This window comes from Mycolicibacterium alvei (assembly GCF_010727325.1).
Classification (GTDB): Bacteria; Actinomycetota; Actinomycetes; order Mycobacteriales; family Mycobacteriaceae; genus Mycobacterium; species Mycobacterium alvei.
This window is the reverse complement of record NZ_AP022565.1, coordinates 5,242,416-5,299,623: the sequence shown is the minus strand read 5'-3', so window position 1 is coordinate 5,299,623 and position 57,208 is coordinate 5,242,416. Positions and strand designations below refer to the sequence as shown.

General features: G+C 65.0%; 52 protein-coding genes, 1 tRNA gene and 3 rRNA genes (2 of these 56 only partly in view). 14 read left to right on the top strand and 42 right to left on the bottom strand.

Features of this window, described 5'->3' with window-relative positions:
• Positions 1–222 carry the 3' portion of an adenylate/guanylate cyclase domain-containing protein gene (locus G6N44_RS25355; RefSeq protein ID WP_163668809.1) on the top strand. Its footprint begins 1,383 nt before the window's first position, so 222 of the gene's 1,605 nt are visible here — the last part of the coding sequence; its start codon lies off the left edge, out of view; it ends in the stop codon at positions 220–222.
• On the opposite strand, the gene glsA is transcribed toward G6N44_RS25355, so the two are convergent.
• Positions 219–1,502, bottom strand: coding sequence for a glutaminase A (gene glsA, locus G6N44_RS25350; protein ID WP_163668807.1), 1,284 nt, complete (start codon positions 1,500–1,502; stop codon positions 219–221). The two genes, G6N44_RS25355 and glsA, sit on opposite strands and share 4 nt — an antisense overlap.
• A gap of 87 nt (positions 1,503–1,589) precedes the next feature.
• Between glsA and G6N44_RS25345 the strand changes: the two genes are divergently transcribed.
• Both G6N44_RS25345 and G6N44_RS25340 read left to right on the top strand, forming a co-directional pair.
• Positions 1,590–3,083 carry a DNA-3-methyladenine glycosylase 2 family protein gene (locus G6N44_RS25345; protein WP_163668805.1) on the top strand — a complete coding sequence of 498 codons (1,494 nt, stop codon included), beginning with the start codon at positions 1,590–1,592 and terminating at the stop codon, positions 3,081–3,083.
• Positions 3,080–3,577 carry a methylated-DNA--[protein]-cysteine S-methyltransferase gene (locus G6N44_RS25340; RefSeq protein ID WP_163668802.1) on the top strand — a complete coding sequence of 166 codons (498 nt, stop codon included), beginning with the start codon at positions 3,080–3,082 and terminating at the stop codon, positions 3,575–3,577. The genes G6N44_RS25345 and G6N44_RS25340 overlap by 4 nt, the downstream gene beginning before the upstream one ends.
• A 102-nt stretch (positions 3,578–3,679) precedes the next feature.
• Here G6N44_RS25340 and rrf read toward each other — a convergent pair.
• From rrf to murA, 4 genes are all read right to left on the bottom strand, one after another.
• Positions 3,680–3,793 (bottom strand): 5S ribosomal RNA (rrf, locus tag G6N44_RS25335).
• A gap of 152 nt (positions 3,794–3,945) precedes the next feature.
• Positions 3,946–7,047: ribosomal RNA gene (locus tag G6N44_RS25330) — 23S ribosomal RNA — on the bottom strand.
• A gap of 376 nt (positions 7,048–7,423) precedes the next feature.
• Positions 7,424–8,943 (bottom strand): 16S ribosomal RNA (locus tag G6N44_RS25325).
• Together the 16S, 23S and 5S rRNA genes form the textbook arrangement of a ribosomal RNA operon.
• Before the next feature lie 450 nt (positions 8,944–9,393).
• Entirely contained in the window at positions 9,394–10,650 is a 1,257-nt protein-coding gene (gene murA, locus G6N44_RS25320) for a UDP-N-acetylglucosamine 1-carboxyvinyltransferase (RefSeq protein ID WP_163668800.1), read from the bottom strand.
• 98 nt (positions 10,651–10,748) lie between these two features.
• Between murA and G6N44_RS25315 the strand changes: the two genes are divergently transcribed.
• A complete protein-coding gene (locus G6N44_RS25315) occupies positions 10,749–11,321 on the top strand; it encodes a cob(I)yrinic acid a,c-diamide adenosyltransferase (protein WP_163668798.1) in 573 nt (190 codons plus the stop codon).
• Here G6N44_RS25315 and G6N44_RS25310 read toward each other — a convergent pair.
• The 16 genes from G6N44_RS25310 to fadD1 all read right to left on the bottom strand — a co-directional run bounded on the left by G6N44_RS25310 (position 11,315) and on the right by fadD1 (position 25,968).
• On the bottom strand, positions 11,315–11,761 hold the full coding sequence (locus G6N44_RS25310) for a DUF2550 domain-containing protein (RefSeq protein WP_163668796.1): 447 nt from the start codon (positions 11,759–11,761) through the stop codon (positions 11,315–11,317). The genes G6N44_RS25315 and G6N44_RS25310 overlap by 7 nt on opposite strands.
• Before the next feature lie 15 nt (positions 11,762–11,776).
• Complete coding sequence (locus G6N44_RS25305; RefSeq protein WP_163668794.1) at positions 11,777–12,142, bottom strand: F0F1 ATP synthase subunit epsilon; 366 nt, start codon at positions 12,140–12,142, stop codon at positions 11,777–11,779.
• Positions 12,143–12,178: 36 nt separating this feature from the next.
• On the bottom strand, positions 12,179–13,606 hold the full coding sequence (gene atpD, locus G6N44_RS25300; protein ID WP_163668792.1) for a F0F1 ATP synthase subunit beta: 1,428 nt from the start codon (positions 13,604–13,606) through the stop codon (positions 12,179–12,181).
• A gap of 40 nt (positions 13,607–13,646) precedes the next feature.
• Positions 13,647–14,570: a F0F1 ATP synthase subunit gamma gene (locus G6N44_RS25295; RefSeq protein WP_163668790.1), complete on the bottom strand. Its 924-nt coding sequence runs from the start codon at positions 14,568–14,570 to the stop codon at positions 13,647–13,649.
• Between the two features lie 7 nt (positions 14,571–14,577).
• Positions 14,578–16,227, bottom strand: coding sequence for a F0F1 ATP synthase subunit alpha (gene atpA, locus G6N44_RS25290; RefSeq protein WP_163668788.1), 1,650 nt, complete (start codon positions 16,225–16,227; stop codon positions 14,578–14,580).
• Between the two features lie 47 nt (positions 16,228–16,274).
• Complete coding sequence (locus tag G6N44_RS25285; protein ID WP_163668786.1) at positions 16,275–17,612, bottom strand: F0F1 ATP synthase subunit B/delta; 1,338 nt, start codon at positions 17,610–17,612, stop codon at positions 16,275–16,277.
• Positions 17,613–18,128 carry a F0F1 ATP synthase subunit B gene (locus G6N44_RS25280; RefSeq protein WP_163668784.1) on the bottom strand — a complete coding sequence of 172 codons (516 nt, stop codon included), beginning with the start codon at positions 18,126–18,128 and terminating at the stop codon, positions 17,613–17,615. It abuts the gene before it with no gap.
• Positions 18,129–18,137: 9 nt separating this feature from the next.
• Entirely contained in the window at positions 18,138–18,398 is a 261-nt protein-coding gene (locus G6N44_RS25275; RefSeq protein ID WP_003888102.1) for a F0F1 ATP synthase subunit C, read from the bottom strand.
• An 82-nt stretch (positions 18,399–18,480) separates the two neighbouring features.
• A complete protein-coding gene (gene atpB, locus G6N44_RS25270; RefSeq protein ID WP_163668782.1) occupies positions 18,481–19,257 on the bottom strand; it encodes a F0F1 ATP synthase subunit A in 777 nt (258 codons plus the stop codon).
• A 10-nt stretch (positions 19,258–19,267) separates the two neighbouring features.
• Positions 19,268–19,714, bottom strand: a complete 447-nt coding sequence (locus G6N44_RS25265) for an ATP synthase subunit I (RefSeq protein ID WP_163668780.1) — start codon at positions 19,712–19,714, stop codon at positions 19,268–19,270.
• A 288-nt stretch (positions 19,715–20,002) separates the two neighbouring features.
• A complete protein-coding gene (locus G6N44_RS25260; RefSeq protein ID WP_163668778.1) occupies positions 20,003–21,229 on the bottom strand; it encodes a glycosyltransferase family 4 protein in 1,227 nt (408 codons plus the stop codon).
• Between the two features lie 7 nt (positions 21,230–21,236).
• The gene (locus G6N44_RS25255) at positions 21,237–21,899 is read right to left on the bottom strand and encodes an L-threonylcarbamoyladenylate synthase (RefSeq protein WP_163668776.1); all 663 of its coding nucleotides are present in this window, start codon (positions 21,897–21,899) and stop codon (positions 21,237–21,239) included.
• Positions 21,900–21,929: 30 nt separating this feature from the next.
• On the bottom strand, positions 21,930–22,811 hold the full coding sequence (gene prmC, locus G6N44_RS25250; protein WP_163668774.1) for a peptide chain release factor N(5)-glutamine methyltransferase: 882 nt from the start codon (positions 22,809–22,811) through the stop codon (positions 21,930–21,932).
• The gene (prfA, locus tag G6N44_RS25245) at positions 22,808–23,911 is read right to left on the bottom strand and encodes a peptide chain release factor 1 (RefSeq protein WP_163668773.1); all 1,104 of its coding nucleotides are present in this window, start codon (positions 23,909–23,911) and stop codon (positions 22,808–22,810) included. Before prfA ends, prmC begins: the two co-directional genes overlap by 4 nt.
• An 84-nt stretch (positions 23,912–23,995) precedes the next feature.
• Positions 23,996–24,238 carry a 50S ribosomal protein L31 gene (gene rpmE / locus G6N44_RS25240; protein WP_029108203.1) on the bottom strand — a complete coding sequence of 81 codons (243 nt, stop codon included), beginning with the start codon at positions 24,236–24,238 and terminating at the stop codon, positions 23,996–23,998.
• Positions 24,239–24,414: 176 nt separating this feature from the next.
• Positions 24,415–25,968 (bottom strand): fatty-acid--CoA ligase FadD1, encoded by a 1,554-nt coding sequence (gene fadD1 / locus G6N44_RS25235; RefSeq protein WP_163668771.1) that lies wholly within the window; start codon positions 25,966–25,968, stop codon positions 24,415–24,417.
• Positions 25,969–26,109: 141 nt separating this feature from the next.
• Between fadD1 and G6N44_RS25230 the strand changes: the two genes are divergently transcribed.
• Positions 26,110–26,715 (top strand): TetR/AcrR family transcriptional regulator, encoded by a 606-nt coding sequence (locus G6N44_RS25230; RefSeq protein ID WP_235682871.1) that lies wholly within the window; start codon positions 26,110–26,112, stop codon positions 26,713–26,715.
• Between the two features lie 48 nt (positions 26,716–26,763).
• Here G6N44_RS25230 and rho read toward each other — a convergent pair whose 3' ends face one another.
• From rho to argS, 6 genes are all read right to left on the bottom strand, one after another.
• Entirely contained in the window at positions 26,764–28,791 is a 2,028-nt protein-coding gene (gene rho, locus G6N44_RS25225) for a transcription termination factor Rho (protein ID WP_163668767.1), read from the bottom strand.
• Positions 28,792–29,101: 310 nt separating this feature from the next.
• Entirely contained in the window at positions 29,102–30,049 is a 948-nt protein-coding gene (gene thrB, locus G6N44_RS25220) for a homoserine kinase (RefSeq protein ID WP_163668765.1), read from the bottom strand.
• Positions 30,050–30,054: 5 nt separating this feature from the next.
• Positions 30,055–31,155, bottom strand: a complete 1,101-nt coding sequence (gene thrC / locus G6N44_RS25215) for a threonine synthase (RefSeq protein WP_163668763.1) — start codon at positions 31,153–31,155, stop codon at positions 30,055–30,057.
• Positions 31,152–32,471, bottom strand: coding sequence for a homoserine dehydrogenase (locus G6N44_RS25210; protein ID WP_163668761.1), 1,320 nt, complete (start codon positions 32,469–32,471; stop codon positions 31,152–31,154). Before G6N44_RS25210 ends, thrC begins: the two co-directional genes overlap by 4 nt.
• Positions 32,468–33,892 (bottom strand): diaminopimelate decarboxylase, encoded by a 1,425-nt coding sequence (lysA, locus tag G6N44_RS25205; protein ID WP_163668759.1) that lies wholly within the window; start codon positions 33,890–33,892, stop codon positions 32,468–32,470. Before lysA ends, G6N44_RS25210 begins: the two co-directional genes overlap by 4 nt.
• Positions 33,889–35,538 (bottom strand): arginine--tRNA ligase, encoded by a 1,650-nt coding sequence (argS, locus tag G6N44_RS25200; RefSeq protein ID WP_163668757.1) that lies wholly within the window; start codon positions 35,536–35,538, stop codon positions 33,889–33,891. Before argS ends, lysA begins: the two co-directional genes overlap by 4 nt.
• A 105-nt stretch (positions 35,539–35,643) precedes the next feature.
• On the opposite strand from argS, the gene G6N44_RS25195 reads away from it, so the two are divergent.
• From G6N44_RS25195 to G6N44_RS25185, 3 genes are all read left to right on the top strand, one after another.
• A tRNA-Arg gene (locus tag G6N44_RS25195) sits at positions 35,644–35,716 on the top strand.
• A gap of 237 nt (positions 35,717–35,953) precedes the next feature.
• On the top strand, positions 35,954–37,111 hold the full coding sequence (locus tag G6N44_RS25190; protein WP_197907472.1) for an acyl-CoA dehydrogenase family protein: 1,158 nt from the start codon (positions 35,954–35,956) through the stop codon (positions 37,109–37,111).
• 39 nt (positions 37,112–37,150) lie between these two features.
• Positions 37,151–37,792: a GntR family transcriptional regulator gene (locus G6N44_RS25185; RefSeq protein ID WP_235682870.1), complete on the top strand. Its 642-nt coding sequence runs from the start codon at positions 37,151–37,153 to the stop codon at positions 37,790–37,792.
• Between the two features lie 381 nt (positions 37,793–38,173).
• Here the strand turns inward: G6N44_RS25185 and G6N44_RS25180 are convergent, their stop codons facing one another.
• The gene (locus G6N44_RS25180) at positions 38,174–38,512 is read right to left on the bottom strand and encodes a hypothetical protein (RefSeq protein WP_163668753.1); all 339 of its coding nucleotides are present in this window, start codon (positions 38,510–38,512) and stop codon (positions 38,174–38,176) included.
• A gap of 363 nt (positions 38,513–38,875) precedes the next feature.
• A complete protein-coding gene (locus G6N44_RS25175; RefSeq protein ID WP_163670327.1) occupies positions 38,876–39,757 on the bottom strand; it encodes an LLM class flavin-dependent oxidoreductase in 882 nt (293 codons plus the stop codon).
• Between the two features lie 52 nt (positions 39,758–39,809).
• Between G6N44_RS25175 and G6N44_RS25170 the strand changes: the two genes are divergently transcribed.
• From G6N44_RS25170 to G6N44_RS25155, 4 genes are all read left to right on the top strand, one after another.
• Positions 39,810–40,223, top strand: coding sequence for a VOC family protein (locus G6N44_RS25170; RefSeq protein WP_163668751.1), 414 nt, complete (start codon positions 39,810–39,812; stop codon positions 40,221–40,223).
• A gap of 84 nt (positions 40,224–40,307) precedes the next feature.
• The gene (locus G6N44_RS25165; protein ID WP_163668749.1) at positions 40,308–41,618 is read left to right on the top strand and encodes a sensor histidine kinase; all 1,311 of its coding nucleotides are present in this window, start codon (positions 40,308–40,310) and stop codon (positions 41,616–41,618) included.
• Positions 41,606–42,250: a response regulator transcription factor gene (locus G6N44_RS25160; RefSeq protein WP_163668747.1), complete on the top strand. Its 645-nt coding sequence runs from the start codon at positions 41,606–41,608 to the stop codon at positions 42,248–42,250. Before G6N44_RS25165 ends, G6N44_RS25160 begins: the two co-directional genes overlap by 13 nt.
• 32 nt (positions 42,251–42,282) lie before the next feature.
• On the top strand, positions 42,283–43,167 hold the full coding sequence (locus G6N44_RS25155; RefSeq protein ID WP_163668745.1) for a DUF4097 family beta strand repeat-containing protein: 885 nt from the start codon (positions 42,283–42,285) through the stop codon (positions 43,165–43,167).
• An 83-nt stretch (positions 43,168–43,250) separates the two neighbouring features.
• Here the strand turns inward: G6N44_RS25155 and G6N44_RS25150 are convergent, their stop codons facing one another.
• Both G6N44_RS25150 and G6N44_RS25145 read right to left on the bottom strand, forming a co-directional pair.
• Positions 43,251–44,267, bottom strand: coding sequence for a nitronate monooxygenase (locus tag G6N44_RS25150; protein ID WP_163668743.1), 1,017 nt, complete (start codon positions 44,265–44,267; stop codon positions 43,251–43,253).
• Positions 44,267–44,791, bottom strand: a complete 525-nt coding sequence (locus G6N44_RS25145) for a GNAT family N-acetyltransferase (protein ID WP_163668741.1) — start codon at positions 44,789–44,791, stop codon at positions 44,267–44,269. The genes G6N44_RS25150 and G6N44_RS25145 overlap by 1 nt, the downstream gene beginning before the upstream one ends.
• A gap of 56 nt (positions 44,792–44,847) precedes the next feature.
• Between G6N44_RS25145 and G6N44_RS25140 the strand changes: the two genes are divergently transcribed.
• Positions 44,848–45,231, top strand: a complete 384-nt coding sequence (locus G6N44_RS25140; protein ID WP_163668739.1) for a VOC family protein — start codon at positions 44,848–44,850, stop codon at positions 45,229–45,231.
• A gap of 6 nt (positions 45,232–45,237) precedes the next feature.
• Here G6N44_RS25140 and G6N44_RS25135 read toward each other — a convergent pair whose 3' ends face one another.
• Both G6N44_RS25135 and G6N44_RS25130 read right to left on the bottom strand, forming a co-directional pair.
• Entirely contained in the window at positions 45,238–45,708 is a 471-nt protein-coding gene (locus tag G6N44_RS25135) for an Rrf2 family transcriptional regulator (protein WP_163668737.1), read from the bottom strand.
• A gap of 184 nt (positions 45,709–45,892) precedes the next feature.
• Complete coding sequence (locus tag G6N44_RS25130; RefSeq protein WP_163668735.1) at positions 45,893–46,489, bottom strand: cysteine hydrolase family protein; 597 nt, start codon at positions 46,487–46,489, stop codon at positions 45,893–45,895.
• A 118-nt stretch (positions 46,490–46,607) separates the two neighbouring features.
• On the opposite strand from G6N44_RS25130, the gene G6N44_RS25125 reads away from it, so the two are divergent.
• Positions 46,608–47,021: a hypothetical protein gene (locus tag G6N44_RS25125; protein WP_163668733.1), complete on the top strand. Its 414-nt coding sequence runs from the start codon at positions 46,608–46,610 to the stop codon at positions 47,019–47,021.
• Here G6N44_RS25125 and G6N44_RS25120 read toward each other — a convergent pair.
• The 9 genes from G6N44_RS25120 to G6N44_RS25080 form a co-directional block, all read right to left on the bottom strand.
• Positions 47,008–47,751, bottom strand: coding sequence for a 3'(2'),5'-bisphosphate nucleotidase CysQ (locus G6N44_RS25120; RefSeq protein ID WP_163668731.1), 744 nt, complete (start codon positions 47,749–47,751; stop codon positions 47,008–47,010). The genes G6N44_RS25125 and G6N44_RS25120 overlap by 14 nt on opposite strands.
• Positions 47,748–49,592 carry a sulfate adenylyltransferase subunit CysN gene (gene cysC, locus G6N44_RS25115; RefSeq protein ID WP_163668729.1) on the bottom strand — a complete coding sequence of 615 codons (1,845 nt, stop codon included), beginning with the start codon at positions 49,590–49,592 and terminating at the stop codon, positions 47,748–47,750. Before cysC ends, G6N44_RS25120 begins: the two co-directional genes overlap by 4 nt.
• Entirely contained in the window at positions 49,592–50,530 is a 939-nt protein-coding gene (cysD, locus tag G6N44_RS25110) for a sulfate adenylyltransferase subunit CysD (RefSeq protein WP_163668727.1), read from the bottom strand. Before cysD ends, cysC begins: the two co-directional genes overlap by 1 nt.
• A gap of 227 nt (positions 50,531–50,757) precedes the next feature.
• Positions 50,758–51,249, bottom strand: coding sequence for a beta-class carbonic anhydrase (locus G6N44_RS25105; protein WP_163668725.1), 492 nt, complete (start codon positions 51,247–51,249; stop codon positions 50,758–50,760).
• 60 nt (positions 51,250–51,309) lie between these two features.
• Positions 51,310–53,235 (bottom strand): ArnT family glycosyltransferase, encoded by a 1,926-nt coding sequence (locus G6N44_RS25100; protein ID WP_163668723.1) that lies wholly within the window; start codon positions 53,233–53,235, stop codon positions 51,310–51,312.
• Complete coding sequence (locus G6N44_RS25095; RefSeq protein WP_163668721.1) at positions 53,232–54,518, bottom strand: bifunctional glycosyltransferase family 2/GtrA family protein; 1,287 nt, start codon at positions 54,516–54,518, stop codon at positions 53,232–53,234. Before G6N44_RS25095 ends, G6N44_RS25100 begins: the two co-directional genes overlap by 4 nt.
• A 130-nt stretch (positions 54,519–54,648) precedes the next feature.
• Entirely contained in the window at positions 54,649–56,247 is a 1,599-nt protein-coding gene (locus tag G6N44_RS25090) for a sensor histidine kinase (protein WP_163668719.1), read from the bottom strand.
• Positions 56,225–56,929 (bottom strand): response regulator transcription factor, encoded by a 705-nt coding sequence (locus tag G6N44_RS25085; RefSeq protein WP_163670325.1) that lies wholly within the window; start codon positions 56,927–56,929, stop codon positions 56,225–56,227. Before G6N44_RS25085 ends, G6N44_RS25090 begins: the two co-directional genes overlap by 23 nt.
• A 112-nt stretch (positions 56,930–57,041) precedes the next feature.
• Positions 57,042–57,208, bottom strand: partial view of a hypothetical protein gene (locus G6N44_RS25080; RefSeq protein ID WP_235682869.1) — the 3' portion only. It continues 73 nt past the right edge of the window; only the last 167 of its 240 coding nucleotides appear in the window; its start codon lies beyond the right edge, outside the window; it ends in the stop codon at positions 57,042–57,044.

The window sequence follows — 57,208 nt, the reverse complement described above, 5'->3', positions numbered from 1 at the left end:
AACGTCGGCGCCAAGGAGCGCTTTGAGTACACCGTGATCGGAGAGCCGGTCAACGAGGCCGCGCGGCTGTGCGATTACTCCAAACAGGTGCCCGGACACCTGGTGGCATCGTCGGACACGGTCTCCAATGCGTCCGAAGCCGAAAGTGCCCGTTGGTCACTGGGCGAATCGGTGACCCTGCGGGGTCTGGGCGAGCCGACCCGGGTGGCCGTACCGACCTAACCGGCGCTCCACTGCCGTGCCGCGTCGACCGCTTCGTCGAGGGTCCGGAACACGATGGTGTCGTATTCGTCGCGCCGCTCGGCGGGCACCACGCGACCGTCCGGGTCGACGAGGCACGCCTCCTTGCCCACCCGGGACAGGCTGGCGCGCATTCCGGTGAGCATGCCGCGGGCGGCGTCGTTGATGTCGTCGACCCGCGTGACGTCCAGCACGGCCACCTCGTACTCGTCGCGGTCGTGCTCGGCGGTCCGCAGCACCTGCTCTGCCCCGGCGAACAACAGATCCCCCTGGACCTCGTAGACCCGGATGCCCGGGCCCGCATCGAACACCGCCCGCAACGTCGACGACGACTCCCGGGTCACGCTGAGAAAGTGCAATCCCAGCTGCGAGGACAGGTTTCGGCACGTCTGTACGCCGCGCACACTGTTGCCGCGAACATCCAGACGTGGAGAGTAAACGCCGATGCCGAGTTGGCCGGGCAGCACCGCCACGATGCCACCACCGACCCCGCTCTTGGCGGGCATGCCCACGGCACTGACCCAGTCGCCCGCGGCGTCGTACATCCCGCAGGTCACCATCACACTCAGGGTGCGCCGCACCACGTTCGCCTCGATGACCCGCCGGCCGGTCAAGGGGTTGAACCCGCCCCGCGCCAATGTGGCGGCCATCCGGGCCAGGTCCGTACTGGTCACCCTGACCGAGCACTGCCGGAAGTACACGTCCAGCACCTCGTCTGGATCACCGTCCAGCACACCGAAACTGGCCAACATGTAGGCGATAGCCCGATTCCGGTTGCCGGTTGCCTTCTCCGAGGCGTACACATTCATGTCGATCTCGAGCCTTCGCCCCGCACACGCCGAGTAGAACTCGTGGATGCGGTCGAACCGCTCCTCGGTACTGGCGCCGGGGATCAAGGAAACAGCGGCAATCGCACCGGCGTTGATCATCGGGTTTTTCGGCGTCTTGGTGACGTCGTCGACGCTGATTTCGTTGAACGCTTCACCGGAGGGTTCGACACCGATCTTGGCGTCGACGGCATCCTGGCCGATCTGGCCGAGCGCCAGGGCATAGGTGAACGGCTTGGAGATCGATTGGATGGTGAATTCAACTGCGGCATCGCCGGACTCGTAGACATAGCCGTCCGAGGAAGACAAGCTGAGCGCGAAACCCTCGGGGTCGACGTCGGCAAGTTCGGGGATGTAATTCGCCACGGCGCCATCACGCAGATCGACCTGCTCGGCACGAATCCGGTCCAGATAATGCTGCACCAACTCGGCCACAGGTCGGAGTCTAGCCGCGAGCCGACCGTCACGACCATGTCGCTTTCCCGCTAGTGAAGTGGGAGCACCCGTGCCATCGTGGAACCCATGCACGAAGATTTCGACCGCTGTTACCGGGCAGTCCAGTCCAAGGACGCACGGTTTGACGGCTGGTTTGTCACCGCCGTGCTCACCACCGGTATCTATTGCCGCCCCAGCTGCCCGGTGCGCCCACCTTTTGCCCGGAACATGCGGTTCTATCCGACTGCCGCGGCCGCCCAGGCAGCCGGGTTCCGGGCCTGCAAACGGTGCCGCCCCGACGCCTCCCCCGGTTCCCCGGAATGGAACGTGCGTGGCGACATCGTGGCGCGATGCATGCGGCTCATCGCCGACGGAACCGTGGACCGCGAAGGGGTGACGGGACTGGCCGGCCGCGTCGGCTACACGACCCGGCAGTTGCAACGCATCATGCAGGCCGAACTGGGCGCCAATCCCCTGGCGCTGGCCCGGGCGCAGCGCACCCAGACGGCTCGTGTTCTGATCGAAACCACCGGGCTGCCGTTCGCGGACGTCGCGTTCGCCGCCGGATTCGCCAGCATCCGGCAGTTCAACGACACCGTGCGCGCGGTGTGCGATCTGACGCCGACCCAGCTCCGCCTACGGGCCCGGAGCCGATTCTCCACCGAGGTTTCCGCCGCTCCCGGCGTCCTTTCGCTACGGCTGCCGGTACGGACGCCGTTCTCCTACGAAGGGCTGTTCGGCCATTTGGCCGCCAGTGCGGTCCCCGGGCTGGAAGAGGTGCGCGACGGGCAGTTCCGGCGCACCCTGCGGCTACCGCACGGCCACGGTGTGGTCGGTCTGACACCGGCACCCGACCATGTCCGCTGTCAGCTGACCCTCGACGACTTCCGTGACCTGTCGGCCGCCATCGCGCGGTGCCGGCGGTTGCTGGACCTCGACGCCGATCCCGAGGCGGTCGTGGACGCACTCCAGGCCGATTCGGCGCTGACCGCGGTGGTGGCCAAGGCGCCGGGCCAACGGATCCCCCGCACCGTCGACGAGGCCGAACTCGCACTCCGGGTGGTGATCGGCCAGCAGGTGTCGATCAAGGCCGCTCGCACCCACGTGGGTCGCCTCGTCGCCCGTTACGGAACGCCGATCGCGGACGAGGCAGGTGGACTGACTCATGTGTTTCCCAGCATCTCCGACCTCGCCGGTCTGGATCCCGCCGATCTGGCGATGCCGGCATCCCGCAAGCGCACCGTGACCGCCGTGGTGCAGGCAATCGCCGACGGCCACCTGTTCCTCGATCCCGGATGCGACTGGGACCGCGCCCGCGAGCAGCTGCTGGATCTTCCCGGTGTCGGCCCATGGACGACTGAGGTGATCGCCATGCGCGGCCTCGGCGACCCGGATGCCTTCCCCGCCACCGATCTCGGCGTACGCGCGGCTGCCGGGCACCTCGGACTCCCCGCAGACGGGCTGGTGGAACACAGCGCCAGATGGCGCCCATGGCGCGCGTACGCGACACAACACCTGTGGACCACCCTGGACCATGCGGTGAACGAATGGCCCCCGCACGATCGACAGGAGAAGTCATGACGACCCTGCATTACCGCACGATGGACAGCCCCGTCGGCCTCCTCACGTTGGCAGGCCGCGATGGGCGGTTGATGCATCTGCGGATGGTCGATCAAACGTATGAGCCGAGCCGCGAAGGCTGGGAGCGCGCCGACACCGCCTTCGCCGACGTTGTCGAACAACTGACGGCCTACTTCGCCGGCGAACGTACTGAATTCGACCTCAGGCTCGACATGGTGGGCACCCAGTTCCAGCGCCGCGTGTGGGACGCCCTGCAGACCATCCCGTACGGCGAGACATGCACATACGGTGACATCGCCCGGCGGATCGGCTCACCGGCCGCTTCGAGAGCGGTCGGCCTGGCCAATGGACACAATCCGATCGGCATCATCGTGCCGTGCCACCGCGTGATCGGTGCGAATGGCAGCCTCACCGGATACGGAGGCGGACTGGACCGCAAACGGGCTTTATTGGAATTGGAGAAAAGCCGCACAACGCCGGCTCTCTTCAATTGAATTGGGGGTGTTTTCAATTCTGATTCCGAATTGAAAACACCCCTACCTACACAAATGCCCGAGCCCTCCAATGGGTATTGGAGGGCTCGGGTCTTAATTTGTGTTCGGCGGTGACCTACTTTTCCACCCGACAGGGTAGTATCATCGGCGCTGGCAGGCTTAGCTTCCGGGTTCGGGATGGGACCGGGCGTTTCCCTGCCGCTATGGACCGCCGTAACTCTATTCACTCGTTGTTGAGTGTACATCTTGTGTTTTGGTGGTGGGGTGCGTGTAGCACTCCCGACACAAGTGTGGGTGTGTTTGTGGTGTGGTTGCGTAGCAGATGTGCGTCTTACTTGAAACTCATCAAACATTGGTTGTTTGTTGGTTGTTGTAAGTTTTCGGCCGGTTAGTGCCAGTTCCCTTCACCCATTGCTGGGCTTCCAGGTCTGACCTATCAATCCCGTGGTCTGCGGGGGGCCTTATCCCTCTAAAAGGGTGAGAAGCCTGGTCTTGGAGGGGGTTTCCCGCTTAGATGCTTTCAGCGGTTATCCTGTCCGAACGTGGCTATCCAGCCGTGCTCCTGGTGGAACAACTGGTACACCAGAGGTTCGTCCGTCCCGGTCCTCTCGTACTAGGGACAGATTTCCTCAAGCTTCTGACGCGCGCGGCGGATAGAGACCGAACTGTCTCACGACGTTCTAAACCCAGCTCGCGTGCCGCTTTAATGGGCGAACAGCCCAACCCTTGGGACCTGCTCCAGCCCCAGGATGCGACGAGCCGACATCGAGGTGCCAAACCATCCCGTCGATATGGACTCTTGGGGAAGATCAGCCTGTTATCCCCGGGGTACCTTTTATCCGTTGAGCGACACCCCTTCCACTCAGAGGTGCCGGATCACTAGTCCCGACTTTCGTCCCTGCTCGACATGTATGTCTCGCAGTCAAGCTCCCTTGTGCACTTACACTCAACACCTGATTGCCGTCCAGGTTGAGGGAACCTTTGGGCGCCTCCGTTACATTTTAGGAGGCAACCGCCCCAGTTAAACTACCCACCAGGCACTGTCCCTGAACCGGATATACGGTCCGAGGTTAGAGGCCCAATACGATCAGAGTGGTATTTCAACAACGACTCCACCCACACTGGCGTGTGAATTTCACAGTCTCCCACCTATCCTACACAAACCGTATCGAGCACCAATACCAAGTTGTAGTGAAGGTCCCGGGGTCTTTTCGTCCTGCCGCGCGTAACGAGCATCTTTACTCGTAGTGCAATTTCGCCGAGTCTATGGTTGAGACAGTTGAGAAGTCGTTACGCCATTCGTGCAGGTCGGAACTTACCCGACAAGGAATTTCGCTACCTTAGGATGGTTATAGTTACCACCGCCGTTTACTGGGGCTTAAATTCTCCGCTTCACCCCGAAGGGTTAACGGGTCCTCTTAACCTTCCAGCACCGGGCAGGCGTCAGTCCGTATACATCGTCTTGCGACTTCGCACGGACCTGTGTTTTTAGTAAACAGCCACCCTCCCGCTGCCGGCCGCAAAAGCCTTGACGATATGGGGGTCCCCCTTCTCCCGAAGTTACGGGGGCATTTTGCCGAGTTCCTTAACCATAGTTCACTCGTACGCCTTAGTATTCTCTACCTGACCACCTGTGTTGGTTTGGGGTACGGGCCGTGTATGTCCTCGCTAGAGGCTTTTCTTGGCAGCATAGGATCACCGAATTCGCCTCAAACGGCTATGCATCACCTCTCAGGATATATGAAACGCGGATTTGCCTACGTTTCTCCCTACCGGCTTACCCCAGTACAACCACTGACTGGTACGGCTACCTTCCTGCGTCACCCCATCGCTTGACTACTACCCACCGGGGTCCCACGCAGCCCCGTCAACGCCTCACCCCGAAGGGATCGGTCACGACGGTTTTGGATGGTTAGCACAATGGATTCATCATGGACGCACATACACGGGTACGGGAATATCAACCCGTTGTCCATCGACTACGCCTGTCGGCCTCGCCTTAGGTCCCGACTCACCCTGGGAGGACTGGCCTGGCCCAGGAACCCTTGGTCTTTCGGCGGGCAAGGTTCTCACTTGCCTATTCGCTACTCATGCCTGCATTCTCACTCCCACACCCTCCACAGCTAGATCACTCTGCTGCTTCACCGGATGCAGGACGCCCCTACCCAACGAAACAAGTTCGTTGCCGCGGCTTCGGCGGTGTACTTGAGCCCCGCTACATTATCGGCGCACAATCACTTGACCAGTGAGCTATTACGCACTCTTTCAAGGGTGGCTGCTTCTAAGCCAACCTCCTGGTTGTCTTCGCGACTGCACATCCTTTTCCACTTAGTACACGCTTAGGGGCCTTAGCCGGCGATCTGGGCTGTTTCCCTCTCGACGCACGGAGCTTATCCCCCGCCGTCTCACTGCCACACTCTTGGACTTGTCGGCATTCGGAGTTTGGCTGACGTCAGTAACCCTGTGGGGCCCATCGGCCATCCAGTAGCTCTACCTCCAACAAGAAACATGTGACGCTGCACCTAAATGCATTTCGGGGAGAACCAGCTATCACGGAGTTTGATTGGCCTTTCACCCCTACCCACAGCTCATCCCCTCAGTCTTCAACCTAAGTGGGTTCGGGCCTCCACGCGGTCTTACCCGCGCTTCACCCTGGCCATGGGTAGATCACTCCGCTTCGGGTCCAGAACACACCACTACACCAACCCCTCTGGATTGGATACGCCCTATTCAGACTCGCTTTCGCTGCGGCTACCCCACACGGGTTAACCTCGCGACATGTCCCTGACTCGCAGGCTCATTCTTCAAAAGGCACGCCATCACCCCACCACGAAGGAGGGCTCTGACGGATTGTAAGCGCACGGTTTCAGGTACTATTTCACTCCCCTCCCAGGGGTACTTTTCACCATTCCCTCACGGTACTAATCCGCTATCGGTCACTGGGAAGTATTCAGGCTTACCGGGTGGTCCCGGCAGATTCACAGCAGATTTCACGGGCCCGCTGCTACTCGGGAACACTGTTCAAGGCAGATGTCAGGTTTTCACGTACCGGGCTCTCACCGTCTACGGCAGGTCATCCCAAACCACTTCCGTTAACCACGACATTTTCTCACTACCCTCCAGTCAGGTAGAACTGGAAAAACAGGTCCCACAACCCCGCACACACAACCCCTACCTGGTATCACATGCATACGGTTTAGCCATCCTCCGCTTTCGCTCGCCACTACTCACGGAATCACTTTTGTTTTCTCTTCCTACGGGTACTGAGATGTTTCACTTCCCCGCGTTCCCCCCTGCACCCTATGTATTCAGGTACAGGTAACACGACATCACTCGTGCTGGGTTTCCCCATTCGGACATCCTCGGATCAACGCTCGGTTGGCAGCTCCCCGAGGCATATCGCAGCCTCCAACGTCCTTCATCGGCTCCCAGTGCCAAGGCATCCACCATGCGCCCTTAAACACTTACAACACAAACACCAAAAATGAGTTTCAAAAGAAATTGCACATCAATTGCACACAAAAACAGCACCCACCCGAAGGCCGGCGCCACATTATGCGTGCTAGATGCTCGCAACCACTATCCACAAATCAAACACCACACCCCACCACCAAAGATGGAGCAACAACACGCCTCCCACCCCACACAGGGGCCAGGGAAAAACGGGCCTGTTGTCTCAAAGCCCAATAGTGTGTTCAGCAGTTTCATCACCAGCGATTTCCCACGCCGGCTCAACGTTTGTCATATGCACCCACCAGAAACCCACTACAGATCCCTGACTGAAATATCCCAACCGCACTGCTCCCACAGTCGTGGGGGCGGGGGAATCAAAATGGTGCTCCTTAGAAAGGAGGTGATCCAGCCGCACCTTCCGGTACGGCTACCTTGTTACGACTTCGTCCCAATCGCCGATCCCACCTTCGACGGCTCCCTCCCACAAGGGGTTAGGCCACCGGCTTCGGGTGTTACCGACTTTCATGACGTGACGGGCGGTGTGTACAAGGCCCGGGAACGTATTCACCGCAGCGTTGCTGATCTGCGATTACTAGCGACTCCGACTTCACGGGGTCGAGTTGCAGACCCCGATCCGAACTGAGACCGGCTTTGAAAGGATTCGCTCCACCTCACGGCATCGCAGCCCTTTGTACCGGCCATTGTAGCATGTGTGAAGCCCTGGACATAAGGGGCATGATGACTTGACGTCATCCCCACCTTCCTCCGAGTTGACCCCGGCAGTCTCTCACGAGTCCCCACCATTACGTGCTGGCAACATGAGACAAGGGTTGCGCTCGTTGCGGGACTTAACCCAACATCTCACGACACGAGCTGACGACAGCCATGCACCACCTGCACACAGGCCACAAGGGAACCGACATCTCTGCCGGCGTCCTGTGCATGTCAAACCCAGGTAAGGTTCTTCGCGTTGCATCGAATTAATCCACATGCTCCGCCGCTTGTGCGGGCCCCCGTCAATTTCTTTGAGTTTTAGCCTTGCGGCCGTACTCCCCAGGCGGGGTACTTAATGCGTTAGCTACGGCACGGATCCCAAGGAAGGAAACCCACACCTAGTACCCACCGTTTACGGCGTGGACTACCAGGGTATCTAATCCTGTTCGCTCCCCACGCTTTCGCTCCTCAGCGTCAGTTACTGCCCAGAGACCCGCCTTCGCCACCGGTGTTCCTCCTGATATCTGCGCATTCCACCGCTACACCAGGAATTCCAGTCTCCCCTGCAGTACTCTAGTCTGCCCGTATCGCCCGCACGCCCACAGTTAAGCTGTGAGTTTTCACGAACAACGCGACAAACCACCTACGAGCTCTTTACGCCCAGTAATTCCGGACAACGCTCGGACCCTACGTATTACCGCGGCTGCTGGCACGTAGTTGGCCGGTCCTTCTTCTATAGGTACCGTCACTTGCGCTTCGTCCCTATTGAAAGAGGTTTACAACCCGAAGGCCGTCATCCCTCACGCGGCGTCGCTGCATCAGGCTTGCGCCCATTGTGCAATATTCCCCACTGCTGCCTCCCGTAGGAGTCTGGGCCGTATCTCAGTCCCAGTGTGGCCGGTCACCCTCTCAGGCCGGCTACCCGTCGTCGCCTTGGTAGGCCATTACCCCACCAACAAGCTGATAGGCCGCGGGCCCATCCCACACCGCAAAAGCTTTCCACCACACACCAGGAAGTGCATGGTCATATTCGGTATTAGACCCAGTTTCCCAGGCTTATCCCAAAGTGCAGGGCAGATCACCCACGTGTTACTCACCCGTTCGCCACTCGAGTACCCCGAAGGGCCTTTCCGTTCGACTTGCATGTGTTAAGCACGCCGCCAGCGTTCGTCCTGAGCCAGAATCAAACTCTCCAAACAAAAACTTCCCATCCCAAGGACAGGCAGAATTCGAATCAGAAAAATCCGATCAAAACAAAAGACACCAACAAACTGGCATCAAAAAAACAAAACCACACCCTAAACGGGAAAAAGAGCATGGCCAAAAAACAACAAACAAAAACCACCAAACACACTATTGAGTTCTCAAACAACAGACTTTTTCTTCTTTGTCACCCTGTTTTGGGGCAACCTCACCAGCTTAATTTGAAGCTCGCCGGCAAGTCAAATTGCTTCTTTTTGGCTTATTTCATCCGGTCTGAGGCAACCTCGCCAGCTTAGTACGATCTCCGCTGGCTTGTCAAATCGCTCTGGTCCGGGGTGTTTCACCCGCTCCGCGGCGACTTCAAAAGATTAGCCCGGGCCAGCCCATAAGGTCAAATCAGCTGGTCAGCGCGATATCGAGGCTCAGGAACAGACTCGGACGTCTGACTAGGAGCCTACTCTCTCGATCTCGGCTCCGAGGCTCAAGAGGTTTTCTACGAACAACGGGTAGCCGCGATCGATGTGGAACACGTCGTGAACCTCGGTTTCGCCGTCGGCGACCAGGCCGGCGAGCACCAGGCCGGCGCCGGCCCGGATGTCCGAGGACCACACCGGAGCACTCGAAAGCTGCGGGATCCCCCGCACCACCGCATGGTGACCGTCGGTCCGTGCATCAGCTCCGAGCCGGATCATCTCCTCGACGAAACGGAACCTGGCTTCGAACACGTTCTCGGTGATCATCGAGGTGCCGTCGGCTATGGCCGCCAGTCCGATCGCCATCGGCTGCAGATCGGTCGGGAATCCGGGGAACGGCAGCGTCGCCACGTTCACCGCTTTGGGCCGCTCGTATTGGACCACCCGGAAACCGTCGTCGTTCTGGGTCACTGTCGCACCGGCGTCGTGCAACTTGTGCAGCACCAACTGCAGATGTTGCGGGTCCACGCCCGTCACCGAGATGTCTCCGCGCGTCATCGCCGCGGCTATCCCCCACGTGGCGGCCACGATCCGGTCACCGATCACCCGGTGTTGCGTGGGATAGAGCCGGTCGACCCCGGTGATCGTCAACGTCGAAGTCCCCGCACCGCTGACCTTGGCGCCCATCTGGTTGAGCATCGCGCAGATGTCGACGATGTCGGGTTCGCGCGCAGCGTTATGGATCGTGGTGACACCCTCAGCCAGTACCGCGGCCATCAGGATGTTCTCGGTCGCTCCGACTGACGGAAACTCCAGCTGGATCTCGGCCCCCCGCAGATGGTCGGCCTCGGCCACCACACAACCGTGCTCGATATTGCAGGTCGCCCCCAGCTGGCGTAACCCGGCCTGGTGCATATCCAGCGGCCGCGACCCGATCGCGTCACCGCCGGGAAGCGCGACTCTGGCCTTCTTGCAGCGTCCGACGAGTGGTCCCAGCACACACACTGAGGCGCGGAACTGGCGGACCGCCGCGAAATCGGCGTCGTACTTGAGTTCGTCGGGCGAGGTGATCCGCACGATGTCACCGTCCAGCTCGACGGTTGCGCCCAATCCCCGCAGCACCTCGGCCATCAGCGGCACATCGAGAATGTCGGGGCAGTTGGTGATCGTGCTGGTGCCCTCGGCCAGCAGTGCGGCCGCCATCAGTTTCAGCACACTGTTCTTTGCCCCACCGACAGCAACTTCGCCTGACAACCGGTTGCCTCCGGTCACCAAGAAACGCTCGCTCACGCCGGTCAGTGTAGACAGCCTCGCGTCGAGTTTCCGCCTGCTCGGACAGATCCGGTGAGCACGACTGGCTTCTCCTTCACGCCCGGTACCGTTCAGCTATGGCAGTTCATCTCACGCGTATCTACACGCGCACCGGCGACGACGGCACGACCGGGCTGAGTGACTTCAGCAGGGTTTCCAAGAATGATTCGAGGTTGGCGGCCTACGCCGACTGTGACGAAGCCAACGCTGCCATCGGCGTCGCAGTCGCCCTGGGCGAACCCGGTCAGCAAATCCTGAAGGTATTGCGGCAGATCCAGAACGACCTGTTCGACGCCGGTGCCGACCTGTCCACTCCGGTCGTGGAAAACCCCGAGCACCCGCCGCTGCGAATCTCCCAGGCCTACATCGACCGTCTGGAGACGTGGTGCGACGAGTTCAACGAGGCGCTTCCGGCGCTCAATTCGTTCATCCTGCCCGGCGGCACTTCCCTGTCCGCACTGCTCCATGTTGCCCGGACGGTGACTCGCCGAGCTGAACGGTCAGCGTGGACCGCGGTGGACCAGCACGGGGATTCGGTCAGTGTGCTGCCGGCGAAGTACCTCAACCGGCTGTCGGATCTGTTGTTCATCCTGTCGCGGGTCGCGAACCCGGATGGCGACGTCCTCTGGAAACCCGGAACGGATCAGTAACTACGACGGCGAGCTCGCGGTGATGGCCGCGACTCAAGCCAGGACGTGAACGCCGTCAGTGCGCCCCGGTCCAGGGCGATCTCATACCCCTGCCGGCGTTCGGGACTGCTGTCGCGTAGCTCGAGGATGACCGTTGCATCGGTCATGATGTCGAACTCGTCGCCCCGGGGGGTGCGGCGCGACACCACTTCCAGCCCCCGCCGGCTCAATCGCCGGTCAGGCCACCACCGCATGCTGGACAGCCGGTAGAACCCGGCTTCCCCTCCGCGATAGCGCATCACTCCATGTCGCCAGCCGCTACCGCCGTCGGCGGGAAAATCGCGAAGGATGGCAGCAGTCCCGCCGACCTGACGCAACTTCCACAGTCGGTAACTGAGGGCACCGACTGCCAGGAGCAGAACGCAGACGAGCGCGACCATGCCGATCATGGGCGCGCTCATCTGTCGTCTCTGTCGTCAGTCGATCTGGCCGACAGCGCGCAAGCGCGCCCGACCCCAGGCCGCTGTCTGCTCGTCGTCGGACTCCGCGTCCTGCTTGGCCGAGTCCGCGTCGATCTCAGATTCGAACTGCGCGTTCTCCACCAGGATCCGGACCGTCTCCTCGGTCACCGACAGGAAACCGCCGTCAACGGCGATCCGCAGATCGTCTTCGCCTTCGCGCTCGACCCGCACCATGGCGTCGTCGACCAGCTGTGCCACCAACGGGATGTGCCGCGGCAGGATGCCGATCTCGCCAGCGGTGGTCCGGGTGAAGACGAACGTAGCGGTGCCGGACCAGAGCTCACGCTCAACGGCAACGATCTCGACGTTCAAATCAGCCATTCCACACCACCTCTCTGTTTCCGAACGGCTTGGTCATCACAGCTTGGCGCCGAGGCTTTCGGCCTTCTTCGCCAGGTCGTCGAGACCACCGATGAGGAAGAACGCCTGCTCGGGCAGGTGATCGAACTCGCCCTTGGCCAGCTTGTCGAAGGCCTCGATGGTCTCCTTGAGCGGCACGGTCGAACCGGGCTGACCGGTGAACTGCTCGGCCGCCATCATGTTCTGGCTCAGGAAGCGCTCGATCTTACGGGCGCGGTACACCAGCACCTTGTCCTCTTCCGACAGCTCGTCGATACCGAGGATGGCGATGATGTCCTGAAGATCCTTGTAGCGCTGCAGGATCCGGATGACTTCCTGGGCGACACGGTAGTGCTCGTCGCCGACGACGCTCGGGTGCAGGATCGTCGAGGACGAAGCCAGCGGGTCCACGGCGGGGAAGATGCCCTTGGAGAACACCGCACGCGAAAGCTCTGTGGTGGCATCCAGGTGGGCGAACGTGGTGGCCGGCGCCGGGTCGGTGTAGTCGTCGGCGGGCACGTACACGGCCTGCATCGAGGTGATCGAGCGTCCACGGGTCGAGGTGATGCGCTCCTGCAGCTCACCCATCTCGTCGGCCAGCGTCGGCTGGTAACCCACGGCCGAAGGCATACGACCCAGCAGGGTCGACACCTCGGAACCGGCCTGGGTGAACCGGAAGATGTTGTCGATGAAGAGCAGCACGTCCTGGTTCTGCTCGTCGCGGAAGTACTCGGCCATGGTCAGGGCCGACAGGGCGACGCGCATACGGGTGCCTGGCGGCTCGTCCATCTGGCCGAACACCAACGCGGTGTCCTTGAGCACGTTGGCGTCGGCGAGCTCCACCCACAGGTCGTTGCCCTCACGGGTGCGCTCACCCACGCCGGCGAACACCGAGGTACCACCGAAGTTGCGGGCAATACGGTTGATCATCTCCTGGATCAGAACCGTCTTACCCACACCGGCGCCACCGAACAGGGCGATCTTGCCGCCACGCACGTACGGCGTGAGCAGGTCGACGACCTTCAGACCGGTCTCCAGCATCTCGGTGCGGGGCTCCAGGTCGGCGAAAGCCGGCGGCTTGCGGTGGATCGACCAGTGATCGAAGTCCTTGCCGTAGCCGGGCTCGTCGAGGCAGTCGCCGAGGGCGTTGAACACGTGGCCCTTGACGCCGTCGCCGACGGGCACCGAGATCGAGGCGCCGGTGTCGCGAACGTCGGTGCCACGCACCAGGCCGTCGGTGGGCTGCATGGAGATGCAGCGCACCAGGCTGTCGCCGAGGTGCTGGGCAACCTCAAGCGTCAGGGTCTTCGCGAGCGCACCATAGGTGATGTCGGCGTGCAGCGCGTTGAACAGCGCGGGCACGGCACCGCGCGGGAACTCAATATCCACCACCGGGCCGGTGATACGGACTACGCGGCCCGCGGTCTTTTCTGCAGTAGCAGTCATTCTCTCTTCGCTTTCCTACGAGGCTTTCGTCTTTATCCGGCTAGCGCGCGTCGGCCAGCGCGTTCGCGCCGCCCACGATCTCGCTGATTTCCTGGGTGATCTGCGCCTGACGTTCGCGGTTGGCCGCGAGCGTGAGTGCCTTGATCAGATCGTCGGCGTTGTCGGTCGCCGACTTCATCGCGCGCCGGCGCGAAGCCGACTCCGAGGCCGCTGCCTCCAGCAGCGCTGCGTACACGCGCGTGGCGATGTAGCGCGGCAGCAGCGCGTCGAACAGATCCTCGGCATTCGGCTCGAACGAATACAGCGTGTGCGGACCGGTATCCGGCTCACCGACGTACTCGACGACCAACGGTGCGATCTGATGGGCGACCGCGGTCTGCGAGAGCATCGACCGGAATTCGGTGGAGACGATGTGGAGTTCGTCGACACCCAGAATGCCGTCGGCTCCCGCATCATCGCCGTCGTCGTCAGCGCCAGACATGAACGTCTCCACCAGGGTGTCGGCGATCTCCTTGGCGTTCTCGTAGGTGGGCCGCTCGGAGAAGCCGGTCCACGACTGGGTCACCGTGCGCTGGCGGAAGCTGTAGTAGCCCAAGGCTTTCCGGCCGACGACGTAGAGCACCGGGTTCTTGCCCTGTTCCCGCAGCAGCGAGAACAGTTCTTCGGCCCGGCGCAGCACGTTGGCGTTGTAGCCGCCGCAGAGACCGCGGTCCGAGGACACCACCAGCACACCGGCCCGCTTGGGGTTCTCCCGCTGCACCAACAGCGGGTGATCCAGCGCGCTGGCACCGGCAAGCTCGGTGAGCATGTTGGTGATCTCGACTGCGTAGGGCCGGGCCGCATCGACCCGGGCCTGCGCCTTGGCGATCCGCGACGTGGCGATCAGCTCCTGCGCCTTCGTGATCTTCTTGATCGACGAGGCGGAGCGGATACGCCCGCGTAGCTCGCGAAGTGTGGCTGCCATTGGTTACCTAGGCCTTCTTCGGAGCCGGCTTGCGGACCTTGACCGATTCCTTCTCCAGGTCCGCGGGGTCGAGTGCCTCAGCATCGGCCTCCTTCACGACCACGGAGCTGCCGTCGGTGGCGGCGAAGCCCTTCTTGAACTCGTTGATGACCGAGACCAGCTTCTCCTCGGTCTCCTCGGAGAGCTTCTTGGTCTCCTTGATGCCCTTGAGGATGTCGGCGTGGCTGGCCTTGACATGCTCCAGCAGCTCGTCGACGAAGCGGGTCACGTCTTCGGCCGGAACCGAATCCAGGTGGCCCTGGGTACCGAGGAAGATCGAGACGACCTGATCCTCGACTGCCAGCGGGCTGTACTGCGCCTGCTTGAGCAGCTCGACCAGGCGGACACCACGATCCAGCTGCGCCTTGGAGGCCGCGTCCAGATCCGAGGCGAAGGCCGCGAAGGCCTCCAGCTCGCGGTACTGCGACAGATCCAGACGGAGACTTCCTGCGACTTCCTTCATCGCCTTGATCTGCGCGGCGCCACCGACGCGGGACACCGACACACCGACGTTGACGGCCGGTCGCACACCCTGGTTGAACAGGTCGGACTCCAGGAAGCACTGGCCGTCGGTGATCGAGATGACGTTGGTCGGGATGAACGCCGAGATGTCGTTGGCCTTGGTCTCGATGATCGGCAGACCCGTCATCGAACCACCGCCGAGTTCATCGGACAGCTTGGCGCAACGCTCCAGCAGACGGGAGTGCAGGTAGAAGACGTCACCCGGGAATGCCTCGCGGCCCGGCGGACGGCGCAGCAGCAGCGAGATGGCGCGGTAGGCGTCGGCCTGCTTGGAGAGGTCGTCGAACACGATCAGCACGTGCTTGCCGTCGTACATCCAGTGCTGGCCGATGGCCGAACCGGTGTACGGCGCCAGCCACTTGAAGCCGGCCGGGTCGGAGGCGGGGGCCGCGACGATGGTGGTGTACTCCATCGCGCCGCCCTCCTCCAGCGCCCGCTTCACGCTGGCGATGGTGGTGCCCTTCTGACCGATGGCGACGTACACGCAGCGCACCTGCTGCTTGGGGTCGCCGGTCTCCCAGGCCTCACGCTGGTTGAGGATGGTGTCGACGCAGACCGCGGTCTTGCCGGTCTTGCGGTCACCGATGATCAGCTGACGCTGGCCACGGCCGATGGGGGTCATGGCGTCGATGGCCTTGATACCGGTCTGCAGCGGCTCGGACACGCCCTGGCGCTGCACCACCGAAGGGGCCTGCAGTTCGAGTGCGCGCCGGGTCTCGGACTCGATGTCGCCCTGGCCGTCGATCGGCTGACCGAGCGGGTTGACGACACGACCGAGGAACGCGTCGCCGACCGGCACCGAGAGCACCTCGCCGGTCCGCTTGACCTGCTGGCCCTCTTCGATCTTCTCGAACTCACCCAGGATGACGGCGCCGACGTTGTGCTCGTCGAGGTTGAGCGCCACACCCAACACACCGCCCGGGAACTCGAGGAGCTCCTGGGTCATGACCGAGGGCAGGCCCTCGACGTGAGCGATACCGTCACCGGCGTCGACGACGGTGCCGATCTCTTCGCGCTCGGTGTCGGCGGAAAACGAGGATACGTAGTCCTCGATGGCACCTTCGATATCAGCAGCCGAGATTGTCAACTCTGCCATGGTTTTCGTCTTCCTACCTTGTTCTTGGGGTGGTTCGTGGGGTCTTGTCAGTCCGGCAACTGGGTCGCCGCTGCGGCCAGTCGGGACGAGATCGAGCCGTCGATCACTTCGTCACCGACGGTGATCGACAGACCACCGAGCAGTTCCGGGTCGACGTGCAACTGCACGGATACCGGGTGTCCGTAGATGCGGGTGAGCACCTCCGACAGCCGGGTCCGCTGGGCATCGGTCAGGTCGGCCGCGGCAGTCACGTGAGCGACCACTTCACCGCGACGGGCGACCGCGAGTTCGGCGAGGTCGATGACGGCCTCGTCGGCACGCTCACCGCGCAGCAGGCCCACGGTCTGGGTCAGCAGCGCCGCCGCCGTCCCGTTCCCACTCGCGTTGCTGCCGAGCACCTTGTTGAGCAGGGCAACTCGGCCGTCGGCCGGAGCGGTGTAGTCGCTGAGCAGAGCTGAGAGCTTGGGCTCGGCGTCGAGCAGGCGGCCGAACCGGAACAGCTGGTCCTCCACCTCGTCGACCTCATCGGTGGTCTCGGCACGCTTCAGCAGCGCCAGACGTGCGGTGTGTTCAATGGCGTCGACCAGGTTCGACTCGGTCGACCAGCGCTGGGAGACGGCGGTCCGCAACACGTCCAGAGCGGCGGCGCCGACCTTGTCCGACAGCACGGTGTCCAGCAGACGCACCTTGGGAGCGGCTTCGTCGGTCGGCTCGGCCAGATGCCTGGCCAGTGCCGACTCCGACAGCAGCAGCTTGGCCACCGAGGTCAGGTCGTCGGCGAGCGTGCTCAGCCCGTCGGCATCCAGACCGCTTGCAACCGAGTCGAACTTGCCGGCGACTGCCGCCAGCGACTCACGGCTGGCCGCACGCAGCTTGGCCGTCGCGGCGGTATCGATCACCACGGCCGACGGGGCCATCTGGTCCAGTTCGGCCAAGAACCTATCGACGGTGGCCGCCTGCGCGGCCGGCTCGGCGACGTGTGCCCGGACCAGTGCGTCGGCCTTGGCCACCGACTCCGATCCGAGACCGGTCCGCAGCTGACGGATGAGCTGCTGGCGCATCAGCTGAACCTGCTGGGCGCCCTGCGTCTTGATCCGCTCGGCCTCCGTGCCCGCCTGCTCGGCAAGCTGGGCGGAGATCCGCTCAGAGTCCTGCGAGGCCTCGTCGGTCACCTTGGTCGATTCGGCCTTCGCGGCGGCGAGTGCCTTGGCATGCATGTCATCGGCGTCGGCGAGCTTCTTGGCCGCCTCGGCGCTCTCGGCGAGCGCGACCCGGATGGCCTCCTGCTGCTTGGCCATCAGGCCCTTCACCGGCGGCACAACCCACTTGAAAATGATGAATGCGATGACAGCAAAGCCGATCAGCTGCCCGATAAATATCGACATCTACTGCGTCCCACCTGATTTCACGTCGATGCCCAAGATGCGGTTGGCCAGGGTCTGCGAGAGTCCGTCCACCGACGACTCCAGACCCGACCGCACGCCTGCACTCTGGGCAGCAAGCTGCTCATCGGCTGCACGCACGGTTTCGGCCACTTCGGTGTTGGCCTCGGCACGCTTGGCATCGACCACTTCGCGACCCGCTGCACGGGCCTCGTCACGGATCGCCGACGCCTCGGTACGCGCCCCGGCCATCGCCTCGTCATAGTCGGCTTGTGCCGCAGCCACCTGTTCGGCTGACTTCCGATTGTCGGCGGCGGTCTTCGCCAGCATCGCTTCGCGCGCTGCCAGCACCTTGCCGACCGGTGGCACAACCCATTTCGCGATCACAGCGAGTGTGATCAGGAAAATGATCAGCACGGCGAAGAAGGTGCCGTTGGGGACCAGGAAGTTGCTCTGGCCCCCACCGCCTTCCGCCGCTGCCTGGCTTGAAGCCAGGATCGTTGCGCTCAGTTCACCCATGCTGATGGACTACTGCAGGCCCGGGGTGGCGAAGACGAACAGCGCCATGAAGGCCAGGTTGATGAAGTACGCGGCCTCCACCAGACCGACGGTGATGAAGAACGGGGTGAAGAGCCGGCCCTGGGCCTCGGGCTGACGGGCAATGCCCGAGATCAGCGCGTTACCCGCGATACCGTCACCGATACCAGCGCCGATGGCGCCGCCGCCCATGATCAAACCGCCACCGATCAGCGCGCCGGCCGTGATGAGGGCGTTGGGGTCGAGTTCCATTCCTTTTATCCTCCTTGATAACTGGTGGCTGTGCCGCCAGAGGTTCGTGTTGTGCAGTTGTTAGGGATCTAGCCGGTCATGCTCAGTGATCGTCGTGGTCCAGCTCCATCGACTGGCTGAAGTACAGGATCGTCAGCAGCGAGAAGATGAAGGCCTGGATCAGGCCGACGAACAAATCGAAGGTCTTCCAGATCGCGTTGGGTGCCCACTGGATGTACCAGGGGAACATCGCGATCAGCGCGACCAGGATGCCGCCGGCGAAGATGTTGCCGAAAAGTCGGAGGGCCAGCGAGATCGGCTTGGCGATCTCTTCGACGATGTTGATCGGTGCCAGGAACGCGACGTGACCCTTGATCACCTTGACCGGGTGGCCGATGATGCCGCGACGCCAGATACCGGCGGTGTGGTAGGCGAGGAACACGAACAGGGCCAGCGCCAGCACGAAGTTGATGTCGGAGGCCGGCGGCTTGTACCACTCGGCGGCGGCGCCGTCCGCGCCCCCGTACTGCAGCGGCAGCACCGCCAGCCAGTTGGAGATCAGGATGAAGACGAAGATCGTCACCGCCAGCGGCAGCACGAAGGGCGCGACCTTCATCCCGATCGAGCCCTCGATCTGCTGACGCATCTGGATGGTCAACGCCTCCCAGAACAGCTGCACACCGCCCGGCACGCCGGTCGAGGTGACCTTGGCCCGCAGGACGAACGCCAGGGCGATCACGAGCACCGCGGTGACCGCGGTGGCCAGGATGGTGTCACCGTTGAACGTCATCCCGAACAGCTCGAACACCATCGTGTGGTGGCCGACGTGGATGGCAGCGCCACCCTCTTCGGCGGCGAGCACGGTCGTCGTCTGAGTCATATAGGTCAGCTCAACCCTTCGATTCCGTATCCAAGACATCCAGGCCGTTCGAGCGGATCTTCCGCAGCACGGGGATGCTGGTGCTCATCACCAGCAGAGCCTGGAAAATAGCCAGCCCGAACAGCACCGCGATGCCGCCCGAGGTTTTGAAGACAAATGCGATGGCAAGTGCGATCGCGGTGATGACCAGCAACCGCGTCGCGGAGTTCACGGCCATCTTCTTCTTGAGCGGGTGATCCTCGGCCGTGATCGATTCGACGGCGCGGCGCACCAGCAGCGCGTTGACCAAGCCGAGGCCCAGTCCGATCCCGAAGAAAACCCCGAAGAAAATGTGTCCGGCGAATCCGGCGGCCACGACGGCCAGCGCGGTCAGTGCTACGCAGACGATCAGCAGACGCAGCGGCCGGAAGGCCACCGATGGGAACACCAACGGCGCGTCCTGCGCTGGCGTCGTCACTGATTCACCCCAATCCCGCTGTCACGAAAAGCTGCACCCTCGGAGGTGCCAACGGTTGCGGTCCCCTGGCAAAACCCGGTGCGTGCCCGACGAGAATATCGGAGGGCGGCGGGCGGGCTCGATTCACCCACGGGGTAGCTCCCTTTGTCGGTCGTTGATCGGCACCTGACGGTTCGTCGAACCGATTGGGCCGGGCCGGCAACCCGCGAGGTTTTTCGGGTTCTGGCAGCAGACTAACACATGGTAGGCACCCCTAAACGAGGCCTACTACTTTTCGTCGTACTTCGCTCAGTCCTCGTCTGCGGGGCCTTCGTTCCCCCGTTGCAACAGCGGTATCAGTGTCACCACGATCGCCACCAGAATCGCTGCGACGACAACCGCTCCGGTGTAGCGCGGATCGAAGAAGATCGTCGCCGCCGCACCGAACGCGATGATGCCCACCCACAGGTAGATCAGCAGCACGGCGCGGCGGTGCGAGTGCCCGATCTGCAGCAACCGATGGTGCAGATGCATCTTGTCCGGGCTGAGCGGGCTACGGCCGGCCCGGGTGCGCCGCACGATCGCCAGCAACGTATCCAGCGCGGGCACCAGCATCACGGCGATCACCAAGAGGAACGGCGACAACAGCGCGAAGGCGTCGCGGGCGCCGTAGGCGTTCTGCGAGATCGGCCCGGCGGCCGTGGTCGAGGCCGCGCCCAACATCAGGCCGATCAGCATCGACCCGGAGTCGCCCATGAAGATCTTAGCCCGGTGGAAATTGTGCGGGAGAAAGCCCAGACAGGCACCGGCCAGCACCACCGAGATCACCGCGGGCGGATAGAACAGGACATCACCGCCGTGATCACGCAACAGACCGACCGAGAACACACAGATGGCCAGCGCCGTGATGAGCCCGAGGCCTGCGGCCAAGCCGTCGAGTCCGTCGACGAAGTTCATCGCATTGACGATCGACACCGTCAGTGCAAGCGTCAGCAGGATCGAGGACACCTGGTCGAGCACGATGGTGCCCACTCCCCCGAACGGGATGTAAAGCACGCTCCAGGCCACACCCATCGTGACCAGCACGCTGGCCGCAGTGATCTGCCCGGCGAACTTCGTCAGGGCGTCCAGACCCCAGCGGTCGTCGATCAGTCCGATGGCCATGATCAGCCCGCCGGCCACCACAACTGCGGGCATGCCGGTGGAATAGACGAAACCGCGCGTGAGTGCCGGCAGTTGTGAGGCCAGCAGCACCGCGGCGACCACCCCGATGTACATCGCCAACCCACCCATGCGCGGGGTGGGTTGCACATGCACGTCACGTTCGCGCGGATAGGCGACGGCGCCGAACCGAATGGCGAGCACGCGCACCCAACCGGTGGCGAAATACGTGATGATGGCGGCGGTCAGTCCGACCAGTGCCAGCTCACGCAGCGGAACACCGGCACCTTGGTCCGACAGGGCAAGCAGCCCGGAACTGACCGCGGGAATCACTGCGTCACCGGCCGACATCACCGATGAACCGTACTGCAGCAAGCTGAGATCACTCCGTAGGTTTCGTTGTGAGCGTGGATGTTTCCACGCCGACGACCCGGGCGATGTCTCCTGCGCTGATCGGGCCGGTCCGCAGGATGCGTGGCTGGACGCCGGTGAGATCGACGATGGTAGACGCGGCCTGTTGTTCGGCCGGCCCGCCGTCGAGATAGACCTCGACCTTGTCGCCGAGCTGCTCGTGGGCCGCGGCCGCCGTCACCGCGGCCGGCTGACCCGAGACGTTGGCACTGGACTGGGCCATCGGGCCGACTTCCCGCAGCAGCTCGATGGCCACCGGGTGCATCGGCATCCGGAGCATGACGTTGCCGTTGGCGTCCCCCAGGTCCCACTGCAGCGACGGTGCCTGCGTGACGATCAGGCTCAGGGCACCCGGCCAGAATGCCCGGATCAATTCGCGGGCGGCCGGGGGCACCGAGTAGACCAGACCGTCGATGGTGTTCCACGAGCCGACGAACACGCCGACCGGCATGTTGCGGCTACGGCCTTTGGCCGCGAGCAGACTTCCGACCGCGTCGCGATCGAAGGCGTCCGCACCGATCCCGTAGACGGTGTCGGTCGGCATCACCACCAGCCGGCCGCCTTTCACCGCGCTGATCGCCGAGGCGATGCCGGTCGCCCGCTGATCGGCATCGGCGCAATCGAAGATGGTCATGTCGGCTCCCCGGTCGGTGCGCGCATCAACTCAGCTTCTCCCAATCCGGGTCGCCGTCACAAAGCGGGGTCGTCCGGCCAGGTCGCGGCGCGCGGCGACGTCGGTGAAGTGCCCGTCGCGGATGAATGCCTCGACGGACAGCTCGGAGGTGGTGTCGTCGTGTTCGACAGCGCAGGACGCACCCTCGCGCAACCACCGGGCCGCGAGCGTGACGATGGGCCGGATCACCGACATGCCGTCTGGGCCGCCGAACAGCGCCTGTGCGGGATCATGTTCGGCCACTTCACGTTCCAGGACAGCGGACTCGGGGATGTAGGGCGGGTTGGACACCAGCAGGTCCACCCTGTCGTCGAGTTCGGGCAGCAAGCCGGGCGCGGTGACATCGGCGGCCAGTACCTCGACGCGCGTCCCCGCGGCGTTGCGTCGTGCGTATTCGAGTGCCACCGGCGAGTTCTCCACCGCCAGTACCCGCGCATCGGGCCACTGCGCGGCCAGCGCCAGCGCCAGCGCACCCGAGCCCGTGCACAGGTCGACGATCAGCGGACGATGCGAAGGACGCTGCCCTAGACCTGATTTCAAAGCCCATTCGAGCAGCGCCTCGGTCTCCGGCCTCGGGATGAACACACCGGGCCCGACCGTGAGCGTCAGGGGTCCGAACGGCGCGGTGCCGATCAGATGTTGCAGCGGAATCCGGCGGGACCGGGCGGCGACGAGTTCGTCGTAGGCCTGTTCGAACTGTTCATCGGCGTCGTCGAGGATCATCAGCCGACCGCGATCGACACCCGCCACGTGCGCGGCCAGTAGCTCGGCGTCGATACGCGGGGAAGCGACGCCGGCGGCGGCCAGGCGTGCCGTCGCGGCCGCGACCGCCTGCCGCATCCGTGTAGTACCTCGGCCGGCGGGCGGCGTCATGACTGCTGCTGGAGCCGGGCCTGTTTGTCGGCGGCGCCCAGCGCGTCGAGCAGCGCGTCCATGTCTCCGTCGAGCACCTGGTCGAGGTTGTGCGCCTTGAAGTTGATGCGGTGATCCGCGATCCGGTTCTCGGGGAAGTTGTAGGTGCGGATCCGTTCGCTGCGGTCGACCGTGCGGATCTGGCTGGCCCGGTCTGCCGATGCGTCGGCCGACGCCTGCTCCTCGGCCAGCGCCTGCAGTCGGGCGGCGAGCACCACCATGGCCCGGGCCTTGTTCTGCAGCTGCGAGCGCTCGTTCTGGCAGGTCACGACGATGTTGGTGGGCAGATGCGTGATGCGGACCGCGGAGTCGGTGGTATTAACTCCTTGGCCGCCCTTGCCCGAGGACCGGTAGACGTCGATGCGCAGGTCGGACTCGTCGATCTGCACCTGCTCGACGTCGTCTGGTTCGGGGTAGACCAGCACCCCGGCTGCCGACGTGTGCACGCGACCCTGCGATTCGGTGACGGGCACCCGCTGGACACGATGGACACCACCCTCGAACTTCATCCGCGACCACACCCCGTCGGCGGCATCACCCTTACTGGCGATGGTGATGGTGGCGTCCTTGTAGCCGCCGAGATCCGACCAGGTTTCGTCGAGCACCGTGACGGTCCAGCCGTGGCGCTCGGCGTAACGGATGTACATGCGGGCCAGGTCGGCGGCGAACAGTGCCGACTCCTCCCCACCTTCCCCGGATTTGACCTCCAGCACGATGTCATCGGCATCGTGCGGGTCACGGGGCGCGAGTTGGTCGGTCAGCTGCGCGTCGAGTTCGGCGACCTTGGCGGTCAGCTCGTCCACCTCGTCGGCGAAGCTGGCGTCGTCGGCCGCGAGTTCGCGTGCGGCTTCCAGGTCGCCGCGGGCGGCTTCGAGTTTGCGGTAGGTGCCGACGACGGGTGAGATCTGGGCAAACCGCCGGCCCACCTTGCGGGCGGCCGAGGCATCGGCGTGCAAGTTGGGATCGGCGAGCTGACGCTCCAGGTCCGCGTGCTCAGCGAGCAGCGCCTCGATTGCGCCCCCCGGCTGAGCCGGGAATCCAGCAGAAGCGGTATCCGTCACGTCAGCCTCCTCCAACTTTCTCCGGAAACGAGAACAGCGCCCAGATCTGACGCATATGCGACAGATCGGGCGCCGTTGACGTAGCTACTTGTCGGCTGCGGCAGCCTGATCACCGGCAGGCTTGCGCTTGCCGTACCTCTTCTCGAAGCGGGCCACGCGGCCGCCGCTGTCGAGGATCTTCTGCTTGCCGGTGTAGAACGGGTGGCACTGCGAGCAGACCTCGACCACGATCTGGCCGCTCTGCTTGGTGCTACGGGTGCTGAAGGTGTTGCCGCAACCACAGTGCACCGTGGTCTCGACATACTCAGGATGAATGCCTGTTTTCATGGTTCCTCTTCAATCGTTGGCCCGGGTCGCCCGCAATTCAAATGGACGTGAACCGGGACCGAGGGGTCGGCGGTTCATTATGCCAGGTCAACCGCCAGCATCCTAAACGCGGGATGACCGGCCGCTATTCCTTACGGGTTACCGGCTCGGCACCCGGTAGAACGACGCCAGCGCGATCAAATGTGCGCGTAGGCCGTGCCCTCACGCTTCCACAGCACCCGGCCGGCCGGATCGGCACCGAGGGCGACGAGTTCACGCTTGAGAATCTTGTTGGTCGCCGTGCTGGGCAGATCGTCGGCGATCCACACGTACCTCGGCCAGGATTTCGGTGACAGATCCTGCTGCTGTGTCAGGAACTCGCTGAACTGCTCGGGCGTCAACACCTGACCGTCACGCAGCACGACGGCGGCCATCACCTGGTCGCCGACGAACTCGTCGGGCACCGGGTAGACCGCCACCCGGCTGATCACCGGCTGCCGCAACAGGATTCGCTCGATCGGTGCCGCAGTGATGTTCTCACCATCCACCCGCATCCAGTCCGCGGTGCGCCCGGCCAGATAGATCCAGCCATCGGCGTCGCGGTAGGCCAGATCGCCCGACCAGTACATGCCGTGGCGCAGCCGTTCATCGGTCGCGCCCTTGTCGTTGTGGTAGCCGCGGAACATCCCGCTGCCGTTGGTGTTGACCAGCTCACCGGTGGCGGCCTCGGCGTTGGTCAGTGCCCCGGTGGCATCGAACTGCGCAGCCGGGCACTCTTCGAGGGTCTCCGGGTCGTAGATCGCCACGCCGGGGAAACCCTGGCCGACGCTGCCGGCGGGGGTGTCCTCGGAACGGGTGATGATGATCGCCAGCTCGGTCGAGCCGAAGCCGTCCCAGACGCTGCACCCGAACCTGCGGCTGAATTCGTCGATATCGCGGTCGGCGGCCTCGTTGCCGAACGCCACACGCAGCATGTTGTCGTGGTCGTCGGGTTGCTCGGCGGTGGCCAGTATGTAGGCCAGTGGCTTGCCGACATAGTTCATGTAGGTCGCGCCGTAGCGGCGGATGTCCGATAGGAACCCTGATGCGGAGAACTGTGCCGGCGCCATGGCCGCGCCCGAACTGAGCGCCACGCCCCACCCGGCGTACACCCCGTTCGAATGAAAGAGCGGCATCGCCAGGTAGCAGGTGTCCGCCTCGGTCAGCTCGTAGCGCTGCACCAACGCGGCGGCGGAGAACAGCACGATGGAGTGCGCCACCTGGACGGCCTTGGGCTCACCGCTGGTCCCCGAGGTGAAGATCATCATGAAGGTGTCGTCGGGCCCGACCTCGCGGTGTGGCGTGAGTTCCTGCGGTGACCAGGTGGTATCCGATACGTCGATGACGGTGACGCCCGGCAGATCGAGGCCGTCGAGGAGCCCGCGATGGGATTCGTCGACCAGGACGACCTGGCATTCGACCCGGGCGATGTCGCGGGCCAGCGCATCACCCCGGCGGGTGTTGTTGATGCCGCACAGCACATAGCCGCCGAGGGCCGCCGCCGCCAGCGCGGTCAGCATGTCGGGGGTGTTGCCCAGAAGCGTGCCGACATGGAGTGGACGCGCCGGGTCGGCGATCCCGATCAGGGTCGCAGCCTGGGCCTTCGCCTCAGCGATATGCTCGCGCCACGTCCAGGTCCGGTCGCCGTACTTGATGGCGACCGTGTCGGCCCCCTCACGTTCCCGGAGCAACTGCTGCAGCGTTTCGGCCATCGGAATGATCCCCAAGCTCGGTAAATAGTGAACAGATTAGGAAAACTGTCTACCATGAATATGGCGCAGCACGAAGCGTCCTTGGCAGAATCATGTACCTACTGCCCCGCAACTGCCCCCGAAGTTCAGGAGACGCCACAGGTGACCAGCACCACGGCACCGCGCAGCGTGCGAGATCGACTGATCGACGCTGCCGAAGAATGCCTGCGGACCAAGGGTATTCGCGCGACCACCGTCTCCGAGGTTGCCGAGGCCGCAGGAGTGTCCCGCGGGTGGCTCTACCGCCACTTCCCGGACAAGGTGACGCTGCTGGGCGCCGTAATCGTGCGCCTCAATGACACGTTCTGGTCGGAAGCCCAGGCCAAGCTTGAGCAGATCGAGGGGCTGGATCGTCAGATTGCCTGGGGTGTCGGCAACGGGCTCAGAGCGTATGACGATCCGGGCGCGGTGTTGATGAAACTCCGAACTGACGAACCCGAGGAATTCGCAGCCTGTGCGGGCGCCGGCGTGCAGGGCATGATCCCCGACCTCGCCGAATTCTGGTCCCCCTATCTGGCAGCCGCTCGTGACCGCGGCGAAGTCCGCGCCGACATCGACCTTCCCGAAGCATCGGAATGGGTTGCGCGAGTACTGATCTCGCTGGCAACAGTGCCGGGGAACACACTGGATCCCAGCGACGGGGACGCGGTCCTCGCCCAGGTTCAGCGCTATTTGATGCCCGGGTTGCGCCCGGAAACAACTTCCTGACGACACGCAAAAGGCCCCCGCGGACGGGGGCCTTTTGAGTTGCCGAGGTTAGTCGGCGTCCATCGAGCCCGGGGCGGTCTTGGAGACCTGCACCAGGAACTCGTAGTTGGTCTTGGTCTTGCGCAGCTGGCTCATCAGCAGATCGATGGCCTGGTGGCTGTCGAGACCCGAGAGCACGCGGCGCAGCTTGTGCACGATCGCGAACTCCTCCTTGGACAGCAGCAGCTCGTCCTTGCGGGTGCCCGACGGGTTGACGTCGACCGCCGGGAACACCCGGCGCTCGGCGATCTTGCGATCGAGCTTGAGCTCGGCGTTGCCGGTGCCCTTGAACTCCTCGAAGATCACCGTGTCACCGGTGGAGCCGGTCTCGACCATCGCGGTGGCGATGATCGTCAGCGAGCCACCGAATTCGATGTTGCGGGCCGCGCCGAGGAACCGCTTCGGCGGGTACAGGGCGGTGGAGTCCACACCACCGGACAGGATGCGACCCGAGGCCGGGGACGCGTTGTTGTACGCGCGGCCCAGACGGGTGATCGAGTCCAGCAGCACCACGACGTCCTTGCCCTGCTCGACCAGGCGCTTGGCCCGTTCGATCGCCAGCTCGGCGGCCTGCGTGTGATCTGACGGCGGACGGTCGAACGTCGAGGCGATGACCTCGCCCTTCACCGAACGCTGCATATCGGTGACCTCTTCGGGGCGCTCGTCGACGAGCACCACCATGAGGTGGCATTCCGGATTATTCTGGGTGATCGCGTTGGCGATGTCCTGCATGATCGTGGTCTTACCGGCCTTGGGCGGCGACACGATCAGGGCACGCTGTCCCTTACCGATCGGCATGATCAGGTCGATCACGCGGGTGGTCAGCCGCTCGGGCGTGGTCTCCAGGCGCAGCCGCTGGTTCGGGTACAACGGGGTCAGCTTGGTGAAGTCCGGCCGGTTCTTGGCCGCCTCGACCGGACCGCCGTTGACGCTGTCCAAACGCACCAGCGGGTTGAACTTCTGCCGCGGGTTCTGCCCGCCGCCACTGTTCTCGCCCTCACGGGGCACGCGGACCGCACCGGTGACCGCGTCACCACGGCGCAGACCGTTCTTGCGCACCATGTTCATCGAGACGTAGACATCATTCGGCCCGGCCAGGTAGCCCGAGGTACGAACGAATGCGTAGTTGTCCAGGACGTCGAGGATGCCGGCGACCGGCTGGACGACGTCGTCCTCGCGCAGCTCGGTCTCGTTACCGCCACCCTCGGTGCCGCGGTCGCCACGGCGACGACGGTCACGGTCACGGAACCGGCGGCCACGGCGGCCCTGGCGACCGTCGCCATCTCCATCGTCATCGGCGTTGGAGGACGAGTTTCCGCCCCGGTTCTGCTGGTTGTCCTGCTGATCGGACTGGTCGCGAGCCTGACCGCGGTCCTGCTTCTGGTCGCGCTTGTCGTCCTGCTTGTTCTCGGTCTTGTTGTCAGCCTTGTTGTCGGCCTTGTCCGAATCGGACTGCTCGCGCTTGTCGCGTCGGTCCTGGCGGTCACGCTTGGCCGGCTTTTCCTGCGGCTCAGCGGCAGACTCAGTGCCCTTGGTGTCGGCCTCGGCGGCCGAATCGGCCTCCGCCTCAACCTTGGTCTCGGCGGCTGCGTCGGCGGCCGGCGAGCCGGCCTGGCGCGAGGAACCTCGGCGCTCACGGCGCCGGGCCGCGGGCGGCTCGGCGGTCTCGGCACCGGCGTCCGGCTGGACATCGGCGGCAGCCGGTTTGGTTTCGGCGGCAGCCGGCTTGGTCTCGGCGGTGACGCCGTTGGATTCGCCACGGTGGGCGCGAATAGCTGCAATCAGCTCGCTCTTACGCAAACCGGACGCGCCTTCGACACCGATTTCCTTGGCCAGCGCTCGCAGCTCAGGCAGCACCATGGTCGACAGCGACGCGGGCCGGGCGCTCGAAGCGCGCCGCGCGGTGCCTGATCCGGGCGCAGAGGCAGCAGCCGGCGCCGCAGTGTCAGCGGTCGCAGTGCTTTCAGTAGTCACGGCTTTCGGCGAATCCCCCGCGCCGTTGGCGCTGTCAGCCGTGAAGAGGTCCGTATCTGTCACGGATTTCCTTTCTTTCCCTCGCTCATCAGGTCGTGCGAGGGTTCCCCAAAGGTCGATGCGCGTTCAGCTGACCGCTGAGCGCGTGACTCACACCGTCGCCTGCGCGACGACGATCGCCAGGATCCGCCGATATACGGCGAACCGTCAGTCCACGAGTAGAACACAAGAAGATTGGGTGTCGTCCTGGTGTCGACGCAGGCAGAGACCCTGCGAGTGCTGGACGAGAGCGAGAATAACTCGCTTTGGTGAAGTAATCAAGCAACACCGACACCGGGCGTGTGGCCGACGGCCCTTCTTGTGTCGCACATCGTCAGCTCTTGGCGGCCACGCCTGACGTCCAGCGGACGCCCGCTCCGACCGACATTTCCTTGACGGTGAACCCTCTGGCAGTGCCGTAATCCACGGCCTCATCAGGCAGTCCTACCTGCGAGCTCAGCCCGAGGACCGTAGGTCCGGCCCCGGACAACACTGCTGCAATTCCACAACGCCGGAGCAGCTGCAGGTATTCCGCCGAGGCCGACATCGCGGCGGCGCGTTGTGGTTGATGCAACACATCCTGCGTGGCGGTCATCAAAAGATCGGGCCGCTCGGTCAACGCCACCACCAGTAGAGCCGCCCGGCTGAGGTTGAAGCGCGCATCGACGTGGCTGACCTGCTCAGGTAACACCGCCCTGGTCTCAGCGGTGGACGACCGCTGCTGCGGAACCGCGGGGAACAGGCGGATGTCCGGGTGCACCCGCACCGCCACCGCGCGGTACCTCGGTCCGCCTTCGTCATCGGTTTCGGTCCACGACACCACGGCCCCGCCCAGCACGGCCGCTGCAGCGTTATCCGGGTGGCCTTCGAACTCACTGGACAGCTGGATCAGCTGTTCTTCGGTCATGGGATCCGAACCAGATTGCGCCACAAGTCCGTTGACAGCAGCCAAGCCACCGACAACGGCTGCGGCCGACGATCCGAGTCCACGTGAATGTGGAATCCCATTGCGGCAGCGCACGATCAGACCGGGGGCACGGTGGCCCGTGGCTCGCAGCCCAGCCTCGATAGCGCGCACCACCAGATGTGTCGCATCCAGCGGAACCTGACCCGCACCCTCGCCCTCAACCTCCACCTTCAGGCCGGATTCGGTTGTCTCGACGATGATTTCGTCGTACAGGCTCAGTGCCAACCCCAGGCTGTCGAAGCCCGGTCCGAGGTTGGCGCTGGAGGCTGCGACGACAGCGGTGGCCGTGAGTCCGGCGGGCAGGGTCTGATTCACCAGGCTCAGACCAGTCCGAGCTTGGCGACGACGGCGACGGGATCGACGGGCACCGGGGTGACGGTGGGCATGTCCTTGAGCGCGGTGTCGGGATCCTTGAGGCCGTTGCCGGTGACCGTGCAGACCACCGTCGAGCCACGCTTGACCCAGCCGTCCTCGATCGACTTGAGCAGACCTGCCACGCTGGCCGCCGACGCAGGCTCGACGAACACGCCTTCGCTTCGGGCGATCAGGTGGTACGCCGCAAGGATTTCCTCGTCCGTGGCGGCCAGGAAGCGACCCTTGGACTGCTGCTGCGCCTCGACCGCTCCGGACCACGACGCCGGCGAGCCGATGCGGATGGCGGTCGCGATCGTCTCGGGCTCCTTGACCGGCTCACCCAACACCAGCGGGGCCGCCCCGGCGGCCTGGGTGCCGAGCATCCGCGGAAGCCGTTCCGACAGACCGTCGCGGTGGTATTCGGTGTAGCCCTTCCAGTACGCAGTGATGTTGCCCGCGTTGCCCACCGGCAGCGCATGCACGTCGGGGGCGATACCCAGCGCGTCGACGATCTCGAATGCGGCGGTCTTCTGTCCCTCGATGCGGTACGGGTTCACCGAGTTCACCAGTGCGATGGTCGGGAAATCCGCGGTGATCTTGCGGGCCAGTTCCAGACAGTCGTCGAAGTTACCGTCGACCTGGATGATCTTCGCGCCGTACATGACCGCCTGCGCCAACTTGCCCATCGCGATCTTGCCCTGAGGGATCAGGACCGCACACGTGATACCGGCCTGGGCGGCGTAGGCCGCCGCCGACGCCGACGTGTTGCCGGTGGAGGCACACATCACGGCCTGCTGTCCACGGGCCAGCGACTCGGTGACCGCGACGGTCATGCCGCGGTCCTTGAACGATCCGGTCGGGTTGAGCCCCTCGACCTTGAGATGCACTGTGCAGCCGGTGAGTTCACTGAGGCGCTTGGCATGGATGAGCGGTGTGCCGCCCTCGAGCAACGTGATCGGGGTCCAGTTGTCGCCGACCGGCAGGCGATCCCGGTAAGCCTCGATCAATCCCGGCCACGGCCGGTGCACCGGCCCGGCGCTGGTCTTTCCTTGCTTCCCGGGATTCATGCGTTCGTTCCTTCCATACGCAGCACGCTGTTGATGGTCTGCACCACATCGAGATCGGCCAACGCCTCGACGGTTTCCGATAGTGCGGCATCGGTGGCCTGGTGGGTGACCACCACAATGCGCGCACCACACGGTTGCCCGTCGTCGTCGACCATGCCCTCCTGGCGCACCTCGGCGATGCTCACCTCGCGCTTGGAGAATTCTGCTGCCACAGCGGACAACACGCCGGGCCGATCCGAGACGTTCATGTTGACGTAGTAGCGGGTGGGGATGAATCCGATCGGGGCGATCGGCAACTTCGCGTACTTGGATTCCCGCGGACCACGACCGCCCTGGACCCGGTTGCGCGCGGCCATCACGACATCGCCCATCACGGCCGATGCGGTCGGCGCTCCCCCGGCGCCCTGGCCGTAGAACATCAGCCGGCCGGCTGCCTCGGCCTCGACCACCACGGCGTTGAAGGCGCCGTTGACCGTGGCCAGCGGATGCGTCAACGGCACCAGTGCCGGGTAGACGCGGGCCGAAACACGTTGCTTGCCTTGATCACTGGTGAGCCGCTCACAGATGGCCAGCAGTTTGATGGTGCAGCCCAGTGCGCGGGCCGACTCGAAGTCGGCCGCGCTCACCTTGGTGATGCCTTCGCGATAGACATCGTCGGCGGTGACCCGGGTATGAAACGCGATCGAGGCGAGAATTGCCGCCTTGGCCGCAGCGTCGTAGCCCTCGACGTCGGCGGTCGGATCGGCCTCGGCGTAGCCCAACGCGCTGGCGTCGGCCAGCGCCGAGTTGTAATCGGCTCCGGTGCTGTCCATCTCGGACAGGATGTAGTTGGTGGTGCCGTTGACGATGCCGGCCACCCGCAGCACCGTGTCACCGGCCAGCGACTGGGTCAGCGGGCGGATGACGGGAATCGCACCCGCCACGGCGGCCTCGAAATACAGGTCTACGCGCGCATTTTCGGCTGCCTGCGCCAGCTCACCGGTGGACTGAGCCATCAGCGCCTTGTTGGCGGTGACCACTGACTTACCCTGTTCCAGGGCGGCCAGGATGGCCTTGCGAGCCGGCTTCACCGGGCCCATCAACTCCACCACGATGTCCACGTCGTCGCGCGACACCAGTTCGATGATGTCATCGGTGAGCAGATCCACCGGCACGCCGCGGTCACCGGAGACCTCGCGAACCCCGATGCCACGCACCTCGAGCGGGGCGCCGATGCGGGCGGCCAGATCGATGGCGCTCTCGTTGATGATGCGCACCACTTCGCTGCCGACGTTGCCCAGCCCCAGTACCGCTACGCCGATGGGCTTCTCACTCATTGACCACTCACCTCCAGGCTCAAAAGATCGTCGACGGTCTCCCGCCGGAGCACCAACCGCGACTTGCCGTCCTTCACCGCTACCACCGCAGGTCGGCACAACATGTTGTACCGGCTCGACATCGAGTAGCAGTAGGCACCGGTCGCGGCAACGGCCAGCAGGTCCCCGGGCGTGATGTCATCGGAGACCCAGGTATCGCGGACCACGATGTCGCCGGTTTCACAATGCTTCCCGACGATACGCGTCAGGGTCGCGGCTGCGTCGCTGGTTCGCGACACCAGGCGGGCGTCGTACTCGGCGTCGTACAGCGCCGGGCGGATGTTGTCACTCATCCCGCCGTCGACGCTCACGTAGCGGCGATACCGGTCGGACGCCACGGCCACATCTTTGACGGTGCCAACCTCGTACAGCGTGATGGTCCCAGGCCCGGCGATGGCGCGGCCCGGTTCGACCACGAGCTTCGGCGTCGGCAGTCCGACGGCCTCGGACTCGCTGCGCACGATGGCCTTGAGTTTGTCGGCCAGCTCCTTCATCGGCGGCGGGTCGTCGGACGGGACATACGAGATCCCCAGTCCCCCACCGAGGTCGATGACCGACATCTGCGACGTCTTCTCGACACCGAATTCGGACACGACGTCGCGCAGCAGGCCGATCACACGGTGGGCGGCCACCTCGAACCCGGCCACATCGAAGATCTGGCTGCCGACATGGCAGTGCAACCCCACGAGACGCAGGTTGTCCGTGGCGAACACCTTGCGCACCGCCTCCATCGCCGCACCACTGGCCAGCGACAGCCCGAACTTCTGGTCCTCGTGAGCGGTGGAGATGAACTCGTGGGTGTGTGCCTCCACGCCCGGAGTCACCCGAACCAGCACGTCCTGGACGATCCCCGCCGCACCGGCAACGTCGTCCAAGCGCTCGATCTCGATCAGGGAATCGACCACCACATGCCCGACCCCGGCTTTGACGGCTGCCGTGAGTTCGGTGACGGATTTGTTGTTGCCGTGCAGGGTGATCCGCTCCGGCGGGAAATCGGCGTGCAGCGCCACGGCCAGCTCTCCCCCGGTCGCGACGTCGAGCGACAGGCCTTCCTGGTTCACCCAGCGGGCGATCTCACTGCACAGGAACGCCTTGGCCGCGTAGTGCACGTGGTCGCCGCCGCCGAATGCCGCGGCAATGTCGCGGCAGCGGGACCGGAAGTCGTCCTCGTCGATCACGAACAGCGGGGTGCCGTACTCGGCTGCCAACTCGGTGACCGGTACTCCGGCGATCGACACCACGCCGTCCTCACCGCGAACCAGGTTGCGCGGCCACACGTTCGGGGCCAGCAACAGGATCTCGTCAGGAGACTGAGGTTTGGCGGGTGCGCCCGGGTGGTGGATCTCTTCGGCATGCCGGGGCCCGGCGGGATGTGCGTTCACATCCGCTCCGGGGCGGTGACGCCGAGGATGGCCAGACCGTTGGCGATCACCTGGCGGGTGGCCTCACACAGTGCGAGCCGTGCGGAATTGAGTTCCCCTGGGTCTTCGTCGCCCTGCGGCAGCACGCGGCAGGCGTCGTAGAACCGGTGGTAGTCGCCGGCCAGGTCCTCCAGGTACCGGCACACGCGGTGCGGTTCACGCAGCGCGGCAGCGGCTTTGAGCACCCGGGGGAACTCGCCCAGGTTGCGGATCAGGATGCCCTCTTTCTCATGGGACAGCAGATCCAGGTGTGCGGTGTCGGCGGTGACGCCGAGATCGGCGGCGTTGCGAGCCAGCGCAGACAGCCGGGCGTGCGCGTATTGCACGTAGTAGACCGGGTTTTCGTTGGACGCGCTGGACCACAGCGCCAGATCGATGTCGATCGGGCTGTCCACCGAAGATCGGATCAGTGAGTACCGAGCGGCGTCGACGCCGATGGCCTCCACCAGATCGTCGAGGGTGATGACGGTGCCGGCGCGCTTACTCATCCGCACGGGTTGGCCGTCGCGGACCAGGTTCACCATCTGGCCGATCAGCACCTCGACGGTGTCCGGGTTGTCACCGAGTGCCGCGGCGGCCGCCTTGAGTCGGGCGATGTAGCCGTGGTGATCGGCGCCGAGCATGTAGATGCACAGGTCGAATCCGCGTTCACGCTTGTCGAGGTAGTAGGCGAGGTCGCCGGCGATGTAGGCCGCGTTGCCGTCGCTCTTGATGACGACGCGGTCCTTGTCGTCACCGAATTCGGTGGTGCGCAACCAGGTTGCGCCGTCCTTCTCGTAGATATTGCCGGTCTCGCGCAGCCTGGCGATGGCCTGATCGACCCGGCCGGAGGTGTGCATCGAATCTTCGTGGGTGTAGACGTCGAAGTCGGTGCCGAACTCGTGCAGCGATTCCTTGATATGGGTGAACATCAGATCCACACCGATTTCGCGGAATGCTTCCTGCTGCTCGTCAGCGGGCAGGCTCATCACCTCGGGCCGCTTGGCCAGCACGGACCCGGCGATGTCATTGATGTAGGCACCGGCGTAGCCGTCCTCGGGGGCCGGTTCCCCCTTGGCAGCAGCCACCAACGAACGGGCGAACCGGTCGATCTGGGCGCCGTGATCGTTGAAGTAGTACTCACGGGTGACGTCTGCGCCCTGAGTCGACAGCAGCCGGCCCAGCGCGTCGCCCACCGCGGCCCAACGGGTGCCGCCGATGTGGATCGGCCCGGTCGGGTTGGCCGAGACGAACTCCAGGTTGACCTTTTCCTTCAGCTCGGTGGAGTTTCCGTACGCCGCGCCGGCGTCGAGCACGTTGGTGACGATGACACCCTGCGCGGAGGCCTCGATGCGAAGGTTGACGAAGCCGGGTCCGGCGACCTCGGCGGCGGAGATGCCGTCGGCCGCAGCCAGTGCGGTGGCCAGCCAGCCGGCCAGCTCACGCGGATTGACACCGACCTTCTTACCGAGCTGCAGCGCGAGGTTGGTCGCGTAGTCGCCATGCTCGAGATTGCGCGGGCGCTCGACCGTGACGGTGTCGGGCAGTGCGGCGGTATCCAGGTCGTGTTCGGTCAGCACTGCGGCGGCAGTAGCCTTGAGCAGCTCGGCGAGGTCGGCGGGGGTCACGAGGGTCCATCCTATGGTCTGGGGTCCCCGCGCCCCGAATCCATATTGCCTCTGCCATGCGCTACGCTATCCAAGCCCAATCGGCGCAGCTGATCTCCAGCCCGCGCCCCCGTAGCTCAGGGGATAGAGCGTCTGCCTCCGGAGCAGAAGGCCGCAGGTTCGAATCCTGCCGGGGGCACCCTTTCAAAACACAGGTTTACCTGCACGAACAGCTCTGATCACAGCTGTTGATTCCCTTTCGACCGTTCCGGTCGAATGTCGCGCCACCAGTCCTGAGTGGCGGTCGAACCTGCCCCGCATGTGGGGCAATGTCGTCGAGAATCTGCATCGGGTCGGTGCGCACACCGCCGCCATCGGGTCGTTCGAATGTCAAGCTCTATAGAATATTTTCCATAGAGCTTCCAGGAGGAACCCCGTGATCACGTTGTCCACCGAAGAGCAGGCCATCGTCGAAACCGTCCGCGACTTCGTCGACAAGCAGGTCCGGCCCGTGGTCCGCGAACTCGAGCACGCCAACACCTATCCCGAGGCGCTCATCGAGGCGATGAAGGAGATGGGCATCTTCGGGCTGGCGATCCCGGAACCGTATGGCTTCGCCGCGGTGTCGATGCCGTGCTACGCGCAGGTCACCGAGGAACTCGCTCGCGGGTGGATGAGCCTGGCCGGCGCGATGGGCGGTCACACCGTGGTATCGAAGTTGTTGCTGCAGTTCGGTACTGAGGAGCAGAAGCAGAAGTACCTGCCCCGGATGTCCACCGGTGAACTGCGCGCCACAATGGCCCTCACCGAACCCGGCGGCGGCTCCGATCTGCAGGCCATGCGCACGGTCGCGACGAAAGACGCGTCCGGCTATGTGATCAACGGATCGAAGACCTGGATCAGCAATGCCCGCAAGGCCGGCCTTGTCGCGTTGCTGTGCAAGACCGATCCCACCGCCTCCCCCGCCCACAAGGGGGTGTCGATTCTGTTGGTGGAGAAGGTTCCCGGCTTCGAGGTCTCCAAGGATCTGCCCAAACTCGGATACAAAGGCGTCGAAAGCTGTGAGATCAATTTCGTTGACTGCCAGGTGGATTCGGATGCGCTGCTCGGCGGTGTCGAAGGACGCGGATTCGCCCAGATGATGAAGGGACTCGAGGTCGGCCGCATCCAGGTGGCCGCCAGGGCAACGGGTGTGGCTCGCGCCGCGTTTGACGACGCGCTGCAGTACGCGCAGGACCGCGAGAGCTTCGGAATACCGATCTGGCAGCACCAGTCGGTCGGCAACATGCTGGCCGACATGGGCACCAAGCTCTACGCCGCCCGCAGCCTCCTGCTCGATGCGGCCGAGCGGATCGACGCCGGCGGCCGCTGCGACATGGAGGCCGGTATGGCCAAGCTTTTCGCCTCGGAGACGGCGATGGAGATCGCCCTGAATGCGGTACGAATCCACGGCGGCTACGGCTATTCCACCGAATACGACGTCGAACGCTATTTCCGCGACGCGCCGCTGATGATCGTCGGCGAGGGCACCAACGAAATCCAGCGGGGCGTCATCGCCAAGCAACTGGTCAAGCGCGGCGGACTCGACATCTGAGGTCCGCCTGACATGAACGGAAATCCCAAGAAGCACCTCATGAGGTTGTCTGACGTCGCCTCGTCGCATGTGCGTGAGCTCATCGTCTCGGGACAGCTGCACTCTGGGCAGTTCATCCGTCCCGAAGCGGTCGCCGAGGAACTCGGAATCAGCGCCACGCCGGCCCGCGAGGGCCTGCTGCAGCTTCAGACCGAAGGCTTTCTCTCCGTCGAACCACGCCGCGGCTTCATGGTGACGGCACTGTCCAGCGACGACATCCGCGACATCTACGACGCCCAAGCCCTGTTGGGCGGTGAGCTCACGGCTCGCGCCGCCGCGGCGATCACGCCGGCCATCGTGGACGAACTCGAGCAAATCCAGAATGCGCTCGAACGTGCCGCTGCTGCAAACGATTTCGACGAGGAAGAACGGCTCAACCATCAGTTCCACGAAATGATCTACCGGCTGAGCGGATCACGCAAGATCCGGTGGCTGATCAAGACCACGCTGACGTATGCACCACGCAAATTCTTTGCCGCCGTGGAGGGTTGGCCCGAGGCCTCGGCCCAGGATCACCGGGCCATCATCGAGCACTTGCGCGCCAACAACCCCGAGAAGGCCCGCGCCGCCATGGCCCGACACATCCGTAACGCCGGTGCGCTGCTCGCCGATCATCTGGCACAGGACGGCGAAACGCGGTAGTCCTCCACCCGCCCATTGGGCCCGGATGCCAGTGGCGACCCAGCCCCGAGGTCAGCAACGCTGATGCGGGGTTGACGTCGCTTGTCGGCCGGATACCCGAGGTCACATCGACAGAAGAATCTGCCAACGCAAAGATCCAGGTGATCGATCTGCAATCGTTGCGGAGCCGCATCGGGGAAAGGCGCCTTTCGGCCGCGAACCGGTCTCGTCGAAAGGCCTTCAGCAAATAGCACGCAGGGTATACAGTCAAGCTGAATTACCTGTGGACCGGTGGTGGTGATCAGGGGGAGTAAGCCTCCAACACCGCCCACGTATCAGTGGTGACCCGTTTACAGCGGGTCACCACTGATCTGTTCGGGGCCGGTGCGCGCGGTCCGGGGATCAGCCCAGGCCGGTCCACTTCTTCAGGACCTTGCCGGGGAAACCGCCCCACTTCTCGGCTGTCTTCCCGGGGAAGGTCGCCCACTTCTCGGCCGTCTTGCCGGGGAACTTCACCCATTTGTCCACCACGGGGATCTCGGGCAGGTCGACCCCGCCGGTGAGCGCCTTCTCGGCGGCGTCGGTGGCGGCATCGGTGAGCGACGAGGTCACGCGGTCACACGGCGAGCACCCGACGGTGCTGTTGCCCTTGGAATCAGCCGATGCCGGCGCAGACAGCGCTACGGCGGCACCGACGATCCCCGCGGCCAGGGTCGTGGCGATCAAGCTCTTCTGGATCATGAGTTCCCCAACTGTCGTATCCGCCTCCATCTGACGACGGCGGCGTCGATTAGTACGCTAGTACTGATATCCGGTGCATGCCGATCCTTGACGCACCCTTGACATCGTTTGCTGTAGCCGGACCCGCGTCACGTTCCCCCGGATGTGCCCGACAAGGCCCCAGGCGCCGCGAACCCTGCCCGAACAGCCGATAACCGATCGGTGAACAACTGGGTAACCGCAGGTTGTTTCGGCTGATAAACGGGCACACCACCGAATGTCCCGGCACCGGCCACCTGGCTCGACCAAACGAGACGCGAGCTACTTCGACACCTAGTGCATGATGTTGCTCACGTTTTGCTGGAATGGTCCGGTCGGAGCACTTCAGACGAAGGCTTTGGCCACCTCAGCCACCCGGCGCAACTGGTCGAGATCGGAACTGGTCGGGATCAGGTGCACCTCGTCGGTGCCGATGTTCTCGAACGTACCGAGCACCTCGATCAGTTCTTCCTCGGTGCCGGCCCAGCCGGTCATGGGAGCCATCGCGTCGACGTACTCGGCCGGGATCCAGTTCATGTACCGACGCAGGTGCCGGTGTACCTGATCGCGGGCCTCCTCGGGCTTACCGAGCGCGAACCAGAACGAGGTGGCCAGGTGCGGCTTGGGCTTGCCTGCCTCGGCCCACGCGGTCCGGGCGACGTCGAACAACTCTGCCTGGCGAGCCAGATCCAGATCCAGTGTCGTGCCGGCGACGCCATCGGCCCACACCGCGGCATCCCGGATGGTCTTGGGCCCGATGCTGCCGATCTGCAGCGGCGGCCCACCGGACTGAACCGGCGGCGGTCCGACCGGAAGCACCGATTCGGTGACCTTATCCCCGGCCCACACCCGCTTCATCACCGCGACACGCTCGGCCATTCCCCGGCGGGTCTGGGTCGCCGGATCGGCGCCGACTGCGTGATAGTCCTCGTGGCGGCCTCCCACACCGATACCCACGGTCAACCTCCCGCCACTGAGCAGGTCACCGGTGGCCAGGCCCTTGGCCAGCATCACCGGATCGTGCAGTTGCGGCACCACCACCGTGGTCACCAGCCGCACCCGGTCGGTCCACGCCGCCAGCGCGCCCAGCAGGGTCAGACTGTCGGGGTTGTCGAAGGCGATCCGCTCGCCCCAGCACAGCGACGAGAACGGACCTCCATCGATGACCTGCGCCCAGGACCGCAGCGTCGTCGCATCCAATTGAGGTTCCATGACCGGCATCGTCATCCCCACACGCACGCACGGATTCTGTCACGTCGAGGTGGCAGCATGAACCCCTATGGCCATCACCACGTCGTCGGTCGCACATGTGCGGCTCACGGTCACCGACATCGAACGGTCCCGGCAGTTCTACGAGAGCGTCTTCGGCTGGCCGATTCTGATCGAGCTTCCGCAGGACGCCGACGTCGCCACCCGTGCCCGGCTGAGTTTCCTGTTCGGCGGGGTCATCTACGACGCCGGGGCAACGTTGATCGGCCTGCGCCCGGTCGGCCGGGACGCCTTCGACGAAGACCGAACCGGGCTGGACCACTTGGCTTTCCGGCTCAGGAGCCTCGCCGAGTTGAACGACGCCGCACTGCATCTCGACGATTTGGGTCTCGGGCACGAGCCCGTCAAAGACATCGGCCCGTCCTACATCCTGGAATTCCGCGACCCGGACAACATCGCACTGGAGCTCACCGCGCCGAAGTAGGTCTCCGATCCGGGGGATATCCCCCACCTGTATTCGGAGGAAAACGCTGTGTCGCCGGGCCGCACAACTTCGTAGGTTGAAGGCATGGTCGCAATGAGCGAAACCGCCCTGCCCGCCCCCGCCGAGCCGGATCCCGGGTCCGTGGCGAAATCTCCCGCCATCGGCGTCGTGCCGACCGCGTCGATGATCACCGGTGCCGCCGTCGCTCTCGTCTGGTTCTGGATCCCGCTGTCCATCATGGTCATCGGGTTCTCATCGATTCCTTCGGTGATCGGATTCCTGCTCGCGGGGGTGGTGTTCATCTACCTGATGCGCGGTGTCGAATGGGTCGAGCGGGCGCGCAGTGAGGCGGTCTTCGGCCTCAACATCGGTGTCCCGCCACGGCGGCTGACGCCTCACACGGGGTTCCAGGGTTGGGCACACCAACTGTGGCTGGACATCAGCAGCACCCGGTTCTGGAAAGGCTTCGGCCATCACTACCTGCGGATGATCTACGACATGCTGGCCACCGGCCTCGCGTTCGCCTTGCTGACGTTCGCTTTCCTGGGCCCGGCGGCGGCCGTCGCCATCCGGCACAGCGACAAGAACGCCGGCCTGGTATTCCTGTCACCGCCGATCGCGTGGCTGCTGGCAATCATCGCCGTCATCGCCGCGGTGGCCACCCTGATCCTCGCCCCCGCCGTGGACGCCGCTATCGACCGATGGCTGCTGTCGCCGTCACCCACCGCGGCCCTGGAATATCAGGTGAGCGCGCTGACCGATGCCCGGCAGGGCGCGGTGTCCTCGGCGCAGACCGAACGACACCGCATCGAGCGGGATCTGCACGACAGCGTGCAGCCCCGACTGGTGTCCCTGGCGATGACGATCGGACTGGCGCAGACCAAGCTGGATTCGGATCCGCCCGCTGCCAAGGCACTGATCGCCGAGGCCCACGACGACGCCAAGAGCGCACTGGTGGAACTGCGCAACGTGGTGCGCGGCATCGCGCCGACGATCCTGTCCGATCGAGGTCTGGACGCCGCTTTGTCCTCGGTGGTGCAGCGCACCGAAACATCTGGTGTACCAACTACATTGCATGTCGAACTGCCGCGCCGACTGCCCGAGGAAGTGGAATCGGTGGCCTACTTCGTGGTCGCCGAGGCGTTGACCAACATCGCCAAGCACGCCAACGCCTCGCAGGCGGTGGTCACCGTGCGTCTGGACGACGCCGCCAACGTGCTGCACGTCTCGGTTTTCGACGACGGGAAGGGCGGTGCCGTCATCGACACCGGCGAGAATGCCACCGGCCTCCGCGGACTCGGCGAACGGGTACGCGCCGCAGGCGGATCCTTCGCGGTGTCCAGTCCCGTCACCGGCCCGACGATCGTCACGGCGGTGCTGCCATGCGCATCGTGATCGCCGAGGACTCGGCGCTGCTGCGGGCCGGTATCGAGCGGATCCTGGCCGACGCCGGGCACGAGGTCGTCGCCGGGGTGCCCGACGCCACCAACCTGCTACGCCTGGTCAACGAGCATCACCCGGACCTGGCGATCCTCGATGTCCGAATGCCGCCGACGTTTACCGACGAAGGCATCCGGGCCGCGGCGCTGCTGCGCAGCCAGAACCCCGAATCCCCCGTGCTGGTGCTCTCACACTACGTCGAGGAGCGTTATGCCGCGGATCTGATCGCCTCGGACACAAGAGGATTCGGGTACCTGCTGAAAGACCGGGTGGCCGACGTGCCGGCATTCCTCGACGCCGTCGAGGTGGTGGGTGGCGGCGGCACCGTGCTCGATCCCGAGGTGGTGTCGCAGATCCTGATCCGTTCGGCCCGACACAGCGCCCTGGATCAGCTGACCCCACGCGAACGCGACGTCCTGCTGTTGATGGCAGAAGGCAGGACAAACTCGGCGATCGCCGCCGCACTGCACATCTCGGTCGGCTCCGCCGAGAAACACATCGCCTCGATCTTCACGAAGTTCGACCTCGCTCCCGACGAGAGCGAGAACCGCCGCGTGTTGGCGGTGCTGCGCTATCTCGAGACCTAGACCGAACACCTACACCGGGAAGGACTTTCATCGTGACTACCATCGCTCCTCCACCGCCGGTCGACCCGCCGCCGCAGCTGAACCCCGGCGGGCGCACCGCCTTCCGTCTCGTCCTGATCGCCGCGGCCACGCTGCTCGTGGCTGGTTCGGTGGCATCGCTGGGTGTTGCGGCCTGGGCCGTGAGCACCGTCCGGGTCGTCACCGATCACGAGGCCCTGCCGGGCACGATGCGATCGCTGGTAATCGACACCGCACGCATCCCCATCGCGATACGGATCTCCGCGGACCGCGAAACCCGGCATGCCACAGCAGATCTGCGTCTGGTGAACACCAGCCGCAGCGGCGCTCACCGACTGCAGATCACCACCGACGGCGACGAGACCAGGATCGTCATCGCCGGCAATCCCTCCCCCATTCTGGAGTGGGCCCGCGGCGGGGAGATCACCGTCGCCATACCACCCGAGCAGGCCCGGCGGCTGACGGTGCGCACCGAGCAGGAGATCGGCACGGTGATCGCGCAGGCGGACCTGGACCAGTTGATCGCGCGCACCACCGACGGGCCGATCATCCTGCGGGGTGCAGCCCGCCGCGTCGAAGCCCACACCGTCAACGGTGAGATCTTCTCGCGCTCCCCCATCGCGGTCACCGAACAATTCAACGCCTCCACCTCTGACGGTGACATCGCCGTCGATTTCCGCGACGCCGCGCCGCGGCGGGTCGACGCAGTGAGCCGCCGCGGCGATGTGACGATCGGATTGCCCGGGCGCGGACCGTATCTGGTGCATGCCCAGTCCGGGTCCTCGACCCAGGTGCGAGTGCCCGAGACGACTATCCCCGACACAGCTGTCGCCGAGGTCACTGTGCGCTCCGATGACGGTGACGTGGTTGTCGAGGATGTCGGACTCGGACAGCGTTAGCGGACGTTGAGATTGCGCACGGGCTCGTGATTTCTCGGCTTTCACGACCCTGGGTGCAATGTCAATCACCCACGTTCAACCGTCTACGCCAACCCCGTCATGATCTCGGCCACCGAACCGGTGCGGGCCTGGCGCCACCCCGTACCGGCCCAGACGTTGGTGGCCTGCGGATCGCCCGCGGCTACCGAAGCCTTGCGCAATGGGCTGGTCAGGTAATGGATCTCGGGGTAGCCCAGCGGAGCCTGCCCATCGTGCTCGGTAATGAACCGGTTGCGCAGACCGCGAGCATAACGACCGGAAAATGACCGTGTCACAACGGTTTCGGTGAAATCGTGACTCTTCAGGGCGGCTCGGTGCACGGGGCTGCTGCCGGATTCATCGGCCAACAGGAACGCCGTGCCCAGTTGGGCCGCCACCGCACCGGCGACCAGCACGCCGGCAATGTCGTCGGCGCTGACCAACCCGCCCGCGGCCACGACCGGGAGGTCCACGGACGCCAGCACGTCTGCCAGCAGATGGTCCAGTGATTGCGATCCGGGCGAAGCACCCGGATCGAACGTGCCACGGTGTCCACCCGCTGCAGGTCCCTGGACGGTCAGGGCGTCGACCCCGCGGCTCACCGCCAGCCAGGCTTCGTCCAGCGTCGTCACGGTTGCCGCGGTGCTGATCCCGGCGCTGCGCAACCGGGCGATCTCGGGCTCGCTCGGTAGACCGAACGTGAACGAGACCACCTCGGGCCGTAGGTCGAATACCGCGTCCAGCTTGGCGGCCCACGCGTCGTCGTCGTACCTCGGCTCACCCAGCGCCACCCCGTAGCGCTGCGCCTCACCGGCCAGTTCCTCGGCATAGGCCCGGATCTGTTCGGGCGTGCCCACACTGGGCTGGGGCGCAAAGAGATTCACCCCGAGGGGTTCGGCGGTCAAACCGCGCGCCGCGGTGATCTTTTCGGCGAGCCCCTCGGCGGTCAGATACCCGGCCGCGAGGAACCCGAGCCCACCGGCGTTGCTGCCGGCCGCGGCCAGTTCCGGTGTCGAGGGCCCACCCGCCATCGGTGCCACGACCACCGGACGCCGCAGCCCGCGAATATCGAATGTGCTCATCACCGCACCGCCTTTCCGAACAACAGGACGTCCTGAGGTTCGTCGCTGATATTGGGAAACATCCCGTAGCGCGCGAGCCTTCCCTCCAGCCTCAGTCCGCAGCGTCGTAACACCCCGGCCGAGCCGGCATTGTCGACGTGGCAGTGGGCCGTAACCCGGTACACCGTGGGATCCGGTTGCACGTCGGCCAGCATCAACGAAACCGCTTCAGACATCAGGCCGCGTCCCCACCACTGCCGCGCCAGGCAGTAGCCCAGCTCCACCGAGTACGGCTGAGGTCGTCGCCGGGCACACAGACCGGCCACCTCACCGTCGACTTCGATCAACCAGGTCTGCTCGTCACCGACATTGAACAGCGTGGTGATGACGCGGCGCGTTTCGGTCACCCCGGAATGCGGGCGCCAGGACAGGTACTTCGTGACCTCGGGGTCCGAGGCGATCCGGGTGTACAGCGCCTCGGCGTCCTCGACGACCGGTGGCCGCAGTCGCACCTGTGGCCCGGCCAGGATCTGGGTGTTGGGCATGGTCCCCATCCTGCACCGTTGCCGGGGGTGCCGGTCCAACGGTTTACTGGACTGATATGGCCATCACTTTCAACCACACCATCGTCGCCGCCAAAGATCGGCGGGTCTCCGCCGAGTTCTTCACCGAGTTGTTCGGCCTGCCCGGCCCCCAGGAATTCGGTCCGTTTCTGGCCGTGACTCTCAATCACGGGGTCAGCCTCGATTACGCGCAGGCGGGACCGGACGAAGCGATTCGACCGCAGCACTACGCATTCCTGGTGTCCGAGGACGAGTTCGACGCGATCTACGGCAAGATCCGCGACCGCGGTATGCAGCACTGGGCCGATCCACACGGTCAGCACCCCGGCGAGATCAACCACCACGACGGCGGCCGCGGGGTGTACTTCCAGGACCCGTCCGGGCACTACCTGGAGATCATCACCCGCCCGTACGGGGGCTGATCCGCTTCAGCGGTGGCCCCGCTCGTGTTCCTGATTGCGGTAGGCGTCAGCCAGCCTGTCGACGTGGTCGGGCAGCGCGCCGGCCGCCACGTCGGCCAAGCTGGTCTCCTCCAGGACCGAGCGCATGCTGGCCCGCAGCGCACGCCACACATCGGTCAGCGCGGCCGTCGGGCCGGCGTAGGGCAGATCCCCCAGGCCGATGTCGCGCACACTGGCCAGCGGTCCGTCGATACAGCGCAGCACGTCGGCGATGCTGATCGCACCGGCCGACCGCGCCAGTTCGTAGCCGCCGTCACGGCCCCGATGACTGCGGACCAGGCGATCGGTACGCAGGGCGGTGAGGATGTCGACGAGGAACTGCGCCGGAATGCCTTGCGCCTTGGCCAGGTCGTCAGTCTTGACCAACACGCCGTCTTCGACCGTCGCGAGCTGGACCATGGCGCGGACGGCATACTCCGCCTTCGCCGACATCCGCATGCTCTCAGATTGTGCCAGCTCACTCCTCGGCCGCATCGATGCGTCGAGCGGTGTCGCCGAGTTCGGCCTGATCTCGGATATTTTCGCCGAGTTCGACGCTAGGGCTGCTCACAGTGCGCAGCAACAGCCATGGCGTCGATCTCGGCGACGGAGACGGGCGACGGAGAGGAAGTTTGGCTACCGGCTAGTCCGGAATACCGGTCACATCCGGGACGACGATGGCGAACAGATCCGACATCGCGGCCAGGCTCGCCGACTGCATGACCGCGGCGGGAACCGGCGCACTGTCGGGGCCGGCCAGCGTGCGGGTGGCGGTCGCGGCGGCCACCACGGTTGGGGCGTACCCGAGGTTGAAGGCGCCGCGCGCGGTGGAGTTGACGCACATGTGCGTCATGAATCCGGCGAGCACCAGGTTCGACGCGCCCAGGCCCTTCAACCGGTCGTCGAGGTCGGTCTGCACGAACGAGTTGGGAAACTGCTTGACCACCACCGGTTCTCCCTCGCGCGGAGCCACCGATGCGACGATCGCGCCGCTCTCACCCTCGATGTCGTAGAGCGAACCCGGACCGTCGGAGTGCTGGATGTGGATGATCGGGATGCCCGCACTGCGGGCCCGGTCGAGCAGTTGTGCGGTCTGCTCGAGTGCGGCCTGCACCCCGTCGAGCTCCATGGTTCCCCGGGTGTAGGTGTTCTGACAGTCGATCAGGACCAGAGTGGAATCGGCGAGACGGGGCGGGGCGGCGGGAAGGCTCGCCAGTTCGCGCAGCGTGGGGCGGCTCATCTCGGTGAGCGTAGCGGCCCGCCACCGCGTTTAGGCTGCATTGGTGGCACTACCGGATTGGTCGAGCGGCAAAATCAGGCTGGTCATGTTGGCAGTCGCAGCGCCGATCATGCTGATCATGGTGGTGGTCGGCTATGCCGACGAGTCGAGTGATGAGCTCAGCGACGACTGCCGCCGCGCCGACCAGATTGCGCACCAATGGGTGAAGGTCGTGCCGGGTGTCCTCCAGGGGATGGGAGTCGGCGAAGTCGACCCGAACCTGGCGCGGGATGCCGGCGAGGCGGCCACCGCAGTCCGGGACGAAGCTGCTTCGATCGAAGATCGGGACCTGAAGCGAAAAGCGCTGAGGTTCGCCGATGCGCTGCAACGGATCAGCCAGGGCAATCCCAGAACGCCGCCGAACGGATGGCCCGACAATAATTTCGTCGGCGGCTTCCAGGACGGAACCGACGCACTCCACGAACTGAAGCTTGCCTGTCCGAATGTCGGTACCGACCAGCTCCCCGCCGGTATGGCGACTACCCCGCGGTGACGGCCAGGACCTTCTCAGCCAACTCGGGCCGGCACACGATCAGGTCGGGCAGTGACGGATCGGCCGAGTTGTAGACCAACCGCGAACCGTCGATACGCGAGGTGTGCAGGCCGGCCGCGCGGGCCACCGCGACGGGCGCAGCCGAATCCCACTCGTACTGACCGCCGGCATGCACGTACACATCGGCGATCCCGCGGATCATGGCGGCGACTTTGGCTCCGGCCGAACCCATTTCGACCAGGGTTCCGCCGAGTGCGTCTCTGACCTGCAACGCCACCGCGGGCGGACGGGTTCGCGACACCACGACCCGCGGCGGGCCGTCGAAGGGACGCGGCGCGGCCGTCTCGGGGGTGGACAACGTGGTGTTCTGTGCGGGCAACGCGACCGCTCCGGCCACGAGTTCGCCCGCACTCCACAGCGCCACGTGGACGGCCCAGTCATCGCGGCCGAGTTCGGAGAACTCCCGGGTGCCGTCGAGCGGATCGACGATCCACACCCGTTCGGCGCTCAGCCGGGCCGGATCGGCCCGCTGATCCGCCGTGGCCTCCTCGGACAGCACCGAGTCACCGGGGCACAGTGCAGCCAGCTCGGCCATGAGAAAGTCGTGGGACTGCTTGTCCCCGGCGGCTTTCCGCTCGGCAGCGGAGGCGTCGGCGAATTCGGCGCGGATGTCGAGCAGTAGATCCCCGGCTCTGGTGGCCAGCCGGGCAGCCAGCTCGTGATCGTTCACGACGGCAACTCCAGCAGTCCGATCACCATGTCGGCCAGTTCATCGGAGCCATGCTCCGGGGTGAGCCGCAGGTCCGGGTTCTTCGGCCGCTGATACGGACTGTCGATACCGGTGAAGTGAGTGATCTCACCGGCGCGAGCCTTGGCGTACAGCCCCTTGGGGTCACGACGTTCGCAGTCTTCCAGCGGGGTATCGCAGAAGACCTCGAAGAAGTCGAGCCCGGCGTCGGTGGTCACCTTCCTTGCCAGCGCGCGATGCTCCTCCAACGGGCTGATCGCCGGCACCAGCACGATCTGTCCGGAATCGGCCAGGATCGCGGCGATGTGGGCGAGCCTGCGCTGATTCTCGGCCCGGTCGGCCATCGAGAAGCCGAGGTCGGCATTGAGACCGTGACGCAGGTTGTCGCCGTCGAGAATGTAGGCCGGAATACCCATTTCGAGCAGCTTCTGCTCGACCAGCACCGCCACCGAGGACTTGCCCGAGCCGGACAACCCGGTGAACCAGATGGTCCGGCCCTTCGACAGTCGATCCTCCGGGCTGACCAGCGACTCATGGCGCACCGTGTTGGGGCTCGACGATTCATTGCGGCTGTCGCGCAACACCATTCCGGCGCCGACGGTGCCGTTGGTGGTGGGGTCGATCAGGATGAACGATCCGGTTGCGGCATTGCGGCTGTACTCGTCGAGCAGCAGCGGCGCCTGGGTGCGCAGCGAAACACGGCCCAGCTCATTGAGTTTGAGCGCGGTCGCGGACTTGTCCCGGTGCAGGGTATTGACATCCAGCCGGTAGTCCAGCCCAGTCACCTTGGCTCTGGTGGTGCGGGTGGTGTGCTTGATCAGGTACTCGCGGCCGGGCTCCAGTGACGATCCGTCGGCCATCCAGCACACCGTGGCGTCGAAATCCTGGGTGACCCGGGGCTGGTTGTTGGGCCGGGCGATCATGTCACCGCGCGAGATGTCGATGTCGTCGGACAGGCTGATCGACACCGCCATCGGCGGGAACGCCTCCTCGACGACGCCGCTCGGCCCGTCGATCTGGGTGATACGCGTGGGCTTTCCGGCCGGCAGCACGATCACGTCGTCCCCGGGGCGCAGCACCCCGCTGGCCACCGTGCCGGCGTAGCTGCGGTGGTCGGCATGCTCGTGGGTCTGCGGCCGGATGACGTACTGCACCGGGAAACGCACGTCGACGAGGTTGCGGTCACCGGCGATGTAGACGTCTTCGAGGTGGCTCATCAGCGACGGACCCTCATACCAGGGCGTCACATCGGATTTGGTCACCACGTTGTCACCGTTGAGCGCCGACAGCGGGATGGTCGTCACGTCGTGCACGTCCAACCGGGCGGCAAAGGCATGGAACTCGTCGCGGATCGCCTCGAAACGCTCCTGGTCCCAGTCGATCAGGTCCATCTTGTTCACGGCCAGCACGATGTGCTGGATGCCCAGCAGCGACGCCAGGAACGCATGGCGTCGCGACTGCTCGAGCAGTCCGTGGCGCGCGTCGACCAGCACGATGACCAGCTGTGCGGTGGAGGCTCCGGTCACCATGTTGCGGGTGTACTGGATGTGTCCCGGGGTGTCGGCGATGATGAATTTTCGCTTGGCTGTGGCGAAGTAGCGGTAGGCGACATCGATCGTGATGCCCTGTTCCCGCTCGGCGCGCAGGCCGTCGGTGACCAGTGCCAGATCGGTGTAGTCGTGGCCGCGTTCCTTGGAGGTGCGCTCGACCGCGGCCAGCTGGTCCTCCATGACCGCCTTGGAGTCGAACAGCAACCGACCGATCAGGGTGGACTTGCCGTCGTCGACGGATCCCGCGGTGGCGATTCTCAACAACGTGCTCATCAGAAGTAGCCCTCCCGCTTGCGGTCTTCCATTCCGGCCTCGGAGATCCGGTCATCGGCGCGGGTGGCGCCGCGCTCGGTGAGCCGGGACACCGCGGTTTCGGCGATGACCTCGGAAACCGTGGCGGCCGTGGACTCCACACATCCGGTGCAGGTGACATCGCCGACGGTGCGGAACCGTACGGTCTTCTCGATCACCGGCTCGTCCTTGCGGGGCTGCAGGAACTTGTGCACTGCGAGCAGCATGCCGTCGCGCTCGAAGACCTTGCGCTGGTGCGCGTAGTAGATGGACGGCAGCGTGATCTTCTCGGCGCCGATGTAGGACCAGATGTCGAACTCGGTCCAATTGGAGATCGGGAAGGCACGGATGTGCTCGCCCTTGTTGTGCCGCCCGTTGTAGAGGTTCCACAACTCGGGACGCTGGGCCTTGGGGTCCCATTGGCCGAACTCGTCGCGGAAGGAGAACACCCGCTCCTTCGCGCGGGCCTTCTCCTCGTCGCGACGGGCGCCGCCGAACGCTGCGTCGAACTTGTTCTCCCGGATACCGCGCAGCAACGTGACGGTCTGGATCGGGTTGCGCGACGGGATCGTCTCCACCACGCGACCGGCATCGATGTCGTCCTGCACCTTGGCGACGACCAGGCGCGCACCGTAGTGCTCGACGAGTTCGTCGCGGGTCTGGTAGACCTCGTCGAAGTTGTGGCCGGTGTCGACGTGCATCACCGGGAACGGCAGCCGGCCCGGCGCGAACGCCTTGACGGCCAGGTGCAGCATGACGATCGAGTCTTTACCCCCGGAGAACAGCAGCACGGGCTTCTCGAACTCCGCGGCAACCTCGCGGATGATGTGGATGGCCTCGGCCTCCAGCGACCGGAGGTGGCTCAGCTCGTAATGGCCGGCCCGTCCGGATTGCTGATCGGTTTTCTGCGCGGTGGTCATTACTTCCCCATTAAGTTGGTAGGAATGGCCAGAATTGCAAGCATGACCAGGAATGTATCCGCCGAGCGCCCGGGGTGTCAATGACGGTGGTTACCCCGCAGGTAATTGAGACGCTGACCGCCGGCAGCACACACTGACGGCCATGAGTACCCAGACCGGCCCGGAAGTCATGGTGCAGTTCCTCCCCCGGTCACCGTTGGCGCTGCAGCCGCAGGCGTCAGGCCCCGCTACCGCGTCACCTCGTTGAGCTTGCCGGTCGCGACGTCGAAGATGAACCCGCGCAACGACTCGTGCTTGGTGACGAACGGGCTGGATTCGATGCGGCGTAACGACTGGCGCACATCTGCTTCCAGATCGACGAAGGACTCGGCGGCCCAGTTCGGCTTGATGCCGGTCTCGTCCTGGATCTGCTGCTTGAACCCGTCATCGGTGAAGGTCAACATGCCGCAATCGGTGTGGTGGATCAGGATGATCTCCTTCGTCCCCAGCAGCCGCTGACTGATGGCCAGCGACCGGATCTCGTCATCGGTGATGACGCCGCCGGCGTTGCGGATGACGTGTGCCTCACCGTCGCCCAGGCCGAGGATGCGATAGACATCCAGCCGGGCGTCCATGCATGCCACCACCGCGACGTGCTTGCTCGGCGGTAGCGGCAACGGCCCGGTGAAGGTCTGGGCATAGGCCTCGTTGTTGGCCAGGTACTGATCGGTGACAGACATGCTCCGACGCTAAACCCGCGATGGCCGGCAGGCCAGCGACAGAATCAGCCTGAGCCGATGTCAGGTGCGCGGCGACGACAGGTCGTACACCGGGGTGTTGCCGACCACGGTCTCGGTGAAGTTCGCCTTCACCCAGTCGGTGATCTGTGCGGCACTGCCGTGCTCGTGACGCGGCGGTCCTGGAGGCCCACCGCGACCGCCTTCTGTCCGGTCCAGGAAGTAGCCGACCTGACCATCGGCGACGTACTGCTGGAATTGGGCCAGCGTGGGCGAATCGTCGCTACCGGTGAACCCGCCGATTGCCATCAGAGACGCGCCCGTCTTGAGCTCGAGATCGCTGACCATCATCGACCCCACACTCGCTGCGGCCCAACGACCGTCGGCTCCGGCGATGAGCTCGACCAGCGCCGGGTCATCGGCCCGCCCGAAGCCGGGGGGCGGGCCACCCGGACCGCCGAATCCGACATCCCGCTTGGGGCCTGACATCGCGATCGGTCCACCGCTGTGCCCGGCGGCCACCGTCTCGATGGTGTAGGCCGCGGTCGCACCCAACCCGAAGATCATGGCGGCCAAGGCCACTGCCGCGGTCAGCTTGCCCGGACGGTGCGCGACCAGGATCAGGACCACTGCAGTCGACACCGACCCGATCAGCACGATCCAGCGCAGCGCCGGTAACCAGTCCGGGGTCCGGTCGAGCAGGACCAACGCCCACACCCCGGTACCGGCCAGCATGACCGCCAGCACCAGCCGCGAAGCCAACCGTGCCCGCACCCGCCACAATTCGGCTACCGAAATACCCACGACGGCGGCCACGGCGGGCGCCAGCGCCACGGTGTAGTAGGGGTGGATGATCCCGTCCATGAAGCTGAACACCACCGCGGTGACCAGCAGCCAGCCACCCCACATCAGCAGGCCGGCCCGCAACTCGGCAGTCCGCGCGGTGCGCCGCGTCAGCCACAGTGCGGCCGCCAGGCCGATCAGCGCGGCCGGCAACAACCACGAAACCTCGGTTCCCATGGACATTCCGAACATCCGGCCGATGCCGGGATCGCCGCCGAACATCAAGTTGGCGCCCCCGCCGGGTCCGTGACCGGCTCCGCCCGGTCCAGGACCGCCCGGGCCGGGACCATCCTGCCCCATGATGCGTTGCAGGCCGTTGTAGCCGAATGCCAGTTGCAGCAGGCTGTTGTCGGTCGAGCCGGCGATGTACGGCCGGGAATCTGCCGGCCACAATGCCACCAGCGCGATGTACCAACCCGACGAGACGACCATCGTCGCGGCCCCGATCAGCAAGGTGCCCAACCGCTTCCACATGCCAACGGCGGGCGCGGCGACCAGGAACATCAGGGCCAGGGCCGGAATGACGAGGAACGCCTGCAGCATCTTGGTCAGGAAGGCGAAGCCCAGCGCACATCCCGCCAGTGCCACCCACCCGGCACTCGCCTTCGCCGACACCGGTCCGACCGCACGCACCATGAAGTACGCCGCCAGCACGAGGAGCAGCACCAGGAGTGCATCGGGATTGTTGAAGCGGAACATCGAGGCCGCGACCGGCGTCAAGGCCAGTGCCACTCCGGCGATCAGCCCGGATCCGGGGCCACTGGTCCGCCGCACGGTGGCATACAGCAGTGCCACCGCGCCGACGCCCATCAGCGCCTGCGGCAGCAGCATGGTGAACTCGTTGAAGCCGAACAGCCTGCCCGACAACCCCATCGCCCACATCGCGGCCGGCGGCTTGTCCACCGTGATGGCGTTACCGGCGTCCAAGGATCCGAACAGCCAGGCTTTCCAGGACTGGGTACCGGCCTGCGCCGCTGCGGCGTAATAGCTGTTGGCCCAGCCCGAAGAACCCAGCGCCCACAAGTACAGCACCGCGGTGCCGGCCAGCATGGCCCAATAGCAGGGACGGATCCAGCGTGGGGTCGCCGGCTTCGCAGCTTGGCCGGCCTCCTGCGAAGCGGGAGCCGTGTCAACGATGGTCGTCATAGTCCCGTCTCTCGATTCGCCCCGGCGGCACGCCACGTCCGCGAGGGATGGAACACCCATCCGCGCAACAGCACGAAGCGCACCACGGTGGCCAGCAGGTTGGCTGCCACCAATACCGCAAGTTCGACGCCGCGGTGCGGCACGGGGGCCACGACGTGCAGGAGTCCCAACGATCCGCTGGTGATGGCCAGTGCGATCGCGAACACCGTCAGCCCTTCGAGGTGATGGCGGGTGATGTTGCCCACCCCGGCGATACCGAAGGTGAACCGCCGATTGGCGGCAGTGTTTCCGATCGCGGTCACCAACAGGGCCACCAGGTTGGCGGCCTGGGCACCGACACCAGCGCGCAGCGCCGTGAACAGCAGCAGATAGGCCAGCGTGGAGACCACACCGACGGCCCCGAAGCGTACCGCCTGCCGCAACAGGGATTGCGGGGCAGCCGATTTCCGTGATGATCCGAGTTGCGCGGCGATGGTGTTCACCGGGATCGAGCCGTTGGCGAATCCCCGTAGCAACCGGCCGATGCCCTTGACGTCGGCGGTGGCGGTGGCGATGATGTCGACCCGGCTGTCCGGATCGTCCACCCAGTCGACCGGCACCTCGTGGATGCGCAGGCCACTGCGCTCGGCGAGCACCAGCAGTTCGGTGTCGAAGAACCATCCGGTATCGGCGACATGAGGCAGCAGCCGGTGGGCGACGTCGGCGCGGATCGCCTTGAATCCGCACTGGGCATCCGAGAACCGTGCTGACAGAGTTGATTTCAGGATCAGGTTGTAGCAGCGCGAGATGAACTCGCGCTTCGCACCGCGGACCACGCGCGAGCCGCGGCCCAGCCGGGTGCCGATGGCCAGGTCGGAATGACCGGAGATCAGCGGTGCCACCAATGGCGCGAGGGCAGCCAGATCGGTGGACAGGTCGACGTCCATGTAGGCCAGTACCGGCGCGTCCGAGGCCAACCACACGGCGCGCAGCGCACGTCCACGTCCCTTCTCCTCCAACCGCACCATCCGCACACCGTCGAGTTCGTCGGCCAATTCGGCGGCGATGAGCGGAGTGTCGTCGGTGCTGGCGTTGTCGGCGATGGTGATGCGGACGGGCACCGCGAAGTTCTCGGCGAGATAGCGGTGCAACCGTCGTACCGAATCAGCGAGCGCGGCCTGCTCGTTATAGACCGGCACCACGACGTCGAGCACTGGAACCCCGGCCTCCCGGGCGGTCAGTGCGGCATTGGGCCGTGACGCGAATTGAAATCGCTGCCCGGGGTCTTGGACCAAGGTTGTCATGATTTCATCGTTCTCCGGCGGCTTGTGATCTCGGTTGGGTGAAGCTATGCGCCTGCTATGTGTTCGTCGCACGTCGAGTCAGGTCGTAGATGGCGGTGCCGTCGACGGTGACCGGGTTTTGCCGGGACCGCTAGGTGCCCGATTGGTCCGTCCTGTGCGTGCCCTGTGAGCTCGTTTCGGGGAGCCGAACCACGAACTCGGTGGAACCGGGTGCGCTGTTCACCTCGATGGAGCCGCCGTGGGCCTTGACCACCGCGGCGACGATCGACAGGCCCAGCCCGGTACTGCCCTCGCGTCGTGAGCGCGACGAATCTCCGCGGGCGAACCGTTCGAACACGTCGGGCAGCAGTCCCGACGGTATGCCGGGGCCGTCGTCGGCGACGGTGATCACCACCGCGTCGGTCTCGGACTGCAACGACACCGTGACCGAGGTTCCCGCCGGGGCATGGGTACGGGCATTGGCCAGCAGATTGGCCAGAACCTGATGCAGGCGGGCCCCGTCGCCCTCGACCACCACCGGGTCCTCGGGCAGGTCGAGTGACCACCGGTGGCCGGGGCCGGCGATGTGAGCGTCGCTGACCGAGTCGACCACGAGCCGGGACAGGTCCACGCTCTCGCGCTCCAATGGCCGGCCGGCGTCGAGGCGGGCCAGCAACAGCATGTCCTCGACAAGTTGCGTCATCCGCGTCGTCTCCGACTCCACGCGGTTCATGGCGTGGGCCACATCGGCGGGCAGGTCATCCCGTTTGCGCTGGGCGAGTTCGGCATAGCCCCTGATGGCTGCCAGCGGTGTCCTCAGTTCATGGCTGGCATCGGCGACGAACTGGCGGACCCGGGTCTCACTCGCCTGGCGTGCCGACAGCGCGCTGGCGATGCGGTCGAGCATCCGGTTCAGCGAGGTGCCGAGCTGACCGACTTCGGTGTGGGCGCCGGCGGGATCGACGGGGACGATGGGCGTGGGCAATTGCACCTCGCCGCGGTCGAGCTCGAGATCGGCCACCTTGCGCGCTGCGGCCGAAACCCGTGACAGCGGCGCGAGTTGGTGCCGGATGATCAGGATTCCGGCGACGGTCGCGGCGATCAATGCGATGAGCGCCACCACACAGAACATTCCGAGCACCCATAGCAGCGTGTCGTCGACGACGGCTGTGGGCAGCCCGGTCACGATGGTCTGCGGTCCGCCGTGACGCGGGTGCAGACCGATCAAGCGGTAGCGGCCCAAGCCGTCGAGGTCGACGGTTTCAGGTACCCGGGTTGCCGGAATCTGCGAAAGCTGTGCAGCCGCGGCTGCACTCACCTCGACCCGCTCTCCTTCCGACGTGATCACCCCGGCGTCCGCGGGACGGTTCGGCGACACGACGGCCCCGACCATGCGCGCGGCCTGTCCGGGGGCGTTGAGGAATCCGGGGCCGGGACCGTCCTCGGGGTCGAACGGCACGCGGTGATGACGGCGCATCCCCGGCGGCGGCGGGGTTCCCGGTGGCGGAGAGGGTAATTCGAAGATGGCGGCTGAGCGCCAGCCGGCCTCTATCAGTTGATCGTCGAGCTGGTTCATCAGAAACCGTTGCAGCGCAAACTCTGTCGCTACGCCGATGCTTGCGCACACCACCGCGAGCAGGGCTACCTGGGTGATGACCAGCCGGGCCCGTAGCGACCAGGTCCGCGGCAACCACCACCGGGTGGCGCTCCCGGACCCGGGCGTCACCTCAGCGCACGGGCCGGAGGACATAACCCGCACCGCGCAGCGTGTGGATCATCGGTTCCCGTCCGCTGTCGATCTTCTTGCGCAGATACGAGACGTACAGTTCGACGATGTTGGACCGGCCGCCGAAGTCGTAACTCCACACCCGATCCAGGATCTGGGCCTTGCTCAATACCCGTTTGGCGTTGCGCATCATGAACCGGAGAAGTTCGAACTCGGTCGCCGTCAGTGTGATCAGGTCACCCGCGCGCGTCACCTCGTGACTGTCCTCGTCGAGCACGAGGTCACCGACGACGATCTTGGCTCCGCCGTCTGCACTGGTCACACCCGTGCGGCGGAGCAGCGCCCGCAACCGCAGCACCACTTCCTCCAGGCTGAACGGTTTGGTGACGTAGTCGTCACCGCCTGCGGTGAGGCCCGCGATGCGGTCCTCCACCGAATCCTTGGCGGTCAGTAGCAGCAAGGGCAGGCCCGGGATCTGCTCGCGCAGCTTGCGCAGCACGTCCAGACCACTCATGTCGGGAAGCATCACGTCGAGGACGACCACATCGGGCGGATTCTCCCGAGCCGCGGCGATCGCACTCGCACCGTCCCCGGCCGTCGCGATGTCCCAACCCTCGTAGCGCAGCGCCATCGACACCAGTTCGGCCAGTACCGGCTCATCGTCGACTACCAGGACCTGGATCGGGTTGCCGTCGGCACGCCGCATGACTGCGCGCCCGGACTCGGAATCGGTGCCGTTGGTCGTCGGACTCACCCGCTCATTATTCGCCCGCTCGTTAGGCCCGACCTGAGCGCTTTCTATGTGCCAGCTGTGAAGATCAGCCGTTGCCGTACCCGTCGGGCAGGTCCACCTTCACCGTCGGCTTGGCGAAAGATGTTTCGAGCTCACTGGGAGCTGTTGTCTTCGTGACGGTTTCACCAACATTGGCCGCCGGCACTGCTCCGTTGTTCGGCGCCTCGGCCACCATCGCGCCGAACGCGCCCA

What these genes read in the sequence shown, in the direction of transcription:
- G6N44_RS25160 (WP_163668747.1), top strand. Translation starts at nt 41,606, where the DNA reads ATGCGCATCGTGATCGCCGAGGACTCGGCGCTGCTGCGGGCCGGTATC.
- G6N44_RS25280 (WP_163668784.1), bottom strand. Translation starts at nt 18,128, where the DNA reads ATGGGTGAACTGAGCGCAACGATCCTGGCTTCAAGCCAGGCAGCGGCG.
- G6N44_RS25100 (WP_163668723.1), bottom strand. Translation starts at nt 53,235, where the DNA reads ATGACGACCATCGTTGACACGGCTCCCGCTTCGCAGGAGGCCGGCCAA.
- atpB (WP_163668782.1), bottom strand. Translation starts at nt 19,257, where the DNA reads ATGACTCAGACGACGACCGTGCTCGCCGCCGAAGAGGGTGGCGCTGCC.
- G6N44_RS25170 (WP_163668751.1), top strand. Translation starts at nt 39,810, where the DNA reads ATGGCCATCACCACGTCGTCGGTCGCACATGTGCGGCTCACGGTCACC.
- G6N44_RS25085 (WP_163670325.1), bottom strand. Translation starts at nt 56,929, where the DNA reads ATGCGGCGTGCCGACGGCAACCCGATCCAGGTCCTGGTAGTCGACGAT.
- cysC (WP_163668729.1), bottom strand. Translation starts at nt 49,592, where the DNA reads ATGAGCACGTTGTTGAGAATCGCCACCGCGGGATCCGTCGACGACGGC.
- fadD1 (WP_163668771.1), bottom strand. Translation starts at nt 25,968, where the DNA reads ATGGCCGAAACGCTGCAGCAGTTGCTCCGGGAACGTGAGGGGGCCGAC.
- atpD (WP_163668792.1), bottom strand. Translation starts at nt 13,606, where the DNA reads ATGACTGCTACTGCAGAAAAGACCGCGGGCCGCGTAGTCCGTATCACC.
- cysD (WP_163668727.1), bottom strand. Translation starts at nt 50,530, where the DNA reads ATGACCACCGCGCAGAAAACCGATCAGCAATCCGGACGGGCCGGCCAT.
- atpA (WP_163668788.1), bottom strand. Translation starts at nt 16,227, where the DNA reads ATGGCAGAGTTGACAATCTCGGCTGCTGATATCGAAGGTGCCATCGAG.
- G6N44_RS25310 (WP_163668796.1), bottom strand. Translation starts at nt 11,761, where the DNA reads ATGAGCGCGCCCATGATCGGCATGGTCGCGCTCGTCTGCGTTCTGCTC.
- G6N44_RS25140 (WP_163668739.1), top strand. Translation starts at nt 44,848, where the DNA reads ATGGCCATCACTTTCAACCACACCATCGTCGCCGCCAAAGATCGGCGG.
- G6N44_RS25210 (WP_163668761.1), bottom strand. Translation starts at nt 32,471, where the DNA reads ATGAGTGAGAAGCCCATCGGCGTAGCGGTACTGGGGCTGGGCAACGTC.
- G6N44_RS25345 (WP_163668805.1), top strand. Translation starts at nt 1,590, where the DNA reads ATGCACGAAGATTTCGACCGCTGTTACCGGGCAGTCCAGTCCAAGGAC.
- G6N44_RS25130 (WP_163668735.1), bottom strand. Translation starts at nt 46,489, where the DNA reads ATGAGCCGCCCCACGCTGCGCGAACTGGCGAGCCTTCCCGCCGCCCCG.
- G6N44_RS25145 (WP_163668741.1), bottom strand. Translation starts at nt 44,791, where the DNA reads ATGCCCAACACCCAGATCCTGGCCGGGCCACAGGTGCGACTGCGGCCA.
- rpmE (WP_029108203.1), bottom strand. Translation starts at nt 24,238, where the DNA reads ATGAAAACAGGCATTCATCCTGAGTATGTCGAGACCACGGTGCACTGT.
- G6N44_RS25095 (WP_163668721.1), bottom strand. Translation starts at nt 54,518, where the DNA reads ATGACAACCTTGGTCCAAGACCCCGGGCAGCGATTTCAATTCGCGTCA.
- G6N44_RS25185 (WP_235682870.1), top strand. Translation starts at nt 37,151, where the DNA reads ATGAGGTTGTCTGACGTCGCCTCGTCGCATGTGCGTGAGCTCATCGTC.
- G6N44_RS25275 (WP_003888102.1), bottom strand. Translation starts at nt 18,398, where the DNA reads ATGGAACTCGACCCCAACGCCCTCATCACGGCCGGCGCGCTGATCGGT.
- G6N44_RS25175 (WP_163670327.1), bottom strand. Translation starts at nt 39,757, where the DNA reads ATGACGATGCCGGTCATGGAACCTCAATTGGATGCGACGACGCTGCGG.
- G6N44_RS25165 (WP_163668749.1), top strand. Translation starts at nt 40,308, where the DNA reads ATGGTCGCAATGAGCGAAACCGCCCTGCCCGCCCCCGCCGAGCCGGAT.
- G6N44_RS25090 (WP_163668719.1), bottom strand. Translation starts at nt 56,247, where the DNA reads ATGTCCTCCGGCCCGTGCGCTGAGGTGACGCCCGGGTCCGGGAGCGCC.
- G6N44_RS25150 (WP_163668743.1), bottom strand. Translation starts at nt 44,267, where the DNA reads ATGAGCACATTCGATATTCGCGGGCTGCGGCGTCCGGTGGTCGTGGCA.
- G6N44_RS25125 (WP_163668733.1), top strand. Translation starts at nt 46,608, where the DNA reads ATGGTGGTGGTCGGCTATGCCGACGAGTCGAGTGATGAGCTCAGCGAC.
- G6N44_RS25340 (WP_163668802.1), top strand. Translation starts at nt 3,080, where the DNA reads ATGACGACCCTGCATTACCGCACGATGGACAGCCCCGTCGGCCTCCTC.
- G6N44_RS25315 (WP_163668798.1), top strand. Translation starts at nt 10,749, where the DNA reads ATGGCAGTTCATCTCACGCGTATCTACACGCGCACCGGCGACGACGGC.
- G6N44_RS25105 (WP_163668725.1), bottom strand. Translation starts at nt 51,249, where the DNA reads ATGTCTGTCACCGATCAGTACCTGGCCAACAACGAGGCCTATGCCCAG.
- G6N44_RS25285 (WP_163668786.1), bottom strand. Translation starts at nt 17,612, where the DNA reads ATGTCGATATTTATCGGGCAGCTGATCGGCTTTGCTGTCATCGCATTC.
- prmC (WP_163668774.1), bottom strand. Translation starts at nt 22,811, where the DNA reads ATGACGCCGCCCGCCGGCCGAGGTACTACACGGATGCGGCAGGCGGTC.
- G6N44_RS25305 (WP_163668794.1), bottom strand. Translation starts at nt 12,142, where the DNA reads ATGGCTGATTTGAACGTCGAGATCGTTGCCGTTGAGCGTGAGCTCTGG.
- G6N44_RS25295 (WP_163668790.1), bottom strand. Translation starts at nt 14,570, where the DNA reads ATGGCAGCCACACTTCGCGAGCTACGCGGGCGTATCCGCTCCGCCTCG.
- G6N44_RS25255 (WP_163668776.1), bottom strand. Translation starts at nt 21,899, where the DNA reads ATGACCATCTTCGATTGCGCCGATGCCGATCAGCGGGCGACCGGCATC.
- G6N44_RS25180 (WP_163668753.1), bottom strand. Translation starts at nt 38,512, where the DNA reads ATGATCCAGAAGAGCTTGATCGCCACGACCCTGGCCGCGGGGATCGTC.
- thrC (WP_163668763.1), bottom strand. Translation starts at nt 31,155, where the DNA reads ATGAATCCCGGGAAGCAAGGAAAGACCAGCGCCGGGCCGGTGCACCGG.
- G6N44_RS25135 (WP_163668737.1), bottom strand. Translation starts at nt 45,708, where the DNA reads ATGCGGATGTCGGCGAAGGCGGAGTATGCCGTCCGCGCCATGGTCCAG.